48 protein-coding genes (2 of these 48 cut by a window edge) are annotated in these 56990 nt (G+C 70.8%); 19 read left to right on the forward strand and 29 right to left on the reverse strand.

Translation table 11 applies throughout. The features are described 5' to 3' along the window. A protein-coding gene (locus tag DFQ59_RS11445) for a Rieske (2Fe-2S) protein (protein WP_114279844.1) crosses the window boundary here: on the forward strand, positions 1-179 show its 3' end. 430 nt of this gene lie to the left of the window's left edge; 179 of the gene's 609 nt are visible here — the last part of the coding sequence; its start codon lies off the left edge, out of view; the stop codon is at positions 177-179. A 98-nt stretch (positions 180-277) separates the two neighbouring features. Then, positions 278-742, forward strand: coding sequence for a hypothetical protein (locus DFQ59_RS11450; RefSeq protein ID WP_147275240.1), 465 nt, complete (start codon positions 278-280; stop codon positions 740-742). 55 nt (positions 743-797) lie between these two features. Here the strand turns inward: DFQ59_RS11450 and DFQ59_RS11455 are convergent, their stop codons facing one another. The 7 genes from DFQ59_RS11455 to DFQ59_RS11485 all read right to left on the reverse strand — a co-directional run bounded on the left by DFQ59_RS11455 (position 798) and on the right by DFQ59_RS11485 (position 7764). Beyond that, positions 798-1031, reverse strand: a complete 234-nt coding sequence (locus tag DFQ59_RS11455; protein ID WP_114279846.1) for a hypothetical protein — start codon at positions 1029-1031, stop codon at positions 798-800. Positions 1032-1039: 8 nt separating this feature from the next. Further along, positions 1040-1666: an indolepyruvate oxidoreductase subunit beta gene (locus DFQ59_RS11460; RefSeq protein ID WP_114279847.1), complete on the reverse strand. Its 627-nt coding sequence runs from the start codon at positions 1664-1666 to the stop codon at positions 1040-1042. A gap of 8 nt (positions 1667-1674) precedes the next feature. Next, on the reverse strand, positions 1675-3531 hold the full coding sequence (locus DFQ59_RS11465) for a thiamine pyrophosphate-dependent enzyme (RefSeq protein WP_114279979.1): 1857 nt from the start codon (positions 3529-3531) through the stop codon (positions 1675-1677). Positions 3532-3700: 169 nt separating this feature from the next. Then, the gene (locus DFQ59_RS11470; protein ID WP_114279848.1) at positions 3701-4486 is read right to left on the reverse strand and encodes an enoyl-CoA hydratase; all 786 of its coding nucleotides are present in this window, start codon (positions 4484-4486) and stop codon (positions 3701-3703) included. Positions 4487-4723: 237 nt separating this feature from the next. After that, on the reverse strand, positions 4724-5344 hold the full coding sequence (locus tag DFQ59_RS11475; protein ID WP_114279849.1) for a phenylacetic acid degradation protein PaaY: 621 nt from the start codon (positions 5342-5344) through the stop codon (positions 4724-4726). Positions 5345-5629: 285 nt separating this feature from the next. After that, positions 5630-7297 carry a phenylacetic acid degradation protein PaaN gene (gene paaN, locus DFQ59_RS11480; RefSeq protein ID WP_114279850.1) on the reverse strand — a complete coding sequence of 556 codons (1668 nt, stop codon included), beginning with the start codon at positions 7295-7297 and terminating at the stop codon, positions 5630-5632. Between the two features lie 17 nt (positions 7298-7314). Then, entirely contained in the window at positions 7315-7764 is a 450-nt protein-coding gene (locus tag DFQ59_RS11485; protein WP_114279851.1) for a flavodoxin domain-containing protein, read from the reverse strand. 253 nt (positions 7765-8017) lie between these two features. Here DFQ59_RS11485 and DFQ59_RS11490 point away from each other — a divergent pair, with 253 nt between their 5' ends. The 7 genes from DFQ59_RS11490 (at position 8018) to paaK (ending at position 15291) form a co-directional block, all read left to right on the forward strand. Beyond that, positions 8018-8797, forward strand: a complete 780-nt coding sequence (locus tag DFQ59_RS11490) for a Phenylacetic acid catabolic protein (RefSeq protein WP_114279852.1) — start codon at positions 8018-8020, stop codon at positions 8795-8797. 109 nt (positions 8798-8906) lie between these two features. After that, complete coding sequence (locus tag DFQ59_RS11495; RefSeq protein ID WP_114279853.1) at positions 8907-9701, forward strand: enoyl-CoA hydratase-related protein; 795 nt, start codon at positions 8907-8909, stop codon at positions 9699-9701. 52 nt (positions 9702-9753) lie between these two features. Then, entirely contained in the window at positions 9754-10545 is a 792-nt protein-coding gene (gene paaG / locus DFQ59_RS11500; protein ID WP_114279854.1) for a 2-(1,2-epoxy-1,2-dihydrophenyl)acetyl-CoA isomerase PaaG, read from the forward strand. 1 nt (position 10546) lies between these two features. Then, on the forward strand, positions 10547-12088 hold the full coding sequence (paaH, locus tag DFQ59_RS11505; RefSeq protein ID WP_114279855.1) for a 3-hydroxyacyl-CoA dehydrogenase PaaH: 1542 nt from the start codon (positions 10547-10549) through the stop codon (positions 12086-12088). Continuing rightward, on the forward strand, positions 12075-12554 hold the full coding sequence (gene paaI, locus DFQ59_RS11510; RefSeq protein WP_114279856.1) for a hydroxyphenylacetyl-CoA thioesterase PaaI: 480 nt from the start codon (positions 12075-12077) through the stop codon (positions 12552-12554). The genes paaH and paaI overlap by 14 nt, the downstream gene beginning before the upstream one ends. Before the next feature lie 148 nt (positions 12555-12702). Next, entirely contained in the window at positions 12703-13908 is a 1206-nt protein-coding gene (pcaF, locus tag DFQ59_RS11515) for a 3-oxoadipyl-CoA thiolase (protein WP_114279857.1), read from the forward strand. Positions 13909-13974: 66 nt separating this feature from the next. Further along, complete coding sequence (paaK, locus tag DFQ59_RS11520; protein WP_245937263.1) at positions 13975-15291, forward strand: phenylacetate--CoA ligase PaaK; 1317 nt, start codon at positions 13975-13977, stop codon at positions 15289-15291. A 48-nt stretch (positions 15292-15339) separates the two neighbouring features. On the opposite strand, the gene DFQ59_RS11525 is transcribed toward paaK, so the two are convergent. From DFQ59_RS11525 to DFQ59_RS11540, 4 genes are read right to left on the reverse strand one after another with little or no spacing between them, the layout of a single operon-like run. Beyond that, positions 15340-16059: a proteasome-type protease gene (locus DFQ59_RS11525; protein ID WP_114279858.1), complete on the reverse strand. Its 720-nt coding sequence runs from the start codon at positions 16057-16059 to the stop codon at positions 15340-15342. 42 nt (positions 16060-16101) lie between these two features. Then, on the reverse strand, positions 16102-17052 hold the full coding sequence (locus tag DFQ59_RS11530; protein WP_114279859.1) for an alpha-E domain-containing protein: 951 nt from the start codon (positions 17050-17052) through the stop codon (positions 16102-16104). Positions 17053-17054: 2 nt separating this feature from the next. After that, a complete protein-coding gene (locus DFQ59_RS11535) occupies positions 17055-18512 on the reverse strand; it encodes a circularly permuted type 2 ATP-grasp protein (protein WP_114279860.1) in 1458 nt (485 codons plus the stop codon). Between the two features lie 11 nt (positions 18513-18523). Continuing rightward, entirely contained in the window at positions 18524-21838 is a 3315-nt protein-coding gene (locus tag DFQ59_RS11540) for a transglutaminase family protein (RefSeq protein WP_114279861.1), read from the reverse strand. Between the two features lie 163 nt (positions 21839-22001). Between DFQ59_RS11540 and DFQ59_RS11545 the strand changes: the two genes are divergently transcribed. Together DFQ59_RS11545 and ppk2 are read left to right on the forward strand one after the other, a co-directional pair. Beyond that, positions 22002-22925 (forward strand): proteasome-type protease, encoded by a 924-nt coding sequence (locus DFQ59_RS11545; protein WP_245937264.1) that lies wholly within the window; start codon positions 22002-22004, stop codon positions 22923-22925. A 335-nt stretch (positions 22926-23260) separates the two neighbouring features. After that, on the forward strand, positions 23261-24259 hold the full coding sequence (gene ppk2, locus DFQ59_RS11550; protein ID WP_211314911.1) for a polyphosphate kinase 2: 999 nt from the start codon (positions 23261-23263) through the stop codon (positions 24257-24259). Between the two features lie 23 nt (positions 24260-24282). Here ppk2 and DFQ59_RS11555 read toward each other — a convergent pair whose 3' ends face one another. From DFQ59_RS11555 to DFQ59_RS11565, 3 genes are read right to left on the reverse strand one after another with little or no spacing between them, the layout of a single operon-like run. Further along, the gene (locus DFQ59_RS11555) at positions 24283-25089 is read right to left on the reverse strand and encodes a cytochrome c3 family protein (protein ID WP_114279862.1); all 807 of its coding nucleotides are present in this window, start codon (positions 25087-25089) and stop codon (positions 24283-24285) included. Continuing rightward, positions 25086-25664, reverse strand: a complete 579-nt coding sequence (locus DFQ59_RS11560; protein ID WP_114279863.1) for a hypothetical protein — start codon at positions 25662-25664, stop codon at positions 25086-25088. The genes DFQ59_RS11555 and DFQ59_RS11560 overlap by 4 nt, the downstream gene beginning before the upstream one ends. An 18-nt stretch (positions 25665-25682) precedes the next feature. After that, on the reverse strand, positions 25683-26957 hold the full coding sequence (locus tag DFQ59_RS11565; protein ID WP_114279864.1) for a 2Fe-2S iron-sulfur cluster-binding protein: 1275 nt from the start codon (positions 26955-26957) through the stop codon (positions 25683-25685). A 371-nt stretch (positions 26958-27328) separates the two neighbouring features. Between DFQ59_RS11565 and DFQ59_RS11570 the strand changes: the two genes are divergently transcribed. From DFQ59_RS11570 to DFQ59_RS11605, 8 genes are read left to right on the forward strand one after another with little or no spacing between them, the layout of a single operon-like run. After that, a complete protein-coding gene (locus DFQ59_RS11570; RefSeq protein WP_114279865.1) occupies positions 27329-28600 on the forward strand; it encodes a hydroxymethylglutaryl-CoA reductase in 1272 nt (423 codons plus the stop codon). Positions 28601-28604: 4 nt separating this feature from the next. Then, a complete protein-coding gene (locus tag DFQ59_RS11575; RefSeq protein WP_114279866.1) occupies positions 28605-29549 on the forward strand; it encodes a UbiA family prenyltransferase in 945 nt (314 codons plus the stop codon). Then, complete coding sequence (locus DFQ59_RS11580) at positions 29546-32245, forward strand: PEP/pyruvate-binding domain-containing protein (protein WP_114279867.1); 2700 nt, start codon at positions 29546-29548, stop codon at positions 32243-32245. The genes DFQ59_RS11575 and DFQ59_RS11580 overlap by 4 nt, the downstream gene beginning before the upstream one ends. Then, complete coding sequence (locus DFQ59_RS11585; RefSeq protein WP_114279868.1) at positions 32232-33314, forward strand: BtaA family protein; 1083 nt, start codon at positions 32232-32234, stop codon at positions 33312-33314. Before DFQ59_RS11580 ends, DFQ59_RS11585 begins: the two co-directional genes overlap by 14 nt. Next, positions 33311-34681: a diacylglycerol/polyprenol kinase family protein gene (locus tag DFQ59_RS11590; RefSeq protein WP_114279869.1), complete on the forward strand. Its 1371-nt coding sequence runs from the start codon at positions 33311-33313 to the stop codon at positions 34679-34681. The genes DFQ59_RS11585 and DFQ59_RS11590 overlap by 4 nt, the downstream gene beginning before the upstream one ends. Then, positions 34678-35649, forward strand: a complete 972-nt coding sequence (locus DFQ59_RS11595) for a GNAT family N-acetyltransferase (protein ID WP_114279870.1) — start codon at positions 34678-34680, stop codon at positions 35647-35649. Before DFQ59_RS11590 ends, DFQ59_RS11595 begins: the two co-directional genes overlap by 4 nt. Then, positions 35646-37232: an AMP-binding protein gene (locus DFQ59_RS11600; protein WP_170142138.1), complete on the forward strand. Its 1587-nt coding sequence runs from the start codon at positions 35646-35648 to the stop codon at positions 37230-37232. The genes DFQ59_RS11595 and DFQ59_RS11600 overlap by 4 nt, the downstream gene beginning before the upstream one ends. Positions 37233-37268: 36 nt before the next feature. Beyond that, on the forward strand, positions 37269-37964 hold the full coding sequence (locus DFQ59_RS11605) for a DUF2238 domain-containing protein (protein WP_114279872.1): 696 nt from the start codon (positions 37269-37271) through the stop codon (positions 37962-37964). A gap of 11 nt (positions 37965-37975) precedes the next feature. Here DFQ59_RS11605 and DFQ59_RS11610 read toward each other — a convergent pair whose 3' ends face one another. The 15 genes from DFQ59_RS11610 to DFQ59_RS11680 form a co-directional block, all read right to left on the reverse strand. After that, on the reverse strand, positions 37976-39766 hold the full coding sequence (locus DFQ59_RS11610) for an LTA synthase family protein (protein WP_211314913.1): 1791 nt from the start codon (positions 39764-39766) through the stop codon (positions 37976-37978). A 148-nt stretch (positions 39767-39914) separates the two neighbouring features. After that, the gene (gene glgP, locus DFQ59_RS11615) at positions 39915-42437 is read right to left on the reverse strand and encodes an alpha-glucan family phosphorylase (RefSeq protein WP_114279873.1); all 2523 of its coding nucleotides are present in this window, start codon (positions 42435-42437) and stop codon (positions 39915-39917) included. Next, complete coding sequence (locus DFQ59_RS11620) at positions 42434-44824, reverse strand: phosphoketolase family protein (RefSeq protein ID WP_114279874.1); 2391 nt, start codon at positions 44822-44824, stop codon at positions 42434-42436. Before DFQ59_RS11620 ends, glgP begins: the two co-directional genes overlap by 4 nt. Positions 44825-45083: 259 nt before the next feature. Beyond that, the gene (gene maiA, locus DFQ59_RS11625; protein WP_114279875.1) at positions 45084-45722 is read right to left on the reverse strand and encodes a maleylacetoacetate isomerase; all 639 of its coding nucleotides are present in this window, start codon (positions 45720-45722) and stop codon (positions 45084-45086) included. Positions 45723-45727: 5 nt separating this feature from the next. Next, positions 45728-46747, reverse strand: coding sequence for a fumarylacetoacetate hydrolase family protein (locus DFQ59_RS11630; RefSeq protein WP_114279876.1), 1020 nt, complete (start codon positions 46745-46747; stop codon positions 45728-45730). Next, positions 46744-47907, reverse strand: coding sequence for a homogentisate 1,2-dioxygenase (locus DFQ59_RS11635; protein ID WP_114279877.1), 1164 nt, complete (start codon positions 47905-47907; stop codon positions 46744-46746). Before DFQ59_RS11635 ends, DFQ59_RS11630 begins: the two co-directional genes overlap by 4 nt. Positions 47908-47978: 71 nt before the next feature. Continuing rightward, a complete protein-coding gene (locus DFQ59_RS11640) occupies positions 47979-48212 on the reverse strand; it encodes a DUF2783 domain-containing protein (protein ID WP_114279878.1) in 234 nt (77 codons plus the stop codon). After that, complete coding sequence (locus DFQ59_RS11645) at positions 48209-49891, reverse strand: FAD-dependent oxidoreductase (protein ID WP_114279879.1); 1683 nt, start codon at positions 49889-49891, stop codon at positions 48209-48211. The genes DFQ59_RS11640 and DFQ59_RS11645 overlap by 4 nt, the downstream gene beginning before the upstream one ends. A gap of 87 nt (positions 49892-49978) precedes the next feature. Then, positions 49979-50932: an MBL fold metallo-hydrolase gene (locus DFQ59_RS11650; RefSeq protein WP_114279880.1), complete on the reverse strand. Its 954-nt coding sequence runs from the start codon at positions 50930-50932 to the stop codon at positions 49979-49981. 246 nt (positions 50933-51178) lie between these two features. After that, complete coding sequence (locus DFQ59_RS11655; protein ID WP_211314914.1) at positions 51179-51706, reverse strand: MarR family winged helix-turn-helix transcriptional regulator; 528 nt, start codon at positions 51704-51706, stop codon at positions 51179-51181. A 264-nt stretch (positions 51707-51970) separates the two neighbouring features. Beyond that, on the reverse strand, positions 51971-53296 hold the full coding sequence (locus DFQ59_RS20650; protein WP_114279882.1) for an ATP-binding cassette domain-containing protein: 1326 nt from the start codon (positions 53294-53296) through the stop codon (positions 51971-51973). A gap of 27 nt (positions 53297-53323) precedes the next feature. Beyond that, a complete protein-coding gene (locus DFQ59_RS11665; RefSeq protein WP_114279883.1) occupies positions 53324-54079 on the reverse strand; it encodes an ABC transporter ATP-binding protein in 756 nt (251 codons plus the stop codon). Beyond that, complete coding sequence (locus tag DFQ59_RS11670) at positions 54076-55014, reverse strand: branched-chain amino acid ABC transporter permease (RefSeq protein ID WP_114279884.1); 939 nt, start codon at positions 55012-55014, stop codon at positions 54076-54078. The genes DFQ59_RS11665 and DFQ59_RS11670 overlap by 4 nt, the downstream gene beginning before the upstream one ends. Positions 55015-55016: 2 nt before the next feature. Continuing rightward, on the reverse strand, positions 55017-55892 hold the full coding sequence (locus DFQ59_RS11675) for a branched-chain amino acid ABC transporter permease (protein ID WP_114279885.1): 876 nt from the start codon (positions 55890-55892) through the stop codon (positions 55017-55019). Between the two features lie 194 nt (positions 55893-56086). After that, positions 56087-56990: the 3' portion of an ABC transporter substrate-binding protein gene (locus tag DFQ59_RS11680; RefSeq protein ID WP_114279886.1), read on the reverse strand. The gene runs 260 nt beyond the window's last position; 904 of the gene's 1164 nt are visible here — the last part of the coding sequence; its start codon lies off the right edge, out of view; it ends in the stop codon at positions 56087-56089.

A 56990-nucleotide genomic window follows, 5' to 3' on the forward strand; every position in this document is an offset into this window, starting at 1 on the left:
GGCCGAACGGAGAGCGGGTGGAACTCGGTCAGGGCTGGACGGGAGGTTTCTACGATCCCTGCCACGACATCCGCTACGATCTCGCCGGCAGGCCCTTCCCGAATTCCCTCTCCGGGCGTAATCTTTTCGTGCCCCGCTACCGGATTACCGGGGCAGGCCTGTTGATCATGGGGGAGTGAAAACGCGGCCCGGCCTTCCGGGAAGGCGGATGCGCGGGATAGACGGGCAATCGCGGTTCGAGGGCCGGAGCCGGGCGATGGACAGGGAGGTCGAGGTAATGAAGGAAGCACCGGAGCACACCCCCTACTCCTGGATTGTCGGGGGCTACCTGATGGTGAACGGGCTCTACGGACTGGCGCTGGCGGTGTGGCTGGTTGTCCAGCAACCGGAGATTCCCAACCGGATTGCGTTCGGCCTCGTCAACGTCGTCATCCCCTGCGTCGCGGCGATCATCGGGCACTTCGTTCTCATCCAGGTGCCGGGAGCCCTGCGCTGGAGTGGGTACTATTTCATGGCGGCCCTGCCCATCGCCGGTGTCGGCACCTGGCAGTACGCCTTCACCCATGGGCTGAGTCTCGGTTTGAAGCTGGAGCTGTCAGGGGTGTTGCTGGGGGTGAACCTGCTGCCGCTGCTCGGTCTCTGGCTGCTCCTGGAACACGGGAAGGCGGTGGTGGGGACCGGCCGCACGCTGGCGGGGCCGGAACTGCAAATGCCGGGGAGTGGCGCCGAGTCGGAACGGTAGGTTGCCCGCGCTCCGCCCCGCGTCATGGCCCCGGGGGCGAACGGGGCGCCCCGGCTCAGCCGGTGCGGCAGCTCCGGTAGAGGGCCATCACCGATTTCAGCTCACTGATCACCGCGCGGCGCTCGGCGGCGCTGAGGGTGGCGGTGCAGCCGTAGGCCTCGCCCCGTTCCAGCCGCTCGATGATGCCGTGCACCGCCCGGCAGCCCTCGTGGGCCAGCTGCTCCACGCAGCGGTCGACCCGGGACGGGTCCACCGTGGGGGCGAAGGGGTGGCGGGCGGGTGTCGCCATGTCCGGGTTCAGGCCGTGGCGGCCTCGGCCCGCCCGGCGGCGCGGGCGGCGGCCCGGCCGCGGGCGAAGGCCTGCTCGTTGGCGGTGACCAGCTTCGGCTTGCGGGCGCGGAAGCGGGCCACGATCTGCTCCTCCAGCACCTCGGCGGGGAAGGGCAGGTGGTCGGCGATGGCGCCCAGCATGACGGTGTTCACCAGGCGCAGATCGCCGAGCTCCAGGGCGATGGCGCCGGCGTCGAAGGCGTAGACGTTCACCCCGGCCTCGCGCATGGCGCCGATGGGGTCCTCGGGATAGTCGTAGAGGCCCAGCGACACTACCGGCGGCTCCAGGCGCAGGGTGTTGACCATGGCCACGCCCTCGGGGCGCAGGTGGTCGGACCAGCGCATGGCCTCGGCGGCCTCGAAGCCCACCAGGATGTCGGCGGTGCCGGTCACGATCTTGGGCGAGAGCACCTTCGGCCCGAAGCGCACGTGGGAGCTCACCACGCCGCCGCGCTGGGCCATGCCGGCCACCTCGGTCTTCTTCACGTCGAAGCCCTGGACGATGGCGGTCTGGGCGAGGATCTCGGCGGCGGTCATGACACCCTGGCCGCCGATGCCCACCACCAGGATGTTGGTCACGTCTTTGTCGGTCACGGCTCGGCTCACTGGAACTTCACGGAATGGGTCGGGGCGGCGTGGACGATGGCGTCGGGCGCGCAGGTCTCCACGCACAGGTTGCAGCCGGTGCAGGCGGCGGTTTCGATGCGCACGAAGGCGAGGTCCACCTCCTTGCCGCTCGGCTTCACCGCCTTGTCGCGGCGGGTGACGAAGATGGCCGGGCAGCCCACGTCGAGGCAGTTGCCGCAGCCGGTGCAGGCCTCGTCCACCACCTTGTAGGGCTGGTGCTTCTCGTAGTCGTCGATGAGCACGCAGGGCTGGTTGGTGATGATCACCGAGGGCTCTTCGATTTTGGTCTCCTGGCGTAGCACCTTGAACAGGGTGGGCAGCTCGTAGGGGTCCACCACGTGGGTGCGCTCGGGCTTGACGCCCAGGGCCTGCACCAGCTTCACGAAGTCCACCCGCGGGGCCTCCTCGCCGTGGATGTCGCGCCCGGTGCCGGCGTGGTCCTGGCCGCCGGTCATGCCCACGGCGCGGTTGTCCAGCAGCAGCACGGTGACGTTGCCGCGGTTGTAGGTGATGTCCAGCAGCCCCTGCATGCCCATGTGCAGGAAGGTGGAGTCGCCGATGACGGCCACCACCGCCTTCTTTCCGTCGGTGGCGCCGCGGCCCTTGTCCATGCCCAGCGCCACGCCCATGGAGGCGCCCATGGAGATGGTGGTGTCGAGCGCGTTCCAGGGATGGCCGGCGCCGAGGGTGTAGCAGCCGATGTCGCCGGAGATGATGACGTTGCGCAGCCGCGAGAGGGTGAAGTAGGGGCCGAGATGGGGGCAGGCCACGCACATGGTGGGCGGGCGCGGGAACAGGCTCTGCCGCCGGTGGCCGACCGGTGCCTCCCAGGGCTCGCCGAGCAGGGGCTTCACCGCCGGCAGGAGCACGTCGGGACCCATCTCGCCCATCCGCGGCAGGATGTCCTTGCCGTGGCAGTCGATGCCGGCGGCCTTGAGCTCCTGCTCCAGCAGCGGCTCGCCCTCCTCCACCACCACCAGCCGCTCCACGGTGCCGGCGAAGGCCCGGATGCGCCCGATGGGGGCGGGGCAGCTGAAGCCCAGCTTGAACAGCGGGGCGTCGGGGAAGGCCTCCTGCACGTGCATGGCGGCCGGGCCGGAGGTCAGGAAGCCCACCCGCCGGTCGCCGCCTTCCACGATCCGGTTCAGCGCGCTGGCCTCGGCGAATTCGCGTAGTTTGCCGTCGCGCTCGAACATCCACGGGATGCGCGCCCGCGCCGCGGCCGGGGTGAGCACCCAGCGGGCGGGATCCTTCTCGAAGCCCGCGGGCTCGTGGGTCTCGCGCTCGCCCACGGTCACCATCGCCTTGACGTGGCAGACCCGGGTGGTCATGCGCACGATGACCGGGCTGTTCAGCTCCTCGGAGAGGGCGAAGGCGCCCTTGACCATCTCGTAGGCCTCCTGGGAGTCGGCCGGCTCCAGGATCGGCATGTGGCCGAAGCGGCCCCAGTAGCGGGAGTCCTGCTCGTTCTGGGAGGAGGAGAGGCCCACGTCGTCGGTGACCACGATGACCAGGCCGCCCACCACGCCGGCCAGCGTCTGGGTCATGAAGGCGTCGGAGGCGACGTTCATGCCCACGTGCTTCATGGCGCAGAAGGCGCGCGCGCCCATGATGGAGGCGCCGATGGCCACCTCGATGGAGACCTTCTCGTTCACCGCCCATTCGGAGTAGACGTCCGGGTAGAGGGCGATGTTCTCGAGGATCTCGGTGGAGGGGGTGCCGGGATAGGCGGCGGCGACCTTGACGCCGGCCTCCCACACCGCGCGGGCGACGGCCTCGTTGCCGGAGAGCAGGTGACGGGTCTCGGCGACCGCCTGGACGACAGCGTTCATGGTCATACCTCTGTTAACCGGCCAGGCGGCGGCACACGACCCCGCGCCCGTCCGTGGGAGGGTGACCGCGCTCCTGTGTCCGAGTCTGAATTTCGAACGAAAAATAATACCCCAGAAGTTGAGGAAAAGGCGAAGCCTTTGTGCGTTGCGGCAGGGCGGCGCGCCGCCGTCAGCGGTTGCGGAACGCCGGCTTGCGCTTCCCGGCGAAGGCGGCCATGCCCTCGGCGCAGTCGGCGGTGGCGAAGGCCGCCTCGAACAGCCGGCGCTCGAAGCGCAGCCCCTCCTGCAGGGTGGTCTCATCGGCCACCTTCACCGCCTCCTTCGCCATGAAGACCGCCGGGCGGGAGAGTTCGGCGATGCGCCCGGCCACCGCCAGCGCCTCATCCAGCAGCCGTTCCACCGGCAGCACGCGGCTCACCAGCCCGACCCGCTCGGCCTCGGCGGCGTCCATCAGCCGCCCGGTGAGGCACATCTCCATGGCCTTCGACTTGCCCACCAGGCGGGTCAGGCGCTGGGTGCCGCCGGCGCCCGGCAGGGCGCCGATCTTCACCTCCGGCTGGCCGAACTTCGCCGTCTCCGCGGCGAGGATGAAGTCGCAGGCCATGGCCAGTTCGCAGCCGCCGCCCAGCGCGTAGCCCGCCACCGCGGCGATGACCGGCTTGCGGCACTGCTCCAGCGTGACCCACACCTCCTGGTGGCTGTTGGGGAAGTCGCCCAGGAACAGGTCAACGAACGGCCGGCCCTGCATCTCCTTGATGTCCGCCCCGGCGGCGAACACTTCATCGCCGCCGGTGAGCACCACCGCCCCCACCCCGTCGTCGGCCGCGAACGCCCGCACGGCCGCGCTCACCTCCCGCAGCAGCCCGTCGCAGAGCGCGTTCATCGCCTCCGGCCGGTCCAGGGTCACCAGCCCCACCGCCCCGCGGGTCTCCACCCGGATATGCTCGTAGCTCATGGTTCTCTGTCCTTTGTTGTTGAATAGACAGGATTTACAGGATGGACAGGATTTATATTGTCCGCAGATTACGCCGATTACGCAGATAGTGTGGTTACATGGAGGCTGGCCGAAGCCGGCGCGATTGCATGCGCCAGTACCCGGCGGGCAGGACGCCGGCCCGGCAAGTAAAAAATCTGCGTAATCTGCGTAATCTGCGTAATCTGCGGATAAACAGTCCTTTCGTCCCAATCCTGTCTATTGATCCTTCCCCTGCTGCTCCCGCAGCCGGTAGAGGGGTTCGACGTCCTCGGCGGTTATGCGGGGGCGATCGGGCTCGGGTTCGGTCAGGGCCTCGGTCTCGCGCATGGTCCCGAGACTGCGCACGGAGAGGCGCTGGTAGCAGGCGGTGCCCTCGCGCTTCCAGGCGATCTCCTCGTCGGTCAGCTCGCGCAGGATGCGCCCCGGCACGCCGGCCACCAGGCTGCGGGGCGGGATCTCCAGGTTGGCCTTCACGAAGGCCATGGCGGCGATGATGCTCGACTCGCCGATGGTCACGTTGTCCATGATCACCGCGTTCATGCCCACCATGGCGTTGGCGCCCACCCGGCAGCCGTGCAGCACCGCGCCGTGGCCGATGTGGCCGTCGGGCTCCACCACCGTGTCGGTACCGGGAAAACCGTGCATGACGCAGGTGTCCTGCAGGTTGGCCCCCGCCTCCAGGATGATGCGCCCGAAGTCCCCGCGCAGCGACGCGCACGGCCCGATGTAACACCCGGCCCCCACGATCACGTCCCCGATCAGCACCGCGCTCGGGTGCACGAAGGCCTCCGGGTGCACCACCGGCACGATACCGTCAATGGCGTAGACCTTGGGCATTCGGATAGCTCCTTTCAAAGACGGAATGGACAGGATTTACAGGATGGACAGGATTGGGACAAAAAGACTGTTTATCCGCAGATTACGCAGATTACGCAGATTTTGTTTCCCGGGTCGGCGTCCTGCACGGCGGGTACTGGCGAATGCGATCGCGCCGGCTTCGGCCAGCCTCCATGTAACCACACTATCTGCGTAATCGGCGTAATCTGCGGATAATATAAATCCTGTCCATCCTGTCCATCCTGTCCATCCTGTCCATCCTGTCCATCCTGTCCATTACCGTCTTCAGACATGCCGCCGGGACTGCACCACACGGAAGCGCTTCGCGACGAAGGCGCTGTCGGTGAGGCAGGCGTTGGCGGCGGGGTTGGCGCCGGTGGCGTGGTAGTCGCTGAAGGCGGCGGACTGGTTGACGAAGACGCCGTCGGTGAGGTTCACCGACAGGGCCACGCCCACCTCCATGGCCAGCGCCTCGGCGGCGGCGAGCACGGCGTCGTCGGTGCTGTAGACCGCCAGGGTGATGGCGCCGTGCTCGCGCACCGTGGCGCGCACCCGCTCGATGCTCTCGGCGGTGGAGTCGGTGGCCACCAGGAAGGCGATGGGGCCGAACAGCTCCCGGCCGTAGGTGGGCGCCTCGCGGGCGTCCACCCGCAGGATGGCCGGCGAGCGCATGCGCGCCGCGGGGAAGCGGGGATGCTCGCGCACCTCGGGCGCCAGCACCACCTCGCCCAGCTCCGCGGCCCGGTCCGTCCGCTCGGCGGTGGCCTCGCACTGGATGGCGCCCAGCACCTCCGCCGCCCGCTCCGGATCGGAGAGGAATTTCCGCACCCCCCCGGCGATGGCGCCGGCCACCTCGTCGAAGGTCAGCCGCCCCTCCCCGGCGGGGATGCCGTCGCGGGGGATGAAGATGTTCTGGGCGGTGGTGCACATCTGGCCCGAGTAGAGGGAGAGGGTGAAGGCGAGGTTGCGGGCGACCGCCTTCATGTCCGCGACGCTGTCGATGACGATGCAGTTCACCCCCGCTTTCTCGGTGTAGACATCCGCCTGCCTGGCGTTCTCCTCCAGCCAGTCGCCGAACCGGCTGGAGCCGGTGAAGTCGATGATTTTCACCTCCGGGCGCAGGGCCAGCTCCGCCGCCGCGCGCTGCTCGCCGACGGTCTCCGCGGCCAGGGCGACCAGGTTGGGCTCGAAGCCGGCCTCGGCGAGCACCTCGCGGGCCACCTCCACGGTGATGGCCGCGGGCAGGATGGCGCCCGAGTGGGGCTTCATGACCACGGCGTTGCCGGTCACCAGGCTGGCGAACAGCCCGGGGTAGCTGTTCCAGGTGGGAAAGGTGGAACAGCCGATGACCAGGCCGACGCCGCGGGGCACCAGGTGGTAGGTCTTGGCCATGGCGATGGGTTCGGCCTTGCCCTGGGGCTTGGTCCACAGCGCCGTCTCCGGCACCCGCTTCATCTCCTCGTAGGCGTAGGCCAGCGCCTCCAGGCCCCGATCCTGGGCGTGGGGGCCGCCGGCCTGGAAGGCCATCACGAAGCCCTGGCCGGTGGTGTGCATCACGGCATGGGCGAGCTCGAAGCTGCGCCGGTTGAGCCGGTGGAGGATCTCCAGGCACACCCCCGCGCGGACGTCCGGCCCGGCCTCGCGCCAGGCGGGCATGGCCGCCTGCATGGCCGGCAGGAGCGCCGCCGGGTCCACCTGCGGGTAGGTGATGCCGAGCGCCATGCCGTAGGGGGAGGTCTCGGCGCCCGCCTGGCCCACGGTGCCGGGCTGGTCGATGGGGAAGGGGCGGTTGAGCCGCGCCTCGAAGGCCGCCTGGCCATCGGCGTTGGCGGTCTCGCCGTAGATGCGGCCGCTCGGCGCCTCGGGATAGGCGCTCCAGTACTCCCGGGTGCGGATGGCCCGCAGCGCCTGTTCCAGGGTCTCGCGGTGACGGGCGAATAAATCGGTGCTCATGTGCTCCTCCGGTTGTCCTATAACTGTTCGAGCCACTCCGCGGCCCAGGCCAGCGCCTCCTCGTCGGGCAGGGGCTGGGTACAGGCGTCGATCTCGAGCCGCTCGCCCACCTTGCCGGCGCCGAGCTCGCCGAACAGCCGGTCCATCAGCTTGCCGGCGTTGCAGAAGGTATCGGTGTAGGTCTGGTCGCCGAGGGCGATGACGCCGTAGCGGATGTGGGAGAGATCCGGCCGGCTCTCCTGCAGTCCCTCGTAGAGGGGGATGATGTTGTCCGGCAGCTCGCCCGAGCCGTGGGTGGAGGTGCAGATGAGCACGATCTCCCGGGACTCCAGCGCCGCGCTGTCCGGATCGGGGTCGGCGATCACCTCGACCGTGTGCCCCTGGCGGCCCAGCTCGTCCTCGAGGCACTCGGCCACCATCTGGGCGTTGCCGGACTCGGTGCCTACCAGTATCGCGATAGTCGTCATAGCCTGTCGGACCGATTCTCGTGTTGGAACCTGGCGGGCATGGGCCTTCGCGGCCGTTTCACGGACTCCGGAGCGGGCCGTGGGCAGCCGCTTTGTGATACCGGACTCCTAGTCATCCGCCGAATTTTGTGTTAGTAAAGATACAACAACTTTTCTGATACTGGAAGGTGGAAGGCGCAAATCAATCTGTATCCCTTTGGGAAGGATTGGGACGGCCTCCGAAACAGCAGGCAACCGTTCACGGGAGTGTCAGATGGACGACAAGGCATTGATCGCCCACGTGGGGGCGGGTGGCAAGGTGGGCGCCGAAGAGACGCTGCCGCCGGGGTACCGGGGCGAGCTGATGCGGCTCATGGTGGTGTTCGTGGACTCCGAGCTGGCCGGAGCCAGCGGCTTCGTGGGGCAGGTCAACCGGGGGCCGGGGCTCAAGGAGCGGATGGTGGCGGCGCGCATCGTCAGCGAGAAGTTCGGCCATGCCGAGCGGGTGCTGACGCTGCTGACCCCCTTCGGGGTCAATCCGCGGCTCTATGTCCGCTCCCACGCCTGGGATGCCCGCCTGGACCGCGAGGCGGACCTGGGCGTGCGCCGCGTCGGCGGCGACAAGCGGTTGAACGTGTTCCACTATCCGCTGGAGGGGTGGAACGACGCGCTGGTCATGAACATGCTCATGGGCACCGCCTCCGCCGCCCAGCTGCGGGAGCTGCGGGAGTGCAGCTACGGGCCGCTCGCGGAGGCCATGGGCGCCATCGTTCCGCAGGAGTCCCGCCACGCCCAGCTGGGCGAGAACGGGCTGCGCGAGGCGCTGGAGCGCGGTACCTCGGTGAACGGCGTCCAGTCCCTGGTGGACTACTGGTACCCGCGGGTGGCCGACACCTTCGGGCGCACCGATTCCGACCGCTTCGATCTCTACCGCCGCTACGGCCTGCGCCGCCACAGCAACGCCGGGCTGCTGGCGGCCTGGGAGGGGGAGATCGGGGACCGCCTGGGGCGGCTGGGGCTGACGGTGCCCGGCGACGCCGGGCCGGCCCAATAACCCTACCCGTAAAAAGGCTTACAGTAAAATATTTGAATCATTAAATTGTGTGTCATATCCTCCGGGGTCATGTCGACCCGGATCAGCCCGCGTGGAAACATTGCCTGCCATGAGTGACGAAGGCGAAAACCGCTTCGAGGACATCCACGTCGGCCCTCCCGAGGCGGGGGTGCTGGAGGTGACGCTGGCGCGGCCCGAGGTGCGCAACGCCCTGCGCACCCGGACGCTGGCGGAGCTGGCGGCCGTGCTGGAAGCGGCGGCGGCCGATGACGCCGTCCGGGTGGTGCTGATCGGGGGCGACGAGCGGGCCTTCGCCGCGGGGGCGGACGTGCGGGAGATGGCGGCCCTGGATGCAGTCGGCGCGCTGCTCGACGAGCGTCCCCGTCACTGGAAGGCCATCCGCGAGTTCCCCAAGCCGCTGGTGGCGGCGGTGCGCGGCTACGCGCTGGGCGGCGGCTGCGAGCTGATGATGCACGCCGACATCGTCGTGGCGGGGGCGGGGGCGCGGCTGGGCCAGCCGGAGATCAACCTCGGCGTCATCCCGGGCGCCGGCGGCACCCAGCGCCTGACCCGGGCGGTGGGCAAGGCGCTGGCGATGAAGCTGGTGCTGGGCGGCGAGATGCTGGGCGCCGCGGAGGCGCAGGCGGCGGGGCTGGTGAGCGAGGTGGTGGCCGACGCCGAGGTGCCGGAACGGGCCCGCGCGCTGGCGCGGAAGGTGGCGGAGAAGTCGCCGCTGGCGCTGCGGCTGGCCAAGGAGGCGGTGCTGGCGGCCTGGGAGACGCCGCTCTCCACCGGGCTCGACCTGGAGCGGCGGGCGTTCTGCCTGCTGGCGGCCAGCGACGACCGGCGCGAGGGCATCGCGGCCTTCCTGGAGAAGCGCGCTCCCGCGTTCAGCGGCCGCTGAACCCGCCCCGCCCACACCATCAAACACAAACGAACGGACAGCCGGACACACCATGGACTACGAAACCATCGACTACGCCGTTGCCGGGGGGGTGGCGCGCATCACCCTCAACCGGCCGGAGCGGCTCAACAGCTTCAACACCCGCATGCACGAGGAGTTGCGCGACGCCCTGGCGGCGGTGCGCGCGGACGACTCGGTGCGGGTGCTGCTCATCACCGGCGCCGGGCGCGGCTTCTGCGCCGGCCAGGACCTCTCCGACCGGGCCGTGGCGCCCGGGTCGGAGGCGCCGGACCTGGGCGCGTCCATCGAGCGCAACTACAACCCCCTCATCCGCGGCCTGCGCGACCTGGAGCTGCCGGTGGTGTGCGCGGTGAACGGGGTGGCGGCGGGCGCCGGCGCCAACCTGGCGCTGGCCTGCGACCTGGTGCTGGCGGCGCGTTCGGCGAGCTTCATCCAGGCCTTCTGCCGGATCGGCCTGATCCCCGACTCAGGCGGCACCTGGTTCCTGCCGCGGCGGGTGGGGGCGGCGCGGGCGGCGGGCCTGGCGCTGCTGGGCGACAAGCTGAGCGCCGAGCAGGCGGAGTCCTGGGGGCTCATCTGGCGCTGCGTGGATGACGCGGCGCTGGAGAGCGAGACGGAGGCGCTGTGCGGCCACCTGGCGCAGCAGCCCACCCGGGGCCTGGCCCTCGTCAAGCGGGCCCTGCAGGCATCCTGGTCCAACGACCTGGACGCCCAGCTCGATCTCGAGCGGGATCTGCAGCGGGAGGCGGGCGGCACGGCCGACTACCGCGAGGGGGTCGCGGCCTTCCTGGAGAAGCGCCCGCCGCGCTTCGCGGGGCGCTGAGATGGCGATCCCGACCGGAGCACTGCCGCCGGAGGCGGTCATCGGGGTGGCGGGGGCCGGCACCATGGGCGCGGGCATCGCCCAGGTGGCGGCTGCGGCTGGCCACCCGGTGCGGCTGTTCGACGCCCGCGAGGGGGCCGCGGAGGAGGGCATCGACCGCCTGCGCCGGGGGCTGGATCGCCAGGTGGCGCGGGGGAGGATGACGGCGGATGACCGCGACGCCCTGCTCGGGCGCATCACCGCCGTGGGCCGCCTGGAGCTGCTGGCGCCCTGCGCGCTGGTGGTGGAGGCCATCGTCGAGGACCTGGAGGTCAAGCGCGGGCTGCTGCGGGAGCTGGAGGGTATCTGCGCGGCGGAGACGATTCTCGCCAGCAACACCTCCTCGCTCTCCATCACCGCGCTGGCCGCCGGGCTCGACCACCCGGAGCGGGTGGTGGGGATGCACTTCTTCAACCCGGTGCCGGTGATGCGGCTGGTGGAGGTGGTGCGGGGGCTGGCAACCGATCCCGCCGCGGCCGGGTGCGTGCGCGCCACCGCCGCGGGCTGGGGCAAGGACGCGGTGGCGGTGAAATCCACGCCCGGCTTCATCGTCAACCGGGTGGCGCGGCCCTTCTACGCCGAGGCGCTGCGGGTGCTGGAGGAGGGCGGCGGCGCGCCGGAGACCCTCGACGCCCTGCTGCGCGAGGCCGGCGGCTTCCGCATGGGCCCCTTCGAGCTGATGGATCTCATCGGCCACGACGTCAATTTCGCGGTGACCGGCTCGGTCTATGCCGCCTACTACCAGGATCCGCGCTTCCTGCCCTCGCTGATCCAGCAGGAGCTGGTGGCCGGCGGCTTCCTGGGCCGTAAGAGCGGGCGCGGGTTCTACGACTACGCCGAGGGGGCGGTGCGGCCGGAGCCGGCCACCCTGGCGCCGGGGCCGCGCCCGGAGAGCGTCACCGTGCACGGCGACCCCGGCCCGGCGGCGGGCCTGGTACAGCGGCTGGAGTCCGCCGGCCTGCGGCTGCGGCGCACCGGGTCGGCCGGCGCCGGCTGGCTGGAGGTGGACGGCGTGGCCGTGGCGCTCACCGACGGGCGCATGGCCACCCAGCGGGCGGTCGCCGAGGGTCGCCCGGCCCTGGTGCTGTTCGACCTGGCGCTGGACTACGGCCGGGCCACGCGCATCGGCATCGCGACCGCGGACCAGGCCGACCCGGCGGCGCAGGCGCGGGCGGCCGGGCTGTTCCAGGCGGCGGGGCTCGCGGTGAGCGGGCTGGACGACGTGCCCGGGCTCATCGTGGCGCGTACGGTGGCGATGCTGGCCAACGAGGCGGCGGACACGGTGAACCAGGGGGTGGCGGACGCCGCGGGTGTGGACGCGGCCATGGGCGGCGGGGTCAACTATCCCCGCGGCCCGCTGGCGTGGTGCGACGCCCTGGGCGCGGACTGGGTGGTGCGGGTGCTGGAGCACCTGGGGGCCACCTACGGACTGGATCGCTACCGGGTCTCGCCGCTGCTGCGGCGCAAGGTCTGGAGCAGGGGGAGCTTTCATGGACAACAGTGAGATCAGGGAGCAGCACGACGCCCAGCAGCTGGCCGAGGCGTGCCGGGAGGCGATGTACCGCGACGACTACACCGCCCAGGCCATGGGAATCAGCATCGAGCGGGTGGGGCCGGGCTACGCCCTGGGCCGGATGGAGGTGCGCAAGGACATGGTGAACAGCCACCGCATCTGCCATGGCGGCATGACCTTCGCCCTGGCCGACACCCTGTTCGCCTACGCCTGCAACGCCTACAACCGGGCCACCGTCGCCTCCGGCTGCAGCATCGAGTACCTGGCCCCGGCGTTCCTGGGCGACATCCTCACCGCCGAGGCGGTGGAGCGCTCCCTCAGCGGCCGCACCGGGGTCTACGACATCACCGTCTCGCGCCAGAACGGCGAGGTGGTGGCCCTGTTCCGGGGCAAGTCCTACCGCATCCGCGGCGAGGTGATCGGCGCCGCGACCGCGCCGGAAACGATGGCGGACTGAATATGGCCGGGCGTTGTCGGCCACAGGGGGCGCAGGGGATGGGTGTGGCGGACCGCCCGGGCCGGGCGGCGCATCACCGTGCCCCGTCAGCACGGTCTGAACAGGCATGACGATGGCCGGCGGGAAACCCGGCCCGAGGACAGGAGCGATGATCGAAGCCTATATCTGCGACGCCATCCGCACGCCCATCGGCCGCTACGGCGGCGCGCTCGCGGCCGTGCGGCCCGACGACCTGGGCGCGGTGGTGATCCGGGCGCTGATGGAGCGCAACCCCGGGGTGGACTGGTCGGCGGTGGAGGATGTGCTGTTCGGCTGCGCCAACCAGGCCGGCGAGGACAACCGCAACGTGGCGCGCATGTCGGCGCTGCTGGCGGGGCTGCCGGTGGAGGTGCCGGGGAGCACGATCAACCGGCTGTGCGGCTCGGGCATGGATGCGGTGGGCTCCGCCGCGCGGGCCATCCGCGCCGGCGAGGCGGACCTGCTCATCGCCGGGGGCGTGGAGAGCATGTCGCGGGCGCCGTTCGTGATGGGCAAGGCCGAGCGCGCCTTCTCGCGCCAGGCGGCGATCCACGACACCACCATCGGCTGGCGGTTCGTGAACCCGCTCATGCGCGAGCTCCACGGGGTGGATTCCATGCCCGAGACGGCCGAGAACGTGGCCGGGGAGTTCGGCATCGGCCGCGCCGACCAGGACGCCTTCGCGCTGCGCAGCCAGCAGCGGACGGCCGCGGCCCGGGATGCGGGAGTGCTGGCCCAGGAGATCGTGCCGGTGACCATTCCCCAGCGCCGGGGCGAGCCGCGGGTGGTGACGGAGGACGAGCACCCGCGCCCGGAGACCACCCTTGAGACCCTCGCCCGGCTCAAGGGCGTGGTCAGGCCCGAGGGCACGGTGACCGCGGGCAACGCCTCGGGGGTCAACGACGGCGCCTGCGCGCTGCTGCTGGCCTCGCCCGCCGCCGTGGAGCGCCACGGCCTGACGCCGCGGGCGCGGGTGCTGGGCATGGCCGCGGCGGGCGTTGCGCCGCGCATCATGGGCGTGGGCCCGGCGCCGGCCAGCCGGCGGCTGCTGCAGCGGCTGGGGCTGGAGATCGGGCAGATGGACGTCATCGAGCTGAACGAGGCGTTCGCGGCCCAGGCGCTGGCGGTGCTGCGGGAGCTCGGGCTGCCGGACGACGCCGCGCAGGTGAATCCCAACGGCGGCGCCATCGCCCTGGGCCATCCGCTGGGGATGAGCGGGGCGCGGCTGCTGACCACCGCGCTCTACCAGCTGGAGCGCAGCGGCGGACGCTACGCCCTGTGCACCATGTGCATCGGGGTGGGGCAGGGCATTGCCACTGTCATCGAACGGTTGTAAAAAGGACCGTTTAGCCGCATAGCCACGAAAATGATGCCGAAAAGATATGACCAAGGGGGAAGCGCCGTGAAACTCGATGCGCCACTGCGGGGAGATCTCGACCCGATTGAAACCGCCAGCCGCGACGAGCTGGTCGCGCTGCAGATCGAGCGGCTGCGCTGGTCGCTCAACCACGCCTACCAGAACGTGGCCCACTACCGGCGCAAGTTCGACGCGGCGGGCGTCCACCCCCACGACCTGAATGAGCTGGCGGACCTGGCGAAGTTTCCCTTCACCACCAAGCAGGACCTGCGCGAGAACTATCCCTTCGGGATGTTCGCCGTGCCCATGAGCGAGGTGGTGCGCGTGCACGCCTCCTCGGGCACCACCGGCAAGCCCACCGTGGTGGGCTACACCCAGGGCGACATCGACATGTGGGCGGACATGATGGCGCGCTCCATCCGCGCCGCCGGCGGCCACCGCAACGACAAGGTGCACGTCTCCTACGGCTACGGCCTGTTCACCGGCGGCCTGGGGGCCCATTACGGCGCCGAGCGCCTGGGCTGCACCGTGATTCCCATGTCCGGCGGCCAGACCGAGAAGCAGGTGCAGCTGATCCAGGACTTCGAGCCGGACATCATCATGGTCACCCCCTCCTACATGCTCAACATCGCCGACGAGTTCGAGCGCCAGGGCATCGACCCGCGCAACTGCTCGCTGCGCATCGGCATCTTCGGCGCCGAGCCCTGGACCGACTCCATGCGCCTGGAAATCGAGGAGCGGTTCGGCATCGACGCCATCGACATCTACGGCCTGTCGGAGGTGATCGGCCCCGGCGTGGCCAACGAGTGCATCGAGACCAAGGACGGGCCCCACATCTGGGAGGACCACTTCTTCCCCGAGATCATCAATCCCGAGACCGGTGAGGTGGTGCCCGAGGGCGAGGAGGGCGAGCTGGTCTTCACCTCGCTCACCAAGGAGGCGATGCCGGTCATCCGCTACCGCACCCGGGACATCACCCGGCTGCTGCCCGGCTCCGCGCGCACCATGCGCCGCATGGGCAAGATCACCGGCCGCTCCGACGACATGCTCATCATCCGCGGCGTCAACGTCTTCCCGAGCCAGATCGAGGAGCAGATCCTGCGGGTGGCGGGTCTCTCGCCCCACTACGTGCTGGAGGTCTACCGCGAGCGGCACCTGGACAGCATCGACGTGCTGGTGGAGATGCGCGCCGAGCAGTCCGGCGCCTCCGAGGCCACCAAGTCCCAGGCGGCGAAGGAGCTGCAGCACCACATCAAGTCCTACATCGGCATCACCACCAACGTGCGGGTGGTGGAGACGGGCGCCATCGAACGCTCCCAGGGCAAGGCCAGGCGCGTCATCGACAAGCGGCCGAAGTCCTGACCGGGTCTGTCCCCGCCCACGGCCCGCCACCTGGCGGGCCGTTCTTTTTCAGGGCGGCGCGGGCAGGGTGGCGAACACGCCCCGCAGCCCCTCGCTCCACAGCCGGCGCAGGGTCTGGAAGTAGGGATCGTCCTCGGCGATGCGCAGCCGGCGATCCACCCGAACGGCGTTGTGCCGGTAGCAGAGCAGGTCGATGGGCGGCCCCACCGAGATGTTGCTGCGGATGGTGGAGTCGAAGGAGATGAGGACGCACTTGACCGCGTCGTCCAGCGGGGTCTCGCGGGTGATGACCCGGTCCAGGATCGGCTTGCCGTACTTGCTCTCGCCGATCTGGAAGTAGGGGGTGTCGAGGGTGGCCTCGATGAAGTTGCCCTGGGAGTAGACGTTGAACAGCCGCGGCGCCTCGCCGGCAATCTGTCCGCCCACCAGGAACGAGGCGCCGTAGTCGATGTTGTACTGGGCCAGCACCTGGCCGTCGCGGCCCTGCATCTCGCGCAGCGCACCGCCCACCAGCAGGGCGGCGTCGTAGAGGCTCTCCACCTCCATCAGGTTGGGCGACTGGTCATGGATCCGGCGCTCCAGCAGCTCCATCACCCCCTGGGTGATGGCGAGATTGCCGGAGCTGAGGATCACGATGACCCGGTCGCCCGGGCGCTCGAACACCTTCATCTTGCTGAAGCTGGAGACGTAGTCCACGCCCGCGTTGGTACGCGAGTCGGACGCGAACACCATGCCCTGATCCAGTATCAGGGCGACGCAGTAGGTCATGGTTCCGGGGCTCCCCCTGCTCTGTGCCGGATGCGGCCGCGCTCAGGCCGACTGGGCCTGGACCTGCGCCTGCGGCAGGAACCAGGTGGTGGCGATTTCGCCGTGCAGATCCCCGAAGATCAGCTGCAGGGCATCGATGTAGGTGTGCAGATCGTCCTGCCGGAGGCTGCCCACGTCCGCCTCCTGGAGCTGGCGCTTGATGCGGCCGATGAGGCGCAGTGCGCTGTCGCTGCGCGGCAGCGGCGCGATGCTCGCCTCCACCGCCTCCATGCAGTGGTAGACCGCGCGCGGGAACTCGTCGCTCTGGAACAGGAAGCGCAGCACGTCGGGGCGGGTGACGCGCAACTGCCGGCTGCGGCGGTACATCTGGTAGGCGGTCAGGGATTTCAGCACGCTCACCCACTGGATGGTCTCGAAGGGCCGCAGCTCCGATTCGCCCGGCAGCAGGTCGGCGGAGCGCACGTCGATGATGCGGGTGGTCATGTCGGCGCGCTCCAGGTTGCGGCCGATGCGCAGGAAGTGGTAGCCCTGGTCGTGGTTCATGGTGCCGGCCAGCATGCCGGTCAGCCCCTGGCAGCCGTGGATGACGCTCTTCAGGTAGGCGTAGCGCCCGCCCTTGGTGAGCCCCTGCTGGAGGCTCGCGCGGGTGCCGAGCACCAGGGCGTTGAGCTGCTCCCAGGACTCCCGCGGAATGATGTCGCGGATGGCGCGGGCGTTCTCCCGGGCCTGGCGCAGGTAGCTGATGATGGAACAGGCGCTGTCCTCGTCGCCGAGCAGGAACTTCACCACCTGGCGCTCGCCGTAGCTCTTGTAGCGGGCCTCGAACAGCTCGGTGGAGCCGGTGATCCAGATGAGCGGCTCCCAGCCGGGCGCCACGCCCCGGGGCAGATCCAGCAGCAGGTTGGCGTTCACCATCACCACCCGCGCGGTGTTCTCGGCCCGCTCCACGTAACGGGCCATCCAGTAGATGTTCTCAGCCACTCTCGAGAGCATGGTCACTCCTCCCCCTGGGGGACGATCCAGGTATCCTTGCTGCCGCCGCCCTGGGAGGAGTTCACCACCAGGGAGCCCCTGCGCAGGGCGACGCGGGTCAGGCCGCCGGTGGTCACGTACTGCCGGTCGGCGCTGAGGATGAAGGGCCGCAGGTCCACGTGGCGCGGTTCCACCTGGCTGTCCACCACGGTGGGCACCGTCGAGAGCCGCAGAGTGGGCTGGGCGATGTAGTTGCGCGGATCCTTGCGCAGCTGCACGGCGAAGGCCTCGCGCTCCTTCTGGGTGGAGGCGGGCCCGACGATCATGCCGTAGCCGCCCGACTCGTTGGCGGGCTTGACCACCAGCGTGTCCAGGTTGGTCAGCACGTGCTTCAGCACCTCCGGCTCCATGCAGCGCAGGGTCGGCACGTTGGGGATGACGGGATCCTGGTCCAGGTAGTAGCGGATGAGCTCGGGCACGTAGGAGTAGACCACCTTGTCGTCGGCCACGCCCGCGCCGGGGGCGTTGGCCAGCCCCACGTTGCCCGCCTTCCAGGCCCGCAGCAGCCCCGGCACGCCGAGCATGGAGTCGGGCCGGAACGCCTCCGGGTCGAGGAACAGGTCGTCGACGCGGCGGTAGATGACGTCCACCCGGGCCGGGCCGTCGACGGTGCGCATGTAGACGCAGTCGTCGTCGTCCACGAACAGGTCCCGTCCCTCCACCAGCTCGCAGCCCATCTGCTGGGCCAGGTAGGCGTGCTCGAAGTAGGCGGAGTTGTAGATGCCCGGGGTGAGCACCACCACCTCGGGATAGTCCGCCGGGCGCGGCGAGAGGGTGGCCAGGGTGTCGAACAGCTGGCTCGGGTAGTCGTCCACCGGCAGCGGCGCATAGTCCTCGAACAGCTCCGGGAAGACGCGCTTGGTCACCAGCCGGTTCTCCAGCATGTAGGAGACCCCCGAGGGGACCCGCAGGTTGTCCTCCAGCACGTAGAAGGTCCCGTCGGCGTCGCGCACCAGGTCGGAGCCGCAGATGTGGGCCCACACCCCGTAGGGCGGATCGACGCCCACGCACTGGGGCCGGAAGTTGCTGGAGCTCTTCAGCACCGCCTCGGGGAAGACCCCGTCCCGCACCACCTTCTGCTCGTGGTAGAGATCGTCGATGAACAGGTTCAGGGCGGTGACCCGCTGCTTCAGTCCCTCCTCCACCCGGCGCCACTCGGATTCCGGGATGATGCGGGGGATGATGTCGAAGGGCCAGGCCCGGTCGATGGCGCCGCCGCTCTCGTCGCAGTAGACGGTGAAGGTGATGCCCATCTCGGTGATGGCGAGATCGGCCGCCGCCTGGCGCGCGGTCAGCTCGGCGGCGTCCATCTGCGCCAGGTGCCGGGCCAGGTGCCGGGCGGAGCGCCGGGGTCCGCCGCGCGGTCCGATGATCTCGTCGTAGAACCCTTCGCTGCGGTACTGCTTCCAGTCGATCGGCATGGGGGGCCTCGTCAGGCAGGCTCCGCACGGTGGCGGAGATCCAGGGTGTAGGGATGATCGCCGGCGGGCGTCTCGGGCGGCGGGTCGACGGGGCCGGGGGTGTGGCCGTGGTCCCAGAAGCGGGCCAGCCGCCGCGCCTCCGCCTCGTTGGCATTGACCGGGAAGGTCTCGTAGTTGCGTCCGCCGGGATGGGCCACGTGGTAGGTGCAGCCGCCGAGGGCGTGGCGGTTCCAGCTGTCCACCAGGTCGAACACCAGCGGGGCGTGCGCGGCGATGGTGGGATGCAGCCCGGAGGGGGGCGACCAGGCCTTGTAGCGCACCCCGGCCACCTGCTCGCCGCGGGTGCCGGTGCGGCGCAGGGGGACGCGCCGGCCGTTGCAGGTGACCACGTGCCGGCCCTCGGTCAGGCCGCGCACCTTCAGCTGCAGCCGCTCCACCGAGCTGTCCACGAAGCGGGCGGTGCCCTGGGCGGTGACCTCCTCGCCGAGCACGTGCCAGGGCTCGATGGCGAAGCGCAGCTCGAGCTCCACGTCCCCCACCTGCACGGCGCCGTAGTGGGGGAAGCGGAACTCGAGGAAGGGATCGAACCACTCCGCCCGGAACGGGTGGCCCCAGCGGTTCAGGTCGGCGATGACGCCGCGGAAGTCGGTCTCCACGAAGTGGGGCAGCATGAAGCGGTCGTGCAGCTCGGTGCCCCAGCGCACCGGGGCGAGGTCGTAGGGATGGTCCCAGAAGCGCGCCACGAGGGCGCGGATCAGGAGCATCTGCACCGCGCTCATCTGCCAGTGGGGCGGCATCTCGAAGCCGCGGAACTCCACCAGTCCGCGGCGGCCGACCGGGGAGTCGGGCGAGTAGAGCTTGTCGATGCAGAACTCGGCGCGGTGGGTGTTGCCGGTCACGTCCACCAGCAGGTTGCGCAGCACCCGGTCCACCAGCCACGGGGCGGGCACCTCGCCGGAGGGCAGCTGCTGCAGGGCGATCTCCAGCTCGTACATGGCGTCGTCGCGGGCCTCGTCGGCGCGTGGCGCCTGGGAGGTGGGGCCGATGAACAGGCCGGAGAAGAGGTAGGAGAGGCTCGGGTGGTGCTGCCAGTAGGTCACCAGGCTGCCCAGCAGGTGGGGGCGGCGCAGGATCGGCGAGTCGGCCGGGGTGGCCCCGCCCAGGGTGACATGGTTGCCGCCGCCGGTGCCGGTGTGGCGGCCGTCGAGCATGAACTTCTCGGTGCCGAGGCGGGCCAGCCGCGCCTCCTCGTAGAGGCTCTCGGTCTGGCGGGTCAGCTCGTCCCAGCCCGTCACCGGCGGCACGTTCACCTCGATGACGCCGGGGTCGGGGGTGATGTGCAGGCGCGTGAGCCGCTCGTCGTGGGGCGGCTCGTAGCCCTCCAGCACCACCGGCAGTTCCAGCTCCCGGGCCGTGGCCTCCACCGCGGCGATGAACTCCAGCCAGTGTTCCAGGTGGGTGAGCGGGGGAATGAACAGGTGCAGGTTGCCGCCGCGCGGCTCCACGCACAGGGCGGTGCGCACCAGGTAGCCCGGTTCGCCGCCCTCCAGGTCGGCGTAGCCCTGCTCGCGCAGATCCTCCCGCGGGGCCTGTTCCGCCACCGGCGCGGCGTAGCGGGCGTGCACCTCGCCGAATTCCGCCGGCAGCACCGGCTTCGGGGCGAAGGGGTCGCGGGCGATGAGCGGCTGGCGCCTCTCCACCGGCTCCCACTGCAGGGAGTCGAGGGGCAGGCGCAGCCCCATGGGCGAGTCGCCGGGCACCAGGAACAGGTGCTCGCGGCGGAAGCGCCAGCGGCTCGAGACCCAGCGCCCGGCCTCCCCGTCCCGGGCCAGGGGCAGGGCGTAGCCCACCACCCGTTCCAGCCCGTGCTCGAACAGCCGCCGCAGGCGCGCCCGCTCCAGCGGGTGGCCCACCTTCGCGTCGAGCACGTTCACGTTCTCCGGCAGGGTGCCCTCCTTCCACAGGTAGTACTGGACGTCCTCGTAGGCGGGCAGGGCGTGATCGGCGGGCAGGCCGAGCCGGCGCGCCAGCGCCCGGCTGAAGAGGCGCGCATCGGCCTCGCCCAGGCCGGCGTCCCGCACCGGGTCGGCCAGCCAGCGTGGGTCCTGCCAGACGGGCTGGCCGTCGCCGCGCCAGAAGCAGCCGAGCGCCCAGCGCGGCAGGGGCTCGCCGGGGTACCACTTGCCCTGGCCGTGATGCAGCAGCCCGCCGGGGGCGTGGCGCTGCCACAGCCGGCGCAGCAGCACTTCGGCCCGCTCGCGCTTGTGGGGGCCGAGGGCGGCGGTGTTCCACTCGGCGCCGTCCATGTCGTCGATGGAGACGAAGGTGGGCTCCCCGCCCAGGGTCAGGCGCACGTCGCCGGCCTCCAGCGCCGCGTCCACCCGGGCGCCCATGGCCATCACCTCCGCCCACTGCGCCTCGGCGTAGGGGAAGGTGACCCGCGGGGTCTCGCGGATCCGGGTCACGCGGTTCTCGTAGCGGAAGCTCACCTCGCAGCGGTCGGTGGCGCCGGTGACCGGGGCGGCGCTGACCGCCTCGGGCGTGCAGGCGAGCGGGATGTGTCCCTCGCCGGCGAACAGGCCCGAGGTGGGGTCCAGGCCGATCCAGCCCGCGCCCGGGACGAACACCTCGGCCCAGGCGTGCAGGTCGGTGAAGTCCTCCTCGGCGCCGGAGGGGCCGTCCAGGGACTTCATGTCCGGCCTGAGCTGCACCAGGTAGCCGGAGACGAAGCGGGCGGCCAGCCCCAGGTGGCGCAGGATCTGGACCAGCAGCCAGCCCGAGTCGCGGCACGAGCCCCGGGCCCGCTCGAGGGTCTCCTCGCAGGGCTGGATACCGGGCTCGAGGCGGATGACGTAGCCGATGTCCTGCTGCAGGCGCTGGTTCAGCGCCACCAGGAAGTTCACCGTGTTCTTCGGCTCCCGCTCCACCCCGGCGAGCCACTCCCGCAGCCGCGGGCCGTCCTCGGTCACCGCGAAGTAGGGCGCCAGGTCCTTGCGCAGCTGGGCGTCGTACTCGAAGGGCCAGTCGTCGGCGTAGCTCTCGACGAAGAAGTCGAAGGGGTTGATGGTCACCAGCTCCGCCACCAGGTCCACCTCGATGACCAGCCGCTCGGTCTTGCCGGGGAAGACGAAGCGGGCCACGTGGTTGCCGAAGGCGTCCTGCTGCCAGTTCACGAAGTGATCCCCCGGCTCCACCCGCAGGCTGTAGCGGTGCACCGGCGTGCGGGTGTGGGGGGCGGGGCGCAGCCGCACCAGGTGGGGCGAGAGGGCAACCGGCCGATCGTAGTGGTACTCGGTGCGGTGGTGGATGGCGATCCGGATGGACATGTGGGCCCCTAAGTCATTGAGCCCGTTGAGGACGGGTCGGCCTGTGCAATTCTTGTCGGTGGGTGCGGGCGGGGGGCGTACAATACCCTGTGCCTGGACCGCACCAGCGCTTACAATCCACTGTAAATGTAGCCGGTCGTTGGCTCCCCGGGGTTATCGCTTCATGACATATTGTGTCGGTCTCGTACTCGAACATGGCCTGGTGATGGCCTCTGACTCGCGCACCAACGCGGGGGTGGACTACGTGACCACCTTCAGCAAGATGCACGTCTACACCCCGGCCCCGGATCGGATCTTCATCCTGCTCTCCGCGGGCAACCTCGCCACGACCCAGGAGGTGATGAACCGCATTCAGCGGGATCTCGAGCACCCCTCCGAGGTGGGCAGCCTGCTCACCGCCCGCTACATGTTCGAGGCCGCCGACTACGTGGGCAAGATCAGCCTCAGCGTGCAGCGCGACCACGGCCCGGCCCTGCAGGCCAGCGGCGTGAACGCCGAGACCACCCTGATCCTGGGCGGCCAGATCCAGGGCCAGGATCCGGGCCTGTACATGATCTACCCCCAGGGCAACTATTTCGCCGCCACACCCGAGACCCCCTATCTCCAGATCGGCGAGAACAAGTACGGCAAGCCCTCCGTCGACCGCATCGTGGACACCCGCATGAGCCTCGACGACGGCGCCCGCCTGCTGCTGGTCTCGCTGGATGCCACCACGCGCTCCAACCTCACCGTCGGCCCGCCCTTCGAACTGGCTATCTGCCCCCGGGACGCCATGCAGCTGAGCCACTACCGGAAGTACGAGGCCAACGATCCCTACCTCCAGTCCGTGCAGCAGAGCTGGAACCAGGGCATCCGCAACGCCTTCGACGGCCTGCCCCGGTTCGACTGGGAGCTGCTCCAGGCGCCTGCCGCGGGCGGTGAAACAGCCGCCGGGGCGCCTGCCGAGGCGACCCTGAAGGACCAGCAGCCCATGGCCGGCACGCCGGCGGCCCCCGAACCGCAGCAGGCGCTGTCCGCGGAGACCCCGGCGGACGGCGGCGGCCAGGCGCAGCCGGTCCCGGGCTGGACGGCCGGAGGGCAGGGCTGAGGCGCCGCCTCCGTTGCGCCCGGCTGCCCGCGATCGCGCTCCGGTTGCCGCGGTAAAGTCATAGCAATCCCGGTGCCAATCCCGGCAGCGGCCGAAATCCCCCCGCATTTCCCCGCCATGGCCGATCCGCCGGCCGGATGACGCACCAGCCTGGTGCGGGCGCGCCGGGTCACGGGCGTCCGTGGCGCACACGCCGCGCCGGGATCGCCACGAAATGTGACAATCGTCGGGGCGGGCGTGCGGTTAAGGTATATAAGCAGCCAATTATCAATCTCGCTTTACCCGCGCCGGGCGTGTAGCTCCGCCACTGCGCGGCAGGCACCGAGGGGGGAGTCATGGCCACGAAAACCAGACCGGGCGCCGGCCGGACCGCGGCGGCGAAACCCGCTGCGAAACGCACCACGGCGAAACGCACCGCGGCGAAGCGGGCCCCGGAGCAGGCAGGCGCGCTGGCGGAGGGTAGGAGACCGGAGGAGGGCAACAGCCCGGAGGAGCGTCTGCGGCGGCTGAGCGAGGAGAACCGCGCCCTCAAGGCCGCGCTGCGCAGGAGCGCGCGCAAGCTCCGCGCCGAGGAGATCCTCAAGCCCTACCAGGCCGAGCTGATCCGGCTGCAGGAGCACCTGGAGCAGACCAAGACCCGGATGATCATCCTGTTCGAGGGCCGCGACGCGGCGGGCAAGGGCGGCACCATCCGCCGGGTCACCCGCTACATGAACGAGAAGCACTACCGGGTGGTGGCGCTCGGCAGGCCCACCGAGGAGCAGCGCACCCAGTGGTTCTTCCAGAAGTACGTCACCGCGTTTCCCCGCGGCGGGGAGATGGTCCTGTTCGACCGCAGCTGGTACAACCGCGCCATGGTGGAACCGGTGTTCGGTTTCTGCACCGACCGCGAATACCAGGATTTCATGCGCGGGGTGGTGGGCTTCGAGCGCGACCTGGTGCGCCAGGGCACGGTGCTGGTGAAGCTCTACTTCAGCGTGACCCGGGAGGAGCAGGCGCGCCGCTTCCAGCGCCGCAAGGACGACCCGCTGCGGCAGTGGAAACTCTCCGAGGTGGACCTGCAGGCCCAGGATCGCTGGGACGAGTTCACCAACATGAAGTACGAGATGCTGAAGCGCACCAACTCCACCCATGCCCCCTGGACCATCATCCGCTCCGACGACAAGGTGAAGGCCCGGCTCAACGCCATCAAGGCGATCCTCAACACCGTGCCCTACGAGCGCCGCGACCCGGGCCTCGATTTCGTGCCCGCAGCGGAGGTGGTGGTCTCCGGCGCCCGCGAGCTGGAGCTGATGGAGGCCCAGCGCCTGCAGAGCGGCAAGTTCATCATCTGAGCCGAAGACGGCGACGGCCGGCTTCAGTCGTCGTCATCCTCCCCGTCATGGCCGTCCCGGCGACCCCGCTCCCGGCTCCCGTACCCGGTTGCCGGGCCCATACGGTCCCCGCCGTACCGCTTGGAGCGCCAGATGCGCTCGGCCTCGTCCTCGTCGCCGCTGCGATGGCACTCCACGCAGTTCTCGTAGTCGCGGATCCCCTCCTCCAGGTGCTCCTCGCGGATCTTCGAGCGGGAGTGCTCGTGACAGCCGTAGCAGGTGTAGCCGGCGTAGTCGTTGTCCACGTGGCAGGTTTCGCACGCGGTCTCGTGGTGGCGGTCGAAGCGGAAGTATTGGTCGTGATCGAAGGTCGCCGGCGACCAGCCCTGCTGGGTGTGGCACAGGCCGCAGTTGCCCCGGATCTTCCGGTGCAGGGAATCACCGGGATTCGCGTGGCAGCTGTCGCACTGCTCCTGCAGGGCAGGCCGCAGCAGGCCGTGGGAGAACTGGCTGATGGGACGGAAGGCCTGCACCCCCTTGTGGTCGCTGTGGCAGGCCACACAGTCATCCTCCAGCAGCTCCTGGTGGAAGGCCACGTTCTTCTTTTCGCCGGCGATGGGTTCGCCCTTGGTGGTCTTCAGTCCGATCTCAGCCACCTTGTGGCAGGCCATGCACTTCTCCGGGGAGCTGCCGATGAACGGGGTGTGGCAGGCGAAGCAGTCGCTGGAGAACCCGGCGTGGGCATCGATGTTCCTGCCCGGGCTGATCATCGGCTGTGGCATGAAGATCGCCAGCAGTACCAGGATGGCCAGGTTGACGGCAATGACGAGGGTGATCGCGCTTTTTTTCATTTCCATTGCCAGAACAGGAAGATGCTGAGGATGTGAGTGATGCCGAGCACGGCGAAGGCCAGGGTGATCGGCAGGTGGACCGCGCGCCAGCGCTTCATCAGGTCGAAGGTGGTGGCGTCCCAGAACAGGCGCCTGTCGATCTCGTCCCCGGCCAGGCCCTGGCTTGAATAGATCTCCTTCTTTGCGGCGATGAAGCGGCGCGAACGATCCAGGAGGTACTTTCCGGTCATGCCGCTGATGACGTTCACCAGCATGGCGATGAGCGCCAGCCATGGCAGGATGGCGTAGACATGGATGCCCGCGTGCACCAGGACCATAAGCGACCCCAGCCAGGTGAGGGTTTCGTGGAGGGTGAGCAGGGTTTTGGGCTTGCCGAAGCCGATCAGCTTGCGCTTGCGCATCGAGTAGAAGAACGACAGCAGGATCAGGATCGCGCCGGGTATGCCCAGGTAGCGGCCGACCCAGACCAGGTCGAACTGGTGCAGCAGGGCATCGATGATGAAGGTAGCCACGATGAGCGAACCGAACATCACCAGGAACGGGACGACTTCTTTGCGGATGAGCGATCGTTGCATGTACGTGTCTCCGGTACCCTATGCTTCCAGGGTGAGATCGCCCCTGGGCGTGGCGATGCATGGCAGGCAGTGCCCCGGTGCTATCTCGGCGTCGGGATCCTGGCTGTATTCCACCTCGCCGGCACTCAGCGCCGTCTGGCAGGAGCCGCAGCTTCCGACGCGGCAGCCGGACATCACCTCGATGCCGTTGGCCTCGGCCAGCCCCAGCAGGGAGCCGGCGGCCGGATCCCAGTCGATACGCCGGCCGGAGCGGCTGAAGGTGATGGTCGCGGGCCCGGCGGAGGGAGCCGCCACCGGTGCAGTTTTCCCGTGCTTCGGCAGTGCGGCGGGGCCGAAGGATTCGTAGTGGATGTCGCCGCTGTCCACGCCCCACGCCTCCAGGGCCGGCACCAGGCTCTCCATCAGCGGCCTGGGACCGCAGACGTAGAACTGATAGCGCATGAGCTTGAGGGTGTTGCGCAGCAGCGCCATGTCGATCCGGCCGCAGTGCTGGTAGTCGACCCCCTCCACATCGTTTTCGCGGGGCGCGCTGTAGCAGACGTGCAGGTGAAATCCGGCGTGCGTCCCGGCCAGTCCCAGCAGCCGCTCCTTCATGATGTGCTCGTTGCCGTTGCGCACACCGTAGTAGAGCCACACCTCGCGCCTGTCGCCTTGCCCGAGCACGTAGTCGAGGATGCTCAGCATGGGGGTGATGCCGATGCCGCCCCCAATCAGCACGATGGGCAGCGGTTCGTCCTCCTGCAGGTGGAAATGACCGGAGGGTGCCCTGACCAGGAGGCGGCTGCCCTCGTGCACCCGATCATGGAAGAATCCGGACGCCAGGCCGGGGGGAGCGTCGGGGTGGCCGGGGGGCGCGGGGACCCGCTTGATCGAGACCCGGTAGTGGTCCGGCCGGGGGGCGTCGGAGAGGGAGTAGCAGCGGATCACGGTTCCCAGCTCCCGGGTTTCCGGATCCTCGACGGACAGCCTGAAGGTCAGGAACTGTCCCGGCCGGAAGGGCGGCAGCGGCTTGCCGTCGACCGGGGCCAGGTAGAAGGAGCAGACGGTCCGGTTGGCGTCCTCGTACTCGCGGCGCTGGACCGTGAACTCCCTGAAGCCCTCCCAGGCGGGCAGGGCGGCAGGCGTCCGGGTGGCCGCCGTCGGGGGTGTGTGCGGAGAAATGGCCGGCGGTGCCCCGCGGACGCCAGGCTCCTGGTGCTCCTTCCGACGGCGGCGAAACCCTATCAGTACCGCGGCGGCGACCTGCGCGAGGATCGCGGCGAGGATGATCAACGCCAGGGTTCCGGTCGACATGATTGCTTTCTACTCCAATGCGGCGCACGGATCGGTGGGCGCCCCGATAACCATTCACTTTGTACCAGATTGCGCTTAAATGAACCTGAAGAGGGGATGGTGATGCCGGAATCCGGCGGATACTTCACTTCCGTACCGTGTGCCCGCCTCCTGATCGGGCGCGCCGGCTTCGACGGCTCCGGAACGCAACTTCCGGCCCGGAAATATCACTCCCGGGTTTGCCTCGGCACCGGCCTGCGTCCACACTTTTCATTGAGACCCGAACGGCCGCCTCCCGGCTTCACAACCCGTCGGCCGGGTATTGGTTCTGGTTTTGCCTGATACCGTGGAATGGCTGGGATTGCCCGCGCTTTCATCCGTTGGAGATTGCCATGACGACTGGCTACCGGCGCGCCGCCGACTATCTCTCCAGCCTGCTGGCGGAGAGCGACCTGGACGAACTCGCCGCGCGCCTGAGGCCGGACACGGGCCCGCCGTCCCCCCATGTGCCGGGCGCCGCCCTCGTCACCCCGGAGGCGGTGGAGCGGCGCTGGCAGATCCTGCCCCCGTCCATCGAGCGGGAGGATCTGCTCGATGCCCGCACCCGGCAGCAGATGGCCCTCTACGGGCACAACATCGAGAACTTCATCGGCACCGTGAAGCTGCCGGTCGGCATCGCGGGGCCGCTACGCGTGCGTGGCCTGTTCGCCCAGGGCGACTTCTACGTGCCGCTGGCCACCACGGAGGCGGCGCTGGTCGCCTCCTACAGCCGCGGGGCCATGCTCATCAGCGAGGTGGGGGGCGCCAGCGCGATGCTGCTCAACGAGGGCGTCAGCCGCTCGCCCGCCTTCGCCTTCGCCTCCCTCGAGGAGCTGGGCCGGTTCGTGGCGTGGCTGCTCGGCGAGCAGGAGTCGATCCGCCAGGCGGCCGAGGCGACCACCCGCTTCGGCAGGCTGGTCGACCTCCGGATCAGCATCGAGGGCAACCACGTCTACCTGGTGCTGGTCTACACCACCGGGGACGCGGCCGGCCAGAACATGGCCACCATCGCCACCGAGGCGGCCGTCGCCTGGATCCGGGAGCACACGCCGGTGCCGCCGCGGGCGGCCTACATCGAGGCGAACTTCTCCGGGGACAAGAAGGCGAGCGTGCAGTCGCTGCAGTCGGTGCGGGGCAGGAAGGTGACCGCCGAGGTCCGGATCCCGGCCGAGCTGGTGCGCAGGCGCCTGCACACCAGCGTCGAGGCGATGGTCGACTACGGCCGCTTCGCCACCGTGGGCGGGGTCATGTCGGGCACGCTCGGCATCGAGGGCCACTACGCCAACGGGCTGGCGGCGATGTTCATCGCCTGCGGCCAGGACGCCGCCTGCGTGGCGGAGGCGGCCGTGGGCAACACCCGCATGGAGATGACCGGGGAGGGCGAGCTGTACGTCTCGGTCACCCTGCCGAACCTGATCGTCGGCAGCGTCGGCGGCGGCACCCGGCTGCCCAGCCAGCAGGCCTGCCTCGGCCTCATGGGCCTCGCCGGCACGGGTCACGGGCGCGCCCTGGCCGAGGTGGCGGCGGCGCTGTGCCTCGCCGGCGAGATCTCCATCGTCGGCGCCATCTGCGCCGGCGAGTTCACCCGGGCCCATGCGCGCCTGGCGCGCGGCGCCCGGGAGTAGCGCGATGGCCGGCGGGCTGGAGACGGAACCGGGCTTCACCGCACGCTGGCGCATCTACTTCTCCGAGCGTTTTCCGCCCCTGCAGCATGGCGTGCTGATCGCGGCCTACGTGATCGGCGCGCTGGCCTTCAGCGCCCGCCTGCACGGCCGTCCCGATTTTCCCGGGCCGCTGCCCCTCCTGGGCGCCTTCGCCGTCACGTTCCTCCTCTTTCTGCAGCTGCGCATCCTGGACGAGTTCAAGGACTGCGGGGACGATGCCCGCTGGCGGCCCTACCGGCCGGTGCCGCGGGGGATCGTGACCCTGCGCGCCCTGGGCCGGCTGGGGGTGGGCGCGGCGGCGGTGCAGCTCGCGCTGGCGCTCCTGTTCGACCCGCGGCTGGCCCTGCCGCTGGTGGCGATCTGGATCTACGCCGGGCTGATGGGGGTGGAGTTCTTCGTCCGCGACTGGCTCAAGGCCCGCCCCGTGGCCTACATGGCCTCGCACATGGTCATCGTGCCCATGATCACCCTGTTCATCACCGCCTTCGACTGGCTGCCCCGGGGCGCCCCGGACGGGCGGCTCGGCTGGCTGCTGGCGATGAGCTACTGCGGCTTCTGCGTCATCGAGATCGGGCGCAAGATCCGCGCGCCGGCGGACGAGGAGGCGGGCGTGGAGACCTACAGCGCCCTCTGGGGCCGGCGCGGCGCGGTCGGTGCCTGGCTGGCGGCCATGGCCCTGACGGGGGCGCTGGCGGTGGGCGCCGGCCGCGTGGTCGGCGTGCCGGGCCTCACCGCGGTTTTCGCCGCGCTGCTGCTGGCGGCGGCGCTGGGCGTCGGCGTGGCGTTCCTGCGCCATCCCCGGCCCGGACGGGGCGGGCGGTTCCAGCTCCTGTCCGGGATCTGGATGCTGGGCATGTTCCTGGTGCCGGGGCTCGCCCCCTGGCTGCCCGGCAGCGGGGTGGCGTCATGAGCTGGCTGCTCCTGCCCGAGGCGATCGAGGCGGACAGCCCGGTGGGCGGCAAGGCCCGGGCGCTGGCCGGGCTGCAGCGGGCGGAGCTGCCCATTCCGCCGTGGCTGGTCGTCCTGCCGGAGGCCTTCGCCGCCAGCCTCACGCCGGCGCAGGCGGCCGCGCTTCACGCCGCGAAGGACGCCGGGGAGGTGCGCGCGGTGGTGGGAGCGGTGGCGCCCTCCGCGCCGGTGGCGGAGGCGATCCGGCGGGCCGCGGCCGACATCGCCGGCGGCGGGGAGCTCGCCGTGCGCTCCTCGGCCAGCGGGGAGGACAGCGCCGAGCACTCCTTCGCCGGGCAGCTGGAGAGCTACCTCTTCGTCCGGCCCGAAGCGGCGGCGGAGTACGTGGCGCGGGTCTGGCGGTCCGGTTTCGGCGAGCGGCTGATCGCCTACCGGAAGGAGGCCGGCCTGCCGCTCCCGCCGCGGGCGCCGGCGGTGATCATCCAGGCGGTGATCGCGGGCTCGGCATCGGGGGTCGCCTTCAGCGCCGATCCCGTGTCGGGGCGGCGCGGCATCGCCGTGGTGACGGCCGCGCCCGGCCTGGGCGGGGCGGTGGTGTCGGGCGCCACCGACGCGGACACCTGGCGGGTGGATCGCGCGGGGGCCATCGTGGAGGCGGCCATCGCCGTCAAGCAGGTCGTCCAGCGCCGCGACCCGGAGGCGCCGGATGGCGTGGCCACTGTCGCGCTGGAGGGGGAGGCGGCTTCACGGCCGACCCTCGACGCGGCGCAGGTGGCCGGGATCGCCGCGCTGGCGCGCCGGGCCGCCGCCTTCTTCGGCCGCCCCCAGGACATCGAGTGGACCCTCGGCGACGGCCGGCTCTACCTGCTGCAGAGCCGCCCCATCACCGGGCTCGCCGCGCGGCCGGATCCCGACGGGGTGCGGGCCATCTGGGACAACTCCAACATCGCCGAGAGCTACAGCGGGATCACCACGCCGCTGACCTTCTCCTTCGCGCGGCGCGCCTACGAGCATGTCTACCGCCAGTTCTGCCGCCTGTTGCGGGTGGACGAGGCGGCCATCGAGTCCCGGGCCGACATGTTCTGCTGCATGCTGGGACTGATCCGCGGCCGGGTCTACTACAACCTGTTCAACTGGTACCGCCTGGTGGCGGTGCTGCCGGGCTACGCCTTCAACCGGAAGTTCATGGAGCAGATGATGGGCGTGCCCGAGAGCCTGGCGGAGGAGACCGCCCGGGCCCTCGAGTCCGGATCGCCGCCGGCCCGTCCGGCGGCGGGGGCACGGCTGCGGGACGGACTGCGCCTGCTGGCGATGCTGTGGGGGCTGCTGCGCGCCTACGCCGGGATCAACCGCAGCGTCCGGCGCTTCCACCGCCGCATCGACGAGACCCTCGGGCCGGGCCGGCCGGATCTCTCCGGCCTGCGCCCCGAGGAGCTGGCGGCCTGTTACCGCCGCATCGAGCAGCGGCTGCTGCTGCACTGGGATGCGCCCATCGTCAACGATTTCGCCACCATGTTCTTCCACGGGCTGCTGCGCCGGCTCACCGGCGCCTGGGCGGGCGATCCCGGGGGTGCCCTGGTGAACGACCTGCTGGGCGCGGAGCGGGGCATGATCAGCAGCGAGCCGGCCGGGCGGGTACGGCGGATGGCCGCGCTCGCCATGGCTTCCGGGCCGCTCGTCGACGCCTTGTGCGAGGGCAGCCTGGCGGCCATCCGCCGCGGGATGTCCGCCCAGCCGCAGTTCGCGCGGGAGTACGAGGCCTATCTCGACCGGTTCGGCGACCGCTGCATGGAGGAGCTCAAGCTGGAGAGCCCGACGCTGTTCGACGACCCGCTGCCCCTGCTCCGCTCGGTCGGCCAGACCGCCCGGGTGCTGCGCGACGGGGGCGGGGCGCCGCCGGCCGCTACCGACGCCGGCCCGCGTGGCGAGGCGGAGGCGAAGGTCCGCGGCGCGCTGGCGGATCGGCCCCTCCGGCGGGTCCTCTTCGCCCGGGTCCTGGCGGCGGCGCGGGCGCGGGTGCGGGATCGGGAGAACCTGCGCTTCGAGCGCACCCGGGTGTTCGGCCGCGCGCGCCTGATCCTCGTGGAGATCGGCCGGCGCCTGGCGGCCCTGGATCGCCTCGACGATCCCCGGGATGTCTTCCAGCTCGAGCTGGACGAGATCCTCGCCTTCGTCGAGGGCCGCGCCACGACCACCGACCTGAAGGGGCTGGCGGCCCTGCGCCGGGCGGAGTTCGAGCGCCACCGCGCCGAACCCGCGCCCGCCGATCGCTTCGAGACCCGGGGCGTGGCCTACGTGGGGCACGCGTTCGCGCCGGAAGCGCCGCGCCCCCCGCCCACGGGCGAGACCCTGCAGGGCCTCGGCTGCTGCGCCGGGGTGGTGCGGGGGCCGGTGCGGGTGATCCGCGATCCCCGCCGGGCCGTCCTCGCCCGCGGCGAAATCATCGTCACCGAGCGCACCGACCCGGGCTGGGTCATGATCTTCCCGGCCGCGGCCGGCCTGCTGGTGGAGCGCGGCAGCCTGCTGTCCCACTCCGCCATCGTCGCCCGGGAGATGGGGCTGCCCACCATCGTGGCGCTGGCCGGGGTGACCCGGTGGCTCGCGGACGGCGACTGGGTGGAGATGGACGGCGCCAGCGGCCGGGTGACCCGCCTGCCCGCGCGCCCGCCGGGAGGTGCCGACGATGGCGGCGACTGAAGCCTCCCTCATCCGCTACGCCCAGTGCTGGGAGGACGCCGACGTGCTGCTCGACGCCCTGGCGGTGCAGCCCGGCGAGGCCTGCCTCTCCATCGGCTCCGGGGGCGAGAACTCCCTCTCCCTGCTCACCCGCGACCCGGCGCGGGTGGTCGCGGTCGACATGGAGCCGGCCCAGATCGCCTGCCTGGAGCTCAAGGCGGCGGGCTTCCGGTGCCTGGCGCACCCGGAGCTGCTGGAACTGGTGGGGGCCGTGCCCAGCGACCGCAGGGCCGCCCTCTACGCCCGGGTGCGCGGGGCGCTCTCTTCCTCCGCTCGGGCGTTCTGGGACGCCCGGCCCGCCGCCATCGCGGGGGGCGTCGGTGGGGCCGGCCGCTTCGAGCGCTATTTCGCCCTGTTCCGGCGCCATGTCCTGCCGCTCATCCACTCCCGGGCCGCGACGGACGCCCTGTTCCAGCCCCGCGCGCCGGAGGCGCGGCGGCACTTCTACGACACGGTGTGGAACAACCGCCGTTGGCGCCTGCTGTTCCGGCTGTTCTTCTCCCGGGCGGTCATCAGCCGCCTCGGGCGCGATCCCCGCTTCTTCCGCTACATCGAGGGCAGCGTCGCCCGGCGCATCATGGTGCAGGTCCGGCACGGGCTCGCGGAGCTCGATCCGGCGGACAATCCCTACCTGCAGTGGATTGCCTACGGCCGCTTCGTCTCGGCGCTGCCCCATGCCCTGCGGGCGGAGAATTTCGAGCCCATCCGCGAGCGCATCGACCGCCTCGAGCCGCGCCTCGCGCCGGTGGAGCGGATCCTGGCCGAGGCCGGGCCGGGATCGTTCAGCCGCTTCAACCTCTCCGACGTGTTCGAATATCTCCCGCCGGCCGGCTCCGACGCCCTGTTCGAGGCCGTCGCCCGGGCGGGCCGGCCGGGGGGGCGGGTCGCCTACTGGAACATGCTGGCGCAGCGGCGCCCCCCCGCGCGGCTCGCGGCGCGCTTCCGGACCCTCGAGGTGCTGGGGCGGCAGCTGCACGAGCGGGACCGGGGCTGCTTCTACCGGGCGTTCTGGGTGGACGAGCTGACATGATCCTGTCCGCGGTGCTCAATCCCTGGCTGGTGGCGGCGCTCACCTTCGGCCTGGCGCTGGCGCTGCTCGGCGCGCTGCGGGTCTACCAGGTGCGCGCGCGCCCCCGGCCCGAGCTGGCGCGCAAGCTCTTCCACCTGTCAGGCGGCCTGTTCGGGCTGTCGCTGCCCTGGCTGTTCGACGCGCTGGCGCCGGTGCTGGCGCTGGCCGCCGCGATGACGGGCCTGTTCGCCGCCCTGCGGACCGTGCCCGCGCTCCGGGACGGGCCCGGCCAGGTGCTGGCCGGCGTCCGGCGCAGGAGCGTCGGCGAGTTCTGCTTCGTCGCCAGCTTCTGCCTGCTGTTCTGGCTGGCGCGGGGGGATCGCCTCCTCTACGCCGTGCCGTTGCTGGTGCTGGCGGTGGCCGACACCTTCGCCGCCCTGGTCGGTGCGGAGTACGGCATCTCCCGGTTCCGGACCTGGAAGGGCCGCAAGAGCCTGGAGGGCTCGGCGGCCTTCTTCCTGGCGGCCTTCCTGTGCGTCTGGCTCCCGCTGCGGCTGTTCACCGACACCCCGCGGCTGGAGAGCCTGTTCATCGGGGTGAACCTGGCCCTGATGGTGATGATGGCCGAGGCTGCGGCCTGGTGGGGGCTGGACAATCTCGTCATCCCCCTGTTCGGCTTCGCCCTGCTGAAGATATTCCTGCCCATGGAGGCGGTGCAGCTGGCCGGGCACCTGGCCTTCCTGCTGGCCATCTCCCTGTTCGTCCGCCTCTGGCGCTCCCGGACCACGCTGGCCGACGACGCCCTGTTCGGCGTCTCGCTCTGGGGCTACGGGGCCTGGGCGCTGGCGGACTGGCGCTGGGTCGTCCCGCCGCTGCTGGTCATCCTGACCTACACGGCCGTCACCCGGCGCACCCCCCACGACCACTTCCGGGCCTTCAACTTCCCCGTGGTGCTGGCCAACATCACCGCCGGCCTGCTGTGGCTGCTGCTCTACCGGGCCTCGGGGCTGGCGGACGGATTCTACTTCTACCCCTTCGCCACCGCCTTTGCCGCCAATCTCGCCATCATCGCCCTGGTGCGCAACCGTCACGCCGACCCCGGGGCGCCGTGGCCGTGGGCGCTGCTGGCCGCCATCGGCAAGGGCGCGCTGCTGCTCGCCCCCTCCCTGCTCCTGGTGGACGGCGTGACGCCGGCGGCGGCCGTCAACCTGCTGGTCGGCACCGTGGCCGTGGTGATCTCGACGGCCGCCTTCGCGCTGCTGCAGCCCGCGCTCGCCGACTACCCCGTCGGCACCGCCCGCTGGCTGCGCCAGGCCCTGGTCACCACCGGCGGCTCGGCGCTCGTGCTGCTGCCCCACCTGGGACTGCCCTGGGAGCTGGGCCCGTGACCCTCACCCTGGCCAGCCTCCGTGACGCCGACCTGGCGCGGTTCTGTTCCCTGTCCGCGCCCGACGGGCCCGATCCCGGGCAGGTCCGCAGCCATGGGCCCGACGCCCTGATCCTGGCCGCCGGCGCGGGGGCGCCGGACGCCCGCGCCTCCCTGTGGTGGCGTCGCGTGCCGCCGTATCCCGGCGAGCGGATCGGGCTCATCGGCCACTACGCCGCGGCCGATGCGCAGGCCGCGGCGGCCGTCCTCGCCGCCGCCTGCGCCGAGCTCGCCCGCCGCGGCTGCACCCTGGCGGTGGGCCCCATGGATGGCAGCACCTGGCGGCGCTACCGCCTGCTCACCGATCGCGGCGGGGAGCCGCCCTTCTTCCTGGAGCCCGACAACCCGGACGACTGGCCGCGGCAGTTCGAGAGCCAGGGCTTCACCCCCCTGGCCCGCTACGTCTCCGCCCTGAACGGGGATCTCCGCCGGCCGTGGACGGCGTCCCCGGCCGCGGAGGCGTTCTCCTTCCGGCCGCTCGCGCCCGGGCGCATCGACCCGGAGCTGCGCCGGCTGTGGCGGGTGTCGATCCGCGCCTTCAGCGACAATTTTCTCTACACCCCCATCGGGGAGACGGAGTTCCACGCCATGTACCGGCGGCTGCTGCCGCTGGTGCGGCCCGAGCTGGTGCTGTTCGCGGAGCGCGACGGCGAGGCGGCCGGTTTCTGCTTCGCGCTCCCCGACCGGCTGCAGGCCCTGCGCGGCGAAGCGGTGGACACCGTCATCATCAAGACCGTGGCGGTGCTGCCCGAGTGGCGGGGTCGGGGTCTGGGGAGCGCGCTGATCGCCCGGGCCGGCGCGGCCGCGCTGCGGCTCGGCATGCGCCGGAGCATCCATGCGCTGATGCACGAGGACAACCCGTCCCGGAAAATCGGGAGCGGCCTGCTGCGGGACTTCCGCCGCTACACCCTCTACGGGAGGCGGCTGTGAACCTCGTGGAGCTGCTGGACCGGGCCGCCCGGGCCGCCCCCGGCACCCCGGCGTTCATCGACGGGCCCGCCGGCCGCGAGCGGGTCACCACCTACGCCGACCTCGAGCGCCGCTCGCGCCGCCTGGCGAGCCTCTTCGCCGCGGCCGGGCTGCGGGCCGGCGACGGAATGGCGGTCATGCTGCCCATGTCGGCGACGCTCTACACGGTCATCGCGGCGGCCTGGCGGCTGGGGCTGGTGCCCGTGTTCATGGACCCCGCGGCCGGCGGGAGGCGGCTGGCGGAGTGCGCCCGCCGCTATCCCCTGCGCGCCTTCGTGGGCACCCCCGCGGCCTGCCTGCTGCGGCTCGCCACCCGGGCGCTGCGGGAGATTCCCGCCGCCTTCGTCGCCGGCCCCTTTTTTCCGGGCGCGCGCTCCCTGGGCGCGGCGCGGCGCCTGCCGCCCCATGGGGAGACCCATCCCTGCACGGACGACTCCCCGGCCATGGTCGCCTTCACCAGCGGCAGCACCGGCCGGCCCAAGGGGATGCTGCGCACCCACGGGCTGCTGCGGGCCACCCACGCGGTGCTCTCCGCCCATGTGCGCCCCGGGCGCGGCGAGGTCGCGCTGGCGACGCTGCCGGTGTTCACCCTGAGCAACCTCGCCCGCGGGGCGACGAGCCTGATCCCGGACGTGGACCTGCGCCGCCCGGGTGCGGTCGATCCCGGCCGCCTGACCGCACAGCTGGAGCGCTGGCAGGCGCGCAGCGCCGTCGCCTCGCCGGCCCTGCTGGAGCGGATCGCGGATTACTGCCTCCGGCGCGGCCACCGCATCGACGGGTTGCGGGAGATCTTCGTCGGCGGGGCGCCGGTCTTCCCGGGGCTGCTGGAGAAGCTGCGCCTGGCCGCGCCCCGGGCCGGGGTCCGGGTGCTCTACGGCTCCACCGAGGCCGAGCCCATCGCCCTGGTCCAGGACGTGGAGCTGGGGGAGGCGGAGATGGCGCAGATGGTGCGGGGTGGGGGACTGCTGGTGGGGCGTCCGATCCCGGAGATCGAACTGCGGATCCTGCGCGAAACCGGGGCCCGATCCCCGCCCGGGGAGCCGGAGGAGGCGGCGCCCGGGCAGCCGGGCGAGATCGTGGTGGCGGGACCCCACGTGGTACCGGGCTATCTCGGCGGCGAGGGCGACGGGGAGACCAAGCTCGCCATGGCGGGGCGCACGTGGCACCGCACCGGCGACGCCGGCCGGATCGACGGGCAGGGTCGGCTGTGGCTGCTGGGCCGCTGCTCCGCGCGCATCGAGGACAGCCGCGGTATCCTCTACCCCTACGCCGTGGAGGCGGGGCTGTCGCGCCATCCCGGCATCGCCCGCAGCGCCTTCCTCTCCCACGGCGGCGAGCGGCTGCTGGTGCTGGAGCCGCGCCGGGGGGCGGTCGTGGACGTGCCCGATCTCCTCGGGCCGCTCGCCTGGGCCGGGGTGGAGGCCGTCGTGCTGGTGCGGCGCCTCCCGGTCGACGCGCGGCACAATGCGAAGGTGGATTATCCGGCGCTGCGCCGGGTCCTGGACCGGGGCGGATGGCTGCGCCGCGTCGAGGTCCGCGGCTGAGGGCGGTACGACCACAACCACAGGGAGCCAGGTGCGATGACCCGTTACCACAAGTTTCTGCTGCTGTTCTTCGCCGCGGTCTGGACCTGGGCCGCCATCGGTCCGAAGTATCCCCACGACTGGCTGCTGGAGAACTACCTGGTCTTCATCTTCGTCCCCCTCATCCTGCTGGTCAGCCGCTATTTCCGCCTGTCCGATCTCTCCTACACCCTCATCACCCTGTTCATGGCGCTGCACGTGGTCGGCTCCCACTACACCTACGCCGAGGTGCCCTTCGGCTACGACCTGCAGCAGTGGCTGGGGGCGGGCCGCAACATGTACGACCGGCTGGTCCACTTCTCCTTCGGGCTGCTGCTGGCCTATCCCCTGCGCGAGATGTTCCTGCGCATCGCCAGGACGCGGGGGGTGTGGGGCCTCTGGCTGCCCATCGAGCTGGTGCTGGCCTTCTCCGCCGGCTACGAGATCATCGAGTGGCTGGTGGCCGCCCGGGTGGACCCGGAGGCCGGCCTGGCGTTCCTGGGCACCCAGGGCGACATCTGGGATGCCCAGAAGGACATGCTGCTGGCGGGGGCGGGCGCCGTTCTGGCGATGGGAATCGTGGCCCTGGTGCACTGGCGCTACGATCCCGGCTTCGCCCGCGAGCTCCGGGAGAGCCTCTCCATCCGGGGCGGCGAGGCGCCGCTGGGCGAGGTGAAGCTGCGCGACCTGCTCGGGCGGCGGCGCAGGCCCTGAGCGACGGGCTCCTACTGGCGCGTGTGCTGCCCGCCGACGAACAGATCGTCGTTGACCGTCAGCACGTCCCGCAGCCAGCGCGAGGATCGCTCGCAGGCGGGCGTGAAGGGCGGCTCCTTGCAGACCTCGACCCGGCCGTCGTCGAGCAGGTCGTAGTGCAGCCCCGGCAGGGGGCGCACCCGCATGCCCTCCGGGGCGCGGGTGTAGTCCATGATGGTCGGCTCGTCGTAGCCGAGCAGCCCGAGCAGCAGCGCCGGCACCTCGTAGATGGGCAGGTCGCCGGTCCGCACCGGCCCGCGCGGGCCGTCGATGACGATCATCGGCGTGCTGGCGTAGAACCGGAACATCTCCGCGGTGAAGTCGCTGCGCTTCGACGCGAGCACGCCCGAGTCCACGTAGCCGGAGAAGTTCTCGCCCATGTAGGGCAGGTGATCGCCGAACACCACGATGATGCCGTCCGGATCGCGTTTCTGCAGCGCGTCGAGGAACTCCATCAGCTCGCGGGACTTGTAGTAGACCGCGTTGGCGTAGGTGCTCACCTCCTCGACCCGGGACGGCGAGGTGATGAGACCGGGGCGGGAGACGCTCAGGGGATAATTCCAGTGGCCGAAGTAGGTCACGATGTAGTCGAGCACGGGCTGCCCGGCCTCGAGCGGCGCGGCGATCTTCTCCAGCACCTGGCGGTAGAGGGAGGCGTCGGAGAGGAACTCGCGGTTCATGTCGTCGCGCCGGAAGTCCTGGATCGACCAGTAGGTCTGGAAACCAAGGCGCCGGTAGGCGTTGACGCGGTTCCAGAACACCGGCACGTTCGGGTGCGAGGCGATGGTGCGGTAGCCGCGCTCGGCCAGCAGGTGGGGCAGGCAGGGCGCGTCGTTCAGCAGCCGGCGCTCGAACTTCACGCTGTCCTTCACCACCGGGAAGCCGCACAGGATCTCGAACTCGGCGTTGGCCGTGTAGCCGCCGAACACCGGGCTCATGGCCTCGGCGTGGCCGGAGCGCTGCCAGAGCCGGCGGAACTCCGGTGTCAGCGGGTCCCGGCTGTAGTCGGCCTTCGCCAACAGGGTCGGGTCCCAGAACGACTCCAGCAGCACGATGTGCACGTTGCGCGGCGTGAAGCCGTCGTCCGCGGCGGCCGCCTGCGGGTCGTCGCCCAGCAGCCGGTTGGCGGCGGCCAGCGCGGCGTCCCGATCCGGCGGCTCGTCGGCATCGGCGAAGTAGCGCGCGCCCTCCTGCAGGGAGTAGAGGGTGGCGCCGCGGTACAGGTAGTTTGAGCGCTGGTCCCACACCGAGTTGCCGAAGCGCCGGTCCAGCGGCTCCAGTATGGCCGCGGGCTTGTAGACCAGCGTCACCCCCAGCAGTATCAGGACCATGCTGGCCAGGTAGGCGCTCCAGTGGCGCAGGGTGAAGTTGAACAGCAGCAGCGCCGTGATCATGGCCAGCGGCAGGGCCGCGGCCAGGAACTGCCAGCCCTCCAGGATCAGCAGCAGCGAACGCAGGGCATAGACATCGTCGGGCATGATGGGCCCGCCGAAGAAGGAAATCTTCACCGCGTTGCCCACGTAGAGCACCGCCATCAGCAGCCCCTGCAGGACCACGAACACCCACTTGCGGCGTGACAGCGCGAACAGCGCGTAGGCGACCAGCAGCTGCAGCAGGAAGTCGTAGGGCACCGCCCGGTAGGCGATGCTCACGTCGAACTGCAGTGCGCTGACCAGGTAGTAGATCGCGTAGAAGATTGCCGTGGAGGCGACGGGAAGGAGCTTCGGCAGCAGGGATCCGAGCGCGGATCTGAGTCTGGACATGGGCGGGCTCGCGGGGGGCGGGTGATTCCGTGGCTCAATGATACCCGAGTCCGGCGGCCGGGCAGGAGATGCGGGCGGGCGGCGGGGAGCTACCGGGACGCCCCTGGTGGTGCCGCATTTTGCCCGTCCACTGTCCGGTCGACGTGACTCATTCCCGCCACCACAGCACCAGGCCCAGTTCCGCGGGTACCCGGGCGTCCGGGTGCCAGGGGACGACGCGGGGGGTGAAGTGTTCGGCGGGGCGGTCGGTGAGGATGCGCCCCCGGTAGCGGTAGCCGTTGCTCGCCCCCGGGATCTCGCCGTCGCGCTCCAGCGCCTGGCGCACCGCGGGGGCGCCGCGCTCCGGGTCGGGATCGGCGTAGATCTCCACCGCCACGGCGTCGGGCGGCAGGTCGCCCAGGTAGACCTGGATCTCCATCTCCCAGCCGTCCTCGACGTGGGTGACCCGGCGCTGGCCCCAGTGGATCTCGTCCCAGTCGTGGCGCAGCGCCGCGCTCCAGGCCTGGAGATTGCGCCCCGCAGCGCCGTTGTCGGCGCGGCGCCGGCCGACTTCCCGCGCGGCGGGGAGGTAGTGGCGCTCCACGTACTCCTGCACCATGCGGTTGGTGCTGAAGCGGGGGGCGAGGCGGGCCATGCTGGCGCGCATCCGCGCCACCCAGGCCCGGGGGATGCCGGCCTCGTCGCGGTCGTAGAAGGCGGTGACGACCTCCGCCTCCAGCAGCCGGTAGAGGGCCTCGGCGTCGCGGGCGTCCTCCTCCTCGCCCACGTCGGGGCGGTTGTCGCCCAGGGCCCAGCCTACCTCCGGCTCCCACGCCTCGGCCCACCAGCCGTCCAGGGAGGAGAGGTTGAGGCCGCCGTTGACCAGCACCTTCATGCCGCTGGTGCCGCTCGCCTCCCAGGGGCGCCTCGGGGTATTGATCCAGACGTCCACCCCCTGCACCAGCTCCTGGGCCAGCGCGATGTCGTAGTCCTCCATGAACACCACCCGGCGGCGCACTTCCGGCTGCTGGGCGAAGCGGGCCCAGGCGCGCACGTAGCGCTTGCCGAGCGCGTCCTCCGGGTGGGCCTTGCCGGCCACGATGACCTGCACCGGACGGTCCGGGTCGTTGAGCAGCCGGGCGAGACGCTCCGGGTCGCGCAGCAGCAGGTTGGGGCGCTTGTAGTCGGTGAAGCGGCGGGCGAAGCCGATGGTGAGTATGTTGGGATCCAGCACCTCGCCGGCCACGGCCACGTCCGCCTCGCCGCGCTGGGCCAGCTGGCGGTGCAGGCGCCGCCGGGCCCGGTGGACCAGGTCGGCGCGCTGGCGTCCGCGCAGATCCCACAGGGTGGCGTCGTCCACCGCGGCCATCGGCTCTTCCAGGGGCTCGTGGTGGCCGAGCCAGCGGTCCTTGCCGCAGGCCTCGGTCCACAGGGCGTCGGCCCAGGCCGAGTCCCAGGAGGGGACGTGGACGCCGTTGGTGACATGCCCCACCGGCACCTCGGACCGGGGCCAGTCCGGGTAGAGGGGCTGGAAGATGGCGCGGCTGACCTCGCCGTGCAGCCGGCTGACGCCGTTGATGGAGCCGCAGGTGCGCGCCGCCAACCAGGCCATGTTGAACAGCTCGCCGTCGTCGTCGCCGTCGATGCGGCCGAGCGCCGCCAGCTCGCCGGCGGGCACGCCGAGCCGCTCGGCGTAGTGGCGGGCGTACTTGTCCAGCAGCTCGTAGTCGTAGGTGTCGAAGGCGGCCGCCACCGGGGTGTGGGTGGTGAAGACGTTGCCGGGCCGGGTGGCCCACAGGGCCTCGCGCAGATCGACCCCGTGGCGCTCCATGAAGGCGCGCGCCCGCTCCAGGGTGACGAAGGCGGCATGGCCCTCGTTCAGGTGGCAGACGTCCACCTCCAGCGCCAGGGCCTCGATGAGGCGCCAGCCGCCGATGCCGAGCGCGATCTCCTGCAGCAGCCGCTGCTCGGCGCCGCCGCCGTAGAGCTTGCCGGTGATGCCGCGGTCGGCGGGCATGTTCAGGGGGTCGTTGCTGTCGAGCAGGTAGAGGGGAATCCGCCCCACCTGCGCCTTCCAGGCCCGCAGCCGCAGGGTGCGCCCGGGCAGGTGGATGGGTACCCACAGCCAGGCGCCGTCCGGTCCCTCCACCGGCTCCACCGGCAGGGTGGTGGTGTCGTTGTAGGGGTAGAGCTCCAGCTGGCGGCCGTCGGCATCGAGCACCTGGTGGAAGTAGCCCTCCTGGTAGAGCAGGCCCACGCCCACCAGCGGCAGCCCCAGGTCGCTGGCGGACTTGAGGTGATCGCCGGCCAGCACGCCGAGCCCTCCCGCGTAGAGCGGCAGGGCCTCGCCGAGCCCGAACTCCATGCTGAAGTAGGCCACCCCCCGCAGCCCGGCGTCGCCGTGCTGGGCGCTGAACCAGCCGGGGCGCGCGCAGTAGGCGTCGCGGGCCTCGGTGAGGGAGCGCAGGTGCTCCAGGAACCGGGCATCCCCGGCCAGCGACTCGAGGCGGCCGCGGGGAAGGTTCTGGAGGATGACGTAGGGGTTCTCGGTGACCGCCCAGCTGTCCGGGTCCATGGCCTCCCACAGCCGGTCGCCGGCGTGGCTCCAGGTCCAGCGCAGATCGGTGATGAGGTCCACCAGCGGGGCCAGCGGCCCGGGCAGCTCCTCGGCCCGGGGGCGGTAGCGTCTCATGGCGTCTCTCCCCAGCGCCAGTTGCGCACCTCGGGCAGGTCCTCGCCGTGGCGGGCGATGTACTCGCGGTGCCCGGTGCGCTTGTCGCGCATGAGCTGCTTCACGTAGGCCGCCCGGACGCCGAGACCCGGCACCCGGTCGATGACGTCCCCCACCAGGTGGAAGCGGTCCAGATCGTTGCGCACCACCATGTCGAAGGGGGTGGTGGTGGTGCCCTCCTCCTTGTAGCCGCGCACGTGCAGGTTGCGGTGGTTGGTGCGGCGGTAGGTGAGGCGGTGGATGAGCCACGGGTAGCCGTGGTAGGCGAAGAGGATGGGCCGGTCGGTGGTGAACAGGCTGTCGAAGTCCCGGTCGGTGAGGCCGCTGGGGTGCTCCTCCCGCGGCTGCAGGGTCATGAGGTCCACCACGTTGACGACCCGCACCCTGAGCTCCGGCAGGTGCTCGCGCAGCAGCTGCGCGGCCGCCAGCACCTCCAGGGTGGGCACGTCGCCGGCGGCCGCCAGCACCACGTCGGGCTCGCCGCCGCGGTCGCTGCTGGCCCACTCCCAGATGCCGATGCCGGCGCTGCAGTGGTTGATGGCCGCCTCCATGGAGAGCCACTGGGGCTCGGGCTGCTTGCCGGCGACGATGACGTTGATGAAGTCGCGGCTCCTCAGGCAGCGGTCGGCCACGTAGAGCAGGCAGTTGGCGTCCGGCGGCAGGTAGACGCGGATGGTGTCCGCCTTCTTGTTCACCACCAGGTCGATGAAGCCCGGGTCCTGGTGGGAGAAGCCGTTGTGGTCCTGGCGCCAGACGTGGGAGGTGAGCAGGTAGGTGAGGGAGGCGATGGGTCGCCGCCAGGGCACCTCCTTGCTCACCTTCAGCCACTTGGCGTGCTGGTTGAACATGGAGTCGACGATGTGGATGAAGGCCTCGTAGCAGGAGAAGAAGCCGTGGCGGCCGGTGAGCAGGTAGCCCTCCAGCCAGCCCTGGCAGGTGTGCTCGGAGAGGATCTCCATCACCCGGCCGTCGGCGGCGAGGTGGTCGTCGCCGGGCAGGCGCTCGGCCATCCAGCTGCGCCCGGTCACCTCGAACAGGGCGCCGAGGCGGTTGGAGGCGGTCTCGTCGGGCCCCATCACCCGGAAGTTGCGCGACTCCAGGTTGCGCCGCATCACCTCCCGCAGCCAGCCCCCCAGGACCCGGGTGGATTCGGCCTCCGCGGCGCCGGGCACGGTGACCTCCACCGCGTGGTCGCGGAAGTCGGGCAGGCGCAGCTTGCGCAGCAGCAGCCCGCCGTTGGCCTGGGGATTGGCGCCCATGCGTCGTGCTCCGGCGGGAGCCAAGGCGGCCAGCTCCGGACGCAGCCGGCCCTCCGCGTCGAACAGCTCTCCGGGCCGGTAGCCGGCCAGCCACTGCTCCAGCTGGGCCAGGTGCTCCGGGTTGGTGTGGATCCCGGACAGCGGCACCTGGTGGGAGCGCCAGGTGCCCTCGGCGGGCAGTCCATCCACCACCTTCGGGCCGGTCCAGCCCTTGGGGGAGCGCAGCACGATCATGGGCCACGGCGGACGCGCGCCGGCCCCGCCGCCGCGGGCGGCGGCCTGGATCGCCGCGATCTCGTCGAACACCGCGTCCAGGGTGGCGGCCATGGCCTGGTGCATGAGCGCCGGGTCGTCGCCGGAGACGAAGCGCGGGGCGTAGCCGTAGCCGCGCAGGAGGCTCTCCAGCTCCGCCTCGGGGATGCGCGCGAGCAGCGTGGGATTGGCGATCTTGTAGCCGTTGAGGTGGAGGATGGGCAGCACGGCGCCGTCGGTGGCGGGATTGAGGAACTTGTTGGAGTGCCAGGCGGTGGCCAGCGGGCCGGTCTCCGCCTCGCCGTCGCCCACCACGCAGCAGGCCACGAGGCCGGGATTGTCGAACACCGCCCCGAAGGCGTGGGAAAGGGCGTAGCCCAGCTCGCCGCCCTCGTGAATGGATCCGGGCGTCTCGGGGGTGGCGTGGCTGCCCACCCCGCCGGGGAAGGAGAACTGCTTGAACAGCCGGCGCATCCCCTCGGCGTCGGCGCTCACGTCCGGGTAGAGCTCGCTGTAGCTGCCCTCGAGCCAGGTGTTGGCGGTCAGCGCCGGTCCGCCGTGGCCGGGCCCGGCGATGAAGATGAGGTCGAGATCGCGGGCGCGGATGATGCGGTTGAGGTGCAGGTAGAGGAAGTTGAGCCCGGGGGTGGTGCCCCAGTGGCCCAGCAGCCGCGGCTTCACGTGCCCGGCCCGCAGCGGCTCGCGCAGCAGCGGGTTGTCGAGCAGGTAGATCTGGCCCACGGAGAGGTAGTTGGCGGCCCGCCAGTAGGCGTCCATGCGGGCCAGTTCGTCGGGCGCGAGAGGCCCCGGGGCGGGGGCGGGGGTGTTCGCGGACATGTTCCGGCCTCCCTGCAGGCGGTGGAACGTCGGGCGCCCGGACGCGGGTGGGCGCGCCGGGCAGGTGTCCTATAAGGCTAAACCAGGGGCGGTTAAGCGCAAGTCGAGGTCAGGACAGGGGGCAGGGAACGTGGGCAGGGGATAAGGTTGGGCCGTGCTCTCACGCACCACGGTGATGGGTGATGCGTTATGGGTGATGGGATGAACGGCATCACGCATTCACGCATTCACGCATTCACGCATTCACGCATTCACGCAATCACCCCGCGTCGGGCTGGGCCTCGGGGCGGGCGGCGTGGAAGGCGGGGAGGGTGCGGCAGGTGGCGTCGATGCGGGTGATGTTGGGGAAGGGCTTGAGGTCGCAATCGAAGCGGCGGGCGTTGTAGACCTGGGGCACCAGGCAGAGGTCGGCGAGGGTGGGGCGGTCGCCGTGACAGAAGGTGGCGGTGTCGGGACTCTCCTCCAGCAGCCGCTCCAGGGCGGCGAAGCCCTCCAGGATCCAGTGCCGGTACCACTCCAGCTTCGCCTCTTCCGCCACCCCCAGCCGGCCGGTGAGGTAGCCGAGCACGCGCAGGTTGTTGAGGGGGTGGATGTCGCAGGCCACCAGCAGGGCCAGGGCCCGCACCCGCGCCCGGCCGACCGGATCGGCGGGCAGCAGCGGCGGCCGGGGGTGGGTCTCCTCCAGGTACTCGCAGATGGCCAGCGACTGGGTCAGCAGCCGGCCGTCGTCCGCCAGCGCCGGGACCAGCCCCTGGGGGTTGAGGGCCCGGTAGGCCGGTTCGCGATCCCCGCCCTCGAGCAGGTTCACCCCGGCGTGTTCGTAGGGCAGCCCCTTGAGATTGAGGGCGATGCGCACCCGGTAGGCGGCGGAGGAGCGATGGTAGTCGTAGAGGCGCATGGCGCTCACCGTGGCGGCTGGTAGGGGGTGACGGTCTGGTCGATGGCGCCGAAGATGGAGTGGCCCGACTCATCCACCATCTCGATCCGGATCCGGTCGCCGAAGCCCATGAACGGGGTCTCCGGCCCGCCGGAGTTGATGGTCTCGATCATGCGCAGCTCGGCGATGCAGGAGTAGCCCACCCCGCCGTCGCGGATGGCCGAGCCGTGGGCGGTGTCCTGCCGGTTGGAGACGGTGCCGGAGCCGACGATGGTGCCGGCGCCCAGGGGGCGGGTGCGGGCGGCGTGTGCCACCAGCCGCGGGAAGCTGAAGGTCATGTCCTCGCCCGCCTCGGGACGGCCGAAGGGGACGCCGTTCAGGTAGCTGCGCAGGGGCAGGTGCACCTTGCCCTCCCGCCATGCCCCACCCAGCTCGTCGGGAGTCACCGCCACCGGCGAGAAGGCGGTCGAGGGCTTGGACTGGAAGAAGCCGAAGCCCTTGGCCAGCTCGCCCGGGATCAGGTTGCGCAGGGAGACGTCGTTCACCAGCAGCAGCAGCCGGATGTGCGCCGCCGCCCCCTCCGGGCTCACGCCCATGGGGACGTCGTCGGTGATCACGGCCAGCTCGGCCTCGAAGTCGAGCCCCCACGCCTCGTCCTCCAGGGCGATGGGCGCGCGGGGGCCGAGGAAGGTGTCGGAGCCGCCCTGGTACATGAGCGGGTCGGTCCAGAAGCTCTCCGGCAGCTCGGCGCCGCGGGCGCGGCGGACCAGTTCCACGTGGTTCACGTAGGCGCTGCCGTCGGCCCACTGGTAGGCGCGCGGCAGGGGGGCGGCCAGGCGCGCCGGGTCCAGGGCGAAGGCCTCGGGCAGCCCCCCGCTCTCCAGCGCCTCGGCCATCGCGCGCAGCTGGGGCGCGGCGCGATCCCAGTCGTCCAGGGCCGCCTGCAGGGTGGGGGCGATGTCGCGCACCGTCACCGCCCGGGTCAGGTCGCGGGAGACCACGACCAGCATGCCGTCGCGGCCGTGGCTGAGGGAAGCGAGCTTCATCGGTTCGTTGTCCTTGTCGACTTGGAGGCGGCCCGTTCGCGCGGCGACCAGGAGTGGACGTAGTCGGGATTCTCCACGCCTGCGGGCATCTGCGCCACCTCCAGCGCGTCGCGGGTGTCGATCATCACCGCCACCTCGTCGGTCTCCTTGCGGGCGTGCTTCGCGCCGGCCTCGAAGGCCTTCGGATGGGGGCCGTGGGGGAAGCCGCAGGGGTGGAAGGTGAGCATGCCGGCATCGATGTTGTCGCGGCTGAAGAACTGCCCGCGGTGGTAGAAGATGACCTCGTCGTAGTCCTCGTTGCTGTGGAAGAAGGGCACCTTCAGGGCGCCCGGATCCGACTCGATGGGACGCGGGCAGAAGGTGCAGACCACGAACCGCGAGGCGAGGAAGGTGGTGTGGGCCGAGGGCGGCAGGTGGTAGCGGTGGCTCATGAGCGGGCGGATGTCGCGCCAGTTCACCCGCACCACGGTGAGATCGCCGTGCCAGCCCACCGCGTCCAGCGGGTTGAAGGGGTAGGTGACGGTGGAGAGCGCGCCGCGGGCCTTGATGACCACCCGCCACTCGGATTCGCCCTGCTGGGCGCGGAACGCCTCGTCCAGCTCCGGGGTGTCGAGGATGGCCGGGTCGAAGATGGCGTGCGGCCCCGCCAGCCCCTTGTCGGGCAGCCGGTAGGCGTCGTTGGTGGCCTCCATGAGCAGCGCCGTCACCGGCTCCCGGGCCTCGATGCGCCAGGCGGTGCCGCGGGGCAGGCACAGGTAGTCGCCGTCGCGGAAGGCCAGGTGGCCGTAGTCGCAGTAGAGATCGCCGGCGCCGTGGTGGATGAACAGCAGCTCGTCGCCATCGGCGTTGCGCACCAGGTGGTCCATGCGCCCTTCCAGTCGCCACAGGCGCACCTTCAGCGCGGCATTGGCGAGCACCGGCGCCGCCGCCCAGGGCGACCCGGCGGCGGCGTCGAGGCGGTTGAGGTCGAAGGCGCGCGGGCGCAGCGGGCCCTCCCAGCCGATCCAGTCGGTGGGCTTGTGGGCGTGGTAGACATGGCTGGCGGGGCCGAAGAAGCCCTCGCGGCCGAGCTCGCGCTCGTAGGTGCCCGGTGGCAGGTCGCAGTGGGCCTGGCGGGAGGCCTGGCCCTTGACCAGGGGGTGGGTGATCCAGTGTTTCATGGTGTCCGCTCCATCCGCTCGCGGCGGTTGGCCGCTGCTGTGGGTGTCTGGTTTGTGCGCAGCCGCGATCCCTACGCGGGCGGCGCCGGTTCCGGCCCGGCGGCGACGTTGCCGCGGACGATGGCGATGGCCTCTTCCAGCACCGCCTCGTCGCCCACGTGGTTGGCCAGCAGCAGGATGAGCTGGGCGTTGGCCTGCGCGCTGCGCCCGGGGTCCAGGTCCCGGTGCAGATCCATCAGCGCCTGGTAGAAATCGTCGGGCCGCGCCAGGCGCGGCTCGACGCACAGCCGGTTCGTTTCGCTCATGCTGTCTCCTCCTTGCCCAGGGCGCGCTCCAGCGCGCCGCGTACCCGCTTCCCGTCGAGCCGGCGCCAGCGGGCGCAGACATGCTGATCGGGGCGCAGCAGGTAGAAGCTGCCGGGCCGGGCGTCGTAGCGCCGGGCCGCCAGCCCCTCCGGGTCGCCGAGGGCGGTGACCCCGGCGGGCGGCGCGCTCCCGGGAAGCTCCGCGGCGATGACCCGGGTGTGCACCGGCACCGGGTCCGCCGCCAGCGCCGCCAGCAGCGCGTGGTCGGCCTCCGGGACCCCCTCCGGGCCGGCGAAGTAGAGGCCGTTGAAGACCCCGCCGAGCTGCGCCAGCAGCCAGCCCGGCCCGTCGGCGGTGATCACCGGGGCGTCGGCGGCCGGTGCCCCGGGCACCATGGCCCCGGTGAAGTCGTCGCGGTCCGGCGTGTTGAGGGGCGAGCCGTCGAGGACCGCCGGCACCGACAGCCGGCCGCTGTTGACCAGCCGGCGGGCGAAGGGGTAGTCCTCGGCCAGGGTCAGGGTGGCGTCGCGGAAGACCCGGCTCATCTCGTTCTTGGGCGTGATGAAATCGGTGGAACGGGTGGAGTTGAGGATGTTCTCGTCGGCGGCGGCGACCCGCTCGCTGTCGTAGCTGTCCAGCAGGCGCTCCGGGGCCTGCCCGCGCAGCACCAGGTCGAGCTTCCAGACCAGGTTGTCCACGTCCTGGATGCCGCTGTTGGCGCCGCGGGCGCCGAAGGGCGAGACCTGGTGGGCGGCGTCGCCCACGAACAGCACCCGGCCGTGGCGGAAGTGCTCCATGCGCCGGCACTGGAAGGTGTAGACGCTGGCCCACTCCAGCTCGAACTCGCGCTCCTCGCCGAGCATGGCGCGCACCCGCGGAATGACGCGCTCGGGCTTCTTCTCCTCCTCCGGGTCGGCGTCCCAGCCGAGCTGGAAGTCGATGCGCCAGACATTGTCGGCCTGGCGGTGGAGCAGGGTGGACTGGCCGCGGTGGAAGGGCGGGTCGAACCAGAACCAGCGCTCGGTGGGGTAGTCGGCCTTCATCACCACGTCGGCGATGAGGAAGCGGTCGCGGAACACCCGGCCCCTGCTCTCCAGGCCCAGCATGCCGCGCACGGAGCTGTTGGCGCCGTCGGCCACGATCAGGTAGTCGCAGGTGAGGGTGTAGGGGCCGTCCGGGGTCTCCACCTCCAGCTCCACCCGCTCGGGGCCCGGGCGCACTGCCGTGACCCGGTTCTTCCAGCGCAGGTCGAGGGGCTCCAGCTCCCGCGCCCGGTTCACCAGGTACTCCTCGAAGTAGTACTGCTGCAGGTTGATGAAGGCGGGGCGGTGATGCCCCGCCTCGGGCAGCAGGTCGAACGCGTAGACCTGGTGGTCGCGGAAGAACACCCGGCCCACGTTCCAGGTGATGCCCTTGTCCACCATGGGCTGGGCGCAGCCGAGGCGGTCGAGGATCTCCAGGGCGCGCTTGGCGTAGCAGACCGCCCGGGAACCGACGCTCACGGTGTTGTTGTCGTCCAGCACCACCGTGTCGATGCCGTGCAGGGCGGCATCGATCCCGGCGCTCAGTCCGACCGGGCCGGCCCCGACCACCACCACCGGGTGGTGGGCCGGCCCGGCGGCCCGCTGGTCCGGCGACGGTGCGTAGTCGTACACCGGGTTGGTGTAGGTGCTGTGCATGACTCCTCCATCCTCGTCGACGGCGGCCTCTGCGTGCCGCTCATCCCGGCAGCCTGGGCATCCCCGCGGCCCGGCGGCGGGTGCGCCTCAGCCGTTCTGCAGGGAGTGCCACATCTCCGTGTCGCGCTCGGCGGTCCAGATGCGCGGGTCGGGGTAGTCGCCCGACTCGTCGTAGGCGCGGGTGATGTCGAAGGGCAGGCAGTGATCGAAGATCACCCACTCGCCGAACTGGGGCTGCAGCAGGGCGTAGGCCTCGTCGTAGGCCTCCTTGAGGCTGCGGCCGGCGGCGCGGGAGCCGGCCACCGATGCGTACATCTGGGTCAGGAAGGACTGGGTGCCGGCGATGGCCGCCTCCACCGTCTCGGGGGTGGTGAGGGCGTCGCCGCGACCGGGGACCAGCCGCTCCGCGCCCAGCCCGCGCAGCCGGGCCAGGGTCTCCGGCCACTCCTTCAGGTAGGCGTCGCCGGTGTAGGGGGTGGCGCCGTACTCCACCAGGTCGCCGGAGTAGAGCACCTTTTCCCCGGGCAGCCAGACCACCGTGTCGCCCTTGGTGTGGCCGCGGCCCAGGTGGCGGATCTCCACCCGGCGCCCGCCCATCCACAGGGTCATGCCCTGGTCGAACACCAGGGTCGGCCAGGTCAGGCCGGGGACCGTGTCCACGCCCTGGAACAGGCGCGGGAAGCGCCCCACCTCCGACTCGTAGTCCTGCTGGCCGCGCTCCTCGATGAGATCCAGGGTGCCGCGGCTGGCGATGATGTGCTCGGCGCCGTAGGCCGAGGCGCCCAGCACCCGCACCGCGTGGTAGTGGGTGAGCACCACGTACTTGACGGGCTTGTCGGTGACCTCGCGGATACGGCGGATGACGTCCTCGGCCATGGCCGGGGTGGCCTGGGTGTCGATGACCATCACGCCGTCGTCACCGACGATGACGCCGGTGTTGGGATCGCCCTCGGCGGTGTAGGCATAGGCGCCCGGGGCCAGCTCAACGAAGCTGACCTGCTTCTCCTCGAGGTCGCCCTGGGATGCGAAGACCTTGCTCATGCTCTCACCTCCGGGATCGGCCGGCGCCACGGTCGGCGGCCGTTGGTTACGAATGCAACCGTAAAAAGTGGTGTTTTTTACGGGATGGGATGTGGGGAGATGATAGTTGCAAATGAAACGAAAAGGCAAGGAGGCGTCCAGTGGCCGGTAGCCGGTGGCCAGCACGTAGGTGCAGATTTATCTGCACAAGCAGGTCGTGGTTTGATTGTCTGCCTGGCCGGAGGATCCGGCCCTGCATCCTGACCCCTACGCTTCCCCGCACAGGTCCCGGGCGCGGGCCTGGAGCTTGTGCAGGAGACGGTCGAGCTCGCTCTGCTCGGCGGGGGTGAGGGCGGAGAGCAGGCGCGCCTCGCAGGCCTTGGCCAGGGGGACGATGTCGCGGTAGATGCGCAGCCCCCGGGCGCTGAGGCGCAGGTTGGCCCGGCGGCGGTCGTTCCTGTCGGTCTGGCGCAGCAGCAGGCCGGCGCCCACCAGGCGGCCGACGGCCCGGCTCACCTGCACCTTGTCCATGCTGGTGCGCTCGCAGATCTCGTTGGCGGTGAGGGGCTGGTAGTTGCCGAGCACGGCGATGGCGCGCCACTCGGGGATGGAGATGCCGAAGCGCTCCGAGTAGAGCCGGGCGATGGACTGGCTCACCGCCAGGCTGAGCACCGAGATCCGGTAGGGGAGGAACCGCTCCAGCTCGACGCGCGGTTCGTCGTCAGGGGCGGTGGCGGGGCTGTCCGGCGTGGCGGCCATGGCGTCGGTGGCGGGTGGCGAAGGGATTGCCGCCAATATAGTTGCATCCGTAACCAATGACAACAGCGGGAAGGCGGTTTATCCGCAGATTACGCAGATTACGCAGATTGTTGTGAGTCGGATTGGTGGGCGTATCGAGACAACCCCCGCGCCAACAGTACGACTGGGGCAGGCAGCTCGGCAGCGACAGCGTCCCATCAAGCTTTCGGGTTCCGGGTGGGACGCAGTATATCCGTGTAATCTGCGTAATCTGTGGATAAACCAGATTTTTTCCTTTCCCCGACGAGTAGGGCGGCCGACTCAGATGCCGAGGTAGGCTTCCTTGATCTTCTCGTTCTCGAGCAGGGCGCGGCCGGTGTCGGAGAGCACGATGTTGCCGGTCTCGATGACGTAGCCGCGGTCGGCGATGGCGAGCGCCGCGTTGGCGTTCTGCTCCACCAGGAAGATGGTCATGCCCTGGCGCTTGAGCTCGGAGACCGCGTTGAGGATCTCCTCCACCAGCAGCGGCGCCAGCCCCATGCTCGGTTCGTCGAGCAGCAGCAGGCGCGGCTTGCGCATCAGCGCCCTGGCCATGGCCAGCATCTGCTGCTGGCCGCCGGAGAGGGTGCCGGCGGCTTCCCGGCGCTTCTGGCGCAGGATCGGGAACATCTCGTACATGCGGTCGAGATCCTCCCAGGCGGCGTCGCGGTCGCGCTTGTAGGCGCCCAGCAGCAGGTTGTCCTCCACCGACATGGGGCCGAACACCTGCCGGCCCTCGGGCACCTGGCTGATGCCCATCAGCGTGCGCCGCTCGGCCGGGACCCGGGTGATGTCCTCGCCGTGGAAGCGGATGGTGCCGGCGCTGGCGGGGCGGATGCCCGAGAGGGTCATCAGCAGGGTGGTCTTGCCGGCGCCGTTGCCGCCCACCAGCGCCACCAGCTCCCCCTCGCGCACTTCGAGATCGATGCCGTGCAGCGCCTGGATGCGTCCGTAGTGGGTGGTGAGGCCGCGGATCTCCAGCACCGGCGCGGTGACGGCCGCGGGGGCCGGGCGGGCGGACTCCGCGGCGTGGCGCAGCCCGAGGCCGAAGGGCTCGGGCAGGATGTTGACGATCTGCTTGTGCAGGGCCCGGAACTCCGCCTGCACCGACTCGCCGAACAGCGGGTCGCTGTTCTCTGAGAAGGCCGCGTCGATGACCCGCCAGTCCTCGTCGGTGAGGTGCTCCTCGGCCAGCGGCAGGACCCGCGTCTCCTCCTTCTGGCAGTGCTCGCGGGCCGCCTCTATGTAGCGTCCCAGGGCGTCGACGAAGGGGGCCCGCCCCGCGGCCGGATCGCGCTCGAAGGTCTCCAGCAGGTGGCCCAGCCGGCGCATGGACTCGGGCTCGCGGGCATGCTCGCGCTGCAGCTCGTCGAGGATCGCTTCCGCCTCCGGCGCCCGCCGGCGCAGGGCGCGGAACAGGAACGCGTCCTCCTTGGGGTGGTGGAAGCGGTTGGTGTAGGTGTCGATGTAGTGGAAGATGGACCGGAACAGCACCACGTCGGGCGGTGCGCTGCTCTCCGCCACCTCGCGGCGGAGCTGGTCCAGGGCGGAGACGAGCACGTCCAGACTGCGGTGCTCGGCGCGGATGATGTGTAGCGCTTCGGTCATGGTCGGTTGCAGCCGTGTGGGATGCTCTCAGCCGCCCAGGTAGGCGGCGATGACGTCCGGGTTGTTGCGGATCTCCTCCGCGGTGCCCTCGGCCAGCTTCTTGCCGTAGTCGAGCACCAGGATGTGATCGGAGATGCCCATCACCAGCTTCATGTCGTGCTCCACCAGCATGATGGTCATGCCGGTGGAGGCGACCTTCTGGATCAGCTGGTCGATCTGCGCGGTCTCCCGCGGATTGAGCCCGGCGGCCGGCTCGTCGAGCAGCAGCAGGCGCGGCTCGGCCGCCAGCGCGCGGGCGATCTCCAGGCGCTTGAGCGCGCCGTAGGGCATGGAGTCGGCGTCGGCGTCCAGGTAGCTCTCCAGGCCCACGAAGGCCATCAGCTCGGCGGCCTTGTCGCGGCAGGCGCGATCGCCGCGGACGATGCCGGGCAGGCGCAGCATGGCGGGGAGGAAACGGCTGTCGAGGTGCAGGTGGCGCCCCATCATCACGTTCTCCAGGGCCGACATGTTCTGGCAGATCTGGAGATTCTGGAAGGTGCGGCTCACCCCGAGGCGCGCCAGGCGGAAGGGGGCGATGGCGGAGATGTCGCGCTCCTCCAGCAGGATCCGCCCCACCGTGGGCGTGTAGACTCCGGTGATGAGGTTGAACAGGGTGGTCTTGCCGGCCCCGTTGGGACCGATTACCGAGTGGATGGTGCCTTCCCGGATGCCGAAGCTGAGGTCCTTGATGGCGTGGATGCCGCCGAAGACCTTGCTCAGACCCTCGATGCGCAGCAGGCTCATGAGCGGGCCCTCCGCAGGCGCAGCAGGGTGGGCAGCAGGCCCTTGGGCATGAAGATCATGGTGACCATGAGGATGGCGCCGAAGATCATCATCTCGTAGTCCTCGAACCCGGCCAGCAGCTGTGGCAGCAGGGTGAGGATCAGCGCGCCCAGGATGGCGCCGAAGGTGGAGGCCATGCCGCCCAGCACCACCATGGTGACCAGCTCGATGGAGCGGAAGAAGCCCGATTCGCCGGGGGTGATGAAGCCGGCGTAGTGGGCCGCCAGGCTGCCGGCGATGCTGGCGATGATGGCCGAGACCACGAAGATCAGCACCTTGTAGTGGCTGGTGTTCATGCCCGAGACCTGGGCCGCCACCTCCGAGCCGTGCACCCCGCGCAGGGCCCGTCCAACGGGCGAGTCGATGATGTTCAGCGCCAGCCAGGTCACCAGCACCAGCAGGCCGCCGAACACCCAGTACCAGCTCTTCTCCCCGTACAGGTTCCAGCCGAACAGGGTGAAGGCGGGGACCACCATCCCGTCGGGTCCGCCGGTGAGGGCCGACTCGGTGTTGAGCACGATGGAGATGATGATGCCGAAGCCCAGCGTGGCCATGGCCAGGTAGTGGCCCTTGAGCCGGAGGATCGGCTGGCCGATGAGGAAGGCCAGCAGGCCCACCCCGACCGCCCCGGCGCCGAGGGCCGCCAGCGGCGGCCAGCCGTGGCTGGCGGTGAGGATGGCGGAGGTGTAGGCCCCGAGGCCGAAGAAGGCGGCATGGCCGAGGCTGATCTGCCCGGCGTAGCCGATGAGCAGGTTCAGGCCCACCACCACCGCGGCGTTGATGATGATGTGGATGGCCACGTCATAGTGGTAGTTGTTCCGGAACGCCAGCGGCAGCAGGGCGATGACCAGCGCGAGCGCCAGCAGGCCGCCGGTACGGGGTGTCGTCAGCCCCATGGTCAGACCCTCTCCGTGCCGCGCCCGCCCAGCAGTCCGCGGGGCAGGAAGAACAGGATGAGCAGCATGATGATGAAGGGCACCGCATCCTTGTAGTCGGAGGAGAGGTAGCCGGCGGTCATGGTCTCGGCGATGCCGAGGATGAGCCCGCCGATGATGGCGCCCACCCCGCTGCCGAGCCCGCCCAGCACCGCGGCGGCGAAGCCCTTCAGCCCCAGCAGGATGCCCACGTCGTAGGAGGTGAGGCTGATGGGGGCGATGATGATGCCGGCGATGGCGCCGAGCATGGCCGAGAGGCCGAAGCTCATCAGCAGCACGAAACGGGTGTTGATGCCCACCAGCTGGGCGGCCACCTTGTTGTGGGAGGTGGCGAGGATGGCCCGTCCCAGCATGGTGCGGCTGAAGAAGTACCAGAGCACCGCCATGATCACCACGCTCACGCCGATGACCCACAGGCTCTGGGGCACGATGATTGCGCCGAGGATGTTGATGGGCTCCTCGCCGGAGAAGGCCTGCAGGGCGAAGAAGCCCTTGCCCCACAGCACCTGCGCCAGTCCGCGCAGGAACAGGGAGGCGCCGATGGTGATGATGATGAGGGTCACCACCTCGGCATTGCCCGCGGGCTCCACGGCGAACTTCTCCAGCGCCATGCCCACCAGGCCGGTGGCGATGACCGCCAGCACGATGGCCAGCGGCAGCGGCAGGCCCGCCCCCACCAGGAACACGGTGGTCATGCCGCCGAGCATGATGAACTCGCCCTGGGCGAAGTTGATCACGTTGCTGGCGTTGAAAATGATGGAGAAACCGAGCCCCACCAGGGCGTAGGTGGTACCGAGGGTGATCCCGGTGAGGAGGAACTGCAGGAATTCAGAGAACATGGGAGTTTCCGCGGCCATCTGCAGGCTGGCCGGGTGGTCGGGGCGGGCGGGCGTCCGGGTGCGGAGCTCCGGTTGCGTTCACCCGCACCGGTGATCCACGGGCAGCGCGCCGCGGTCCCCCCTGGACCCGGGCAGTCTCTATACGGTGCCCGTCCCGCGCGGAGGCGCGGGACGGGCGACGCTGGGTGAAGGCCTTACTCGGCCAGGGCCCAGTTGCCGTTGCGCACTTCGAGCATGCGGAAGGCGGTGAGGTCCAGCCCCAGGTGATCCTCGGGCGACATGTTCACCACCCCGGCGGTGCCCATGAAGCCCCGGGTCTGCTCGATGGCGTCACGCACCTTGGCCTTGTCGGTGCTGCCGGCGCGCTTCATGGCGTCCACGGCGATCATCAGGCCGTCGTAGGCATGGCCGCCGAAGGTGGAGACATCGGAGCCGGTGGACTCCTCGTAGGTGGTCTTGTAGCCGACCACGACCGGCTTCTGGGGGTCGGAGTCCGGCAGGCTCTCGGCCACCAGCAGGGCCGCGGCGGGCAGGCGCACGCCCTCGGCGGCGCCGCCGGCCAGCTCCAGGTAGCTCTTGGAGGCCACGCCGTGGGACTGGTAGAGGGGCAGCTTGATGCCCAGCTGGGCGTAGTTCTTGGTGACGATGGCCGGACCCTGGCCGAAGTCGAAGTTCAGCACCGCCTCCACGCCCTCGGTGTTCTTGATCTTGGTGAGCTGGGTGGTCATGTCGGTGTCTTTCGGGCCGTAGGTCTCGTCGGCCACGATCTCGATGCCGTACTTGGGCGCCACCGCCAGGGACTGCTCGTGGCCGGACTTGCCGAAGCCGCCGGTGCCGGAGATGAGGGCCACCTTGGACAGTCCGCGCTTGCGCATGTCCTCGAAGATCTTCTCGGCGGCCATCTTGTCGGTATGGGGGGTCTTGAACACCCACTTCTTCACCGGGTCGATGATCACCACCGCGCCGGCCAGGGAGATGAAGGGGATCTCCGCCTGCTCGACCAGCGGTACGGCGGCCATGGTGGCGCCGGTGGTGCTGCCGCCGACGATGATGTCGACGCCGTCGGACTCGATGAGGCGCTTGACGAAGGTGCGGGCC

The sequence above is a fragment of the Thioalbus denitrificans genome (genome assembly GCF_003337735.1).
GTDB classification, from domain to species: Bacteria; Pseudomonadota; Gammaproteobacteria; order DSM-26407; family DSM-26407; genus Thioalbus; species Thioalbus denitrificans.

Excerpts from the sequence above, each read along its gene's own strand:
- DFQ59_RS11450 (WP_147275240.1), top strand. The coding sequence starts at position 278 with ATGAAGGAAGCACCGGAGCACACCCCCTACTCCTGGATTGTCGGGGGC.
- DFQ59_RS11570 (WP_114279865.1), top strand. The coding sequence starts at position 27,329 with ATGACGACTGGCTACCGGCGCGCCGCCGACTATCTCTCCAGCCTGCTG.
- DFQ59_RS11485 (WP_114279851.1), bottom strand. The coding sequence starts at position 7,764 with ATGACGACTATCGCGATACTGGTAGGCACCGAGTCCGGCAACGCCCAG.
- pcaF (WP_114279857.1), top strand. The coding sequence starts at position 12,703 with ATGATCGAAGCCTATATCTGCGACGCCATCCGCACGCCCATCGGCCGC.
- DFQ59_RS11675 (WP_114279885.1), bottom strand. The coding sequence starts at position 55,892 with ATGTTCTCTGAATTCCTGCAGTTCCTCCTCACCGGGATCACCCTCGGT.
- DFQ59_RS20650 (WP_114279882.1), bottom strand. The coding sequence starts at position 53,296 with ATGACCGAAGCGCTACACATCATCCGCGCCGAGCACCGCAGTCTGGAC.
- DFQ59_RS11560 (WP_114279863.1), bottom strand. The coding sequence starts at position 25,664 with ATGCAACGATCGCTCATCCGCAAAGAAGTCGTCCCGTTCCTGGTGATG.
- DFQ59_RS11605 (WP_114279872.1), top strand. The coding sequence starts at position 37,269 with ATGACCCGTTACCACAAGTTTCTGCTGCTGTTCTTCGCCGCGGTCTGG.
- DFQ59_RS11575 (WP_114279866.1), top strand. The coding sequence starts at position 28,605 with ATGGCCGGCGGGCTGGAGACGGAACCGGGCTTCACCGCACGCTGGCGC.
- maiA (WP_114279875.1), bottom strand. The coding sequence starts at position 45,722 with ATGCGCCTCTACGACTACCATCGCTCCTCCGCCGCCTACCGGGTGCGC.
- paaN (WP_114279850.1), bottom strand. The coding sequence starts at position 7,297 with ATGAGCACCGATTTATTCGCCCGTCACCGCGAGACCCTGGAACAGGCG.
- DFQ59_RS11530 (WP_114279859.1), bottom strand. The coding sequence starts at position 17,052 with ATGCTCTCGAGAGTGGCTGAGAACATCTACTGGATGGCCCGTTACGTG.
- paaI (WP_114279856.1), top strand. The coding sequence starts at position 12,075 with ATGGACAACAGTGAGATCAGGGAGCAGCACGACGCCCAGCAGCTGGCC.
- DFQ59_RS11470 (WP_114279848.1), bottom strand. The coding sequence starts at position 4,486 with ATGAGCTACGAGCATATCCGGGTGGAGACCCGCGGGGCGGTGGGGCTG.
- DFQ59_RS11565 (WP_114279864.1), bottom strand. The coding sequence starts at position 26,957 with ATGTCGACCGGAACCCTGGCGTTGATCATCCTCGCCGCGATCCTCGCG.
- DFQ59_RS11540 (WP_114279861.1), bottom strand. The coding sequence starts at position 21,838 with ATGTCCATCCGGATCGCCATCCACCACCGCACCGAGTACCACTACGAT.
- DFQ59_RS11490 (WP_114279852.1), top strand. The coding sequence starts at position 8,018 with ATGGACGACAAGGCATTGATCGCCCACGTGGGGGCGGGTGGCAAGGTG.
- DFQ59_RS11630 (WP_114279876.1), bottom strand. The coding sequence starts at position 46,747 with ATGAAGCTCGCTTCCCTCAGCCACGGCCGCGACGGCATGCTGGTCGTG.
- DFQ59_RS11650 (WP_114279880.1), bottom strand. The coding sequence starts at position 50,932 with ATGAGCAAGGTCTTCGCATCCCAGGGCGACCTCGAGGAGAAGCAGGTC.
- DFQ59_RS11465 (WP_114279979.1), bottom strand. The coding sequence starts at position 3,531 with ATGAACGCTGTCGTCCAGGCGGTCGCCGAGACCCGTCACCTGCTCTCC.
- DFQ59_RS11555 (WP_114279862.1), bottom strand. The coding sequence starts at position 25,089 with ATGAAAAAAAGCGCGATCACCCTCGTCATTGCCGTCAACCTGGCCATC.
- DFQ59_RS11545 (WP_245937264.1), top strand. The coding sequence starts at position 22,002 with ATGACATATTGTGTCGGTCTCGTACTCGAACATGGCCTGGTGATGGCC.
- DFQ59_RS11535 (WP_114279860.1), bottom strand. The coding sequence starts at position 18,512 with ATGCCGATCGACTGGAAGCAGTACCGCAGCGAAGGGTTCTACGACGAG.
- DFQ59_RS11645 (WP_114279879.1), bottom strand. The coding sequence starts at position 49,891 with ATGCACAGCACCTACACCAACCCGGTGTACGACTACGCACCGTCGCCG.
- DFQ59_RS11580 (WP_114279867.1), top strand. The coding sequence starts at position 29,546 with ATGAGCTGGCTGCTCCTGCCCGAGGCGATCGAGGCGGACAGCCCGGTG.
- paaH (WP_114279855.1), top strand. The coding sequence starts at position 10,547 with ATGGCGATCCCGACCGGAGCACTGCCGCCGGAGGCGGTCATCGGGGTG.
- DFQ59_RS11495 (WP_114279853.1), top strand. The coding sequence starts at position 8,907 with ATGAGTGACGAAGGCGAAAACCGCTTCGAGGACATCCACGTCGGCCCT.
- DFQ59_RS11525 (WP_114279858.1), bottom strand. The coding sequence starts at position 16,059 with ATGACCTACTGCGTCGCCCTGATACTGGATCAGGGCATGGTGTTCGCG.
- DFQ59_RS11590 (WP_114279869.1), top strand. The coding sequence starts at position 33,311 with ATGATCCTGTCCGCGGTGCTCAATCCCTGGCTGGTGGCGGCGCTCACC.
- glgP (WP_114279873.1), bottom strand. The coding sequence starts at position 42,437 with ATGAGACGCTACCGCCCCCGGGCCGAGGAGCTGCCCGGGCCGCTGGCC.
- paaG (WP_114279854.1), top strand. The coding sequence starts at position 9,754 with ATGGACTACGAAACCATCGACTACGCCGTTGCCGGGGGGGTGGCGCGC.
- DFQ59_RS11475 (WP_114279849.1), bottom strand. The coding sequence starts at position 5,344 with ATGCCCAAGGTCTACGCCATTGACGGTATCGTGCCGGTGGTGCACCCG.
- ppk2 (WP_211314911.1), top strand. The coding sequence starts at position 23,261 with ATGGCCACGAAAACCAGACCGGGCGCCGGCCGGACCGCGGCGGCGAAA.
- DFQ59_RS11670 (WP_114279884.1), bottom strand. The coding sequence starts at position 55,014 with ATGGGGCTGACGACACCCCGTACCGGCGGCCTGCTGGCGCTCGCGCTG.
- DFQ59_RS11585 (WP_114279868.1), top strand. The coding sequence starts at position 32,232 with ATGGCGGCGACTGAAGCCTCCCTCATCCGCTACGCCCAGTGCTGGGAG.
- DFQ59_RS11640 (WP_114279878.1), bottom strand. The coding sequence starts at position 48,212 with ATGAGCGAAACGAACCGGCTGTGCGTCGAGCCGCGCCTGGCGCGGCCC.
- DFQ59_RS11620 (WP_114279874.1), bottom strand. The coding sequence starts at position 44,824 with ATGTCCGCGAACACCCCCGCCCCCGCCCCGGGGCCTCTCGCGCCCGAC.
- DFQ59_RS11635 (WP_114279877.1), bottom strand. The coding sequence starts at position 47,907 with ATGAAACACTGGATCACCCACCCCCTGGTCAAGGGCCAGGCCTCCCGC.
- DFQ59_RS11455 (WP_114279846.1), bottom strand. The coding sequence starts at position 1,031 with ATGGCGACACCCGCCCGCCACCCCTTCGCCCCCACGGTGGACCCGTCC.
- DFQ59_RS11610 (WP_211314913.1), bottom strand. The coding sequence starts at position 39,766 with ATGTCCAGACTCAGATCCGCGCTCGGATCCCTGCTGCCGAAGCTCCTT.
- DFQ59_RS11665 (WP_114279883.1), bottom strand. The coding sequence starts at position 54,079 with ATGAGCCTGCTGCGCATCGAGGGTCTGAGCAAGGTCTTCGGCGGCATC.